Below are 57,671 nucleotides of genomic sequence, written 5' to 3' on the forward strand. Positions count from 1 at the left end.
TCCTTGGGTGACCAATAATGGGCAAGCCAAGTTGTGAATGTAGGTTTTAGGCGAACGTTCGGCCAAGAAATCTTGTTCGGTCACTGGATCGCCAACTTGGGTTGCCATGTACTTTTTCCAAGTTTCAGGCACTCGCGCCGAGAAGGTGTGCAAATCGTAGGGGCCAAACATATCGATGCCTGCTCGCCAAAGCTCAGGGTGACGGCCAAGCAAGGTCAAGGTCATAAAACCACCATATGAACGCCCCATCACCCCAGTACGTTTGATATCAATCAGTGGGTCATTGACTAAAACCTTGGTCATGGCATGCACATGATCAAGCCGATCTTGGCCGCCCCAATCGTGAGTAACGTGGTTCATATACTTAAAGCCATAGCCACTACTGCCACGCACATTGGGCACAAACACCGCAAAGCCCTTCAGGGTCAAGAATTGAATCAAGGGCATCGAGAACCAGGCAAAATCGGGGCGTTCTTGGCCTTGTGGGCCGCCATGAATGTAATAAACCAATGGCCGTGGGCCTTCGTAACCCAAGGCTGGGGCTGGGCGGTACAGTCGCGCCGAAATGCGTAGGCCATCGTGCGAGTTGAACGAGGCATCTTCGCCAGCCGCCAAATGTTCAACTGGAATGCCCAAAACACGTTCGTTGGTATGCTGTTGCAGCTCTTGGTTGGGCTTAATCGTATAGATTTGGGTTGGCGCAATCGCAGTCGAGAACGAAAGCGCAAAGCTGTCACTCGCTTCATCATAATCAATTGACTCTAAAACACCATTGTCTAATGGTGCTTGGCCAACCAAAACCTTGGTAACCAACATCCGCTTGCCAACTAGATCAAGCTCAGCTTCATAGCACCAGGAACAGCCATCGATATTATAGCCAATCAAAAAGCGTTGTTCTGTCAGATGCAGCAAACGATCAAATTCGCCTTGACCGGTGTGTACCAAGCCTTCAATCGTCACAGCATCCAAGCTTTGCGAGCCATCAAGGCTCAACAAGGCTAAACTGTAGCAATCATCAAACAGGCTCGTGCTCACCAAGGCAACGTTATCATTGACCCATTCGCCAAAACCCATACCATTTGGCTCAATTGGCGTTGTACGTTGATCCATCGGCGTACCGAAAACCACCGAGCGCTCGGTGCTACCAAGCTGCTGACGATAAATCACGGCATCGCCAATCCCATAGGCATCGACGGTCAGAATTGTTTGTTGATCAGGGGCTGAGGTCGCATAAAATGGGCCATCTGGGCCTTGATATAATAATATGCTTGTGCCAGTCAGTACATTAATTTGATAGCAACTAAGTTCAGGGCGAAGGCGTGAAGCAACATTCAAATAGCCAATGCCCGTGTTTGGATCAAGTTTCGAGAGATTGGTTTGCATTCCAACAAATTGTTCGCCAAAAATTGGCTCAGGGAAACCACCAGTTAATGGGATGCGCAACGGCTGGTAGTTTTCATCGCCATCTTTATCAATCATCACCACAATTTGATTGTATTCGGCCAATACTACAAACGATTTTCCACCCATATGGTGCGGCGTTTGCAAGGCAATATCAGGCGGTAACAACGGCTCAGGCACGCTGCCAGTGAGCAGCATGCGATACAAACTCAGGCGGCCATTTAAATCGCTAATAAAATAGAGATAATCGCCAGAGCGTTGCGGAACAACAAATTGACGAGCGGCAAGCAAGGCTTCGATGCGTGGCATTCTTCCAACTCCTTGTTAACAGCAATTTCGTACTATTGTAGAGCGAATCGCGACGATCAAGCTTCATTCAAAAGGTGTAGCCACAAGGTGTAGTTGGCTGTGGTAGACTGACAAGTAGGCCTTGAGGGATTGTGTCATGCTCCAACTCATCCAAACCAAATTAGTTGTGCCACCACCACGTGAACGGGTTGTTAAACGTTCGCGCCTCTATCAGCGGCTTGATGCTGGACGCAACCAACGCCTAACCTTGATCAGTGCTCCCGCTGGTTTTGGTAAAACTACCTTAGTGAGCGCTTGGTTGCACACCACCAAACAGCAACATTGTGTTTGGCTGACCCTCAATAGCCATGATAACGATCCATTACGCTTTGCTCAATATCTGCAACAAGGCTTTCAGGCCCAACTGCCGCAATTCAATTGGCAATGGCTGGAGCTACTCGGCCATCAAGTATTAATCAATGTGGTCACCACCCTGATCAACCAACTTCACGAACAAGCTGAGCAGTGGGTATTGGTACTCGATGATTATCAGATGATCGATCATCCGGTGATTCATGAAGCGCTCACCATGTTGATTGAGCATTGTCCGCCGCAATTGCATATGGTGTTGACGTGTCGCCAACAACCAGCCTTACCATTGGCTCGCTGGCGAGCACGCAATTGGCTAAACACAATTGGCGTAGCCGATTTGCGCTTCACCGATTATGAGGGCGGTGAGTTTCTGCGCGATGTTATGCACGTTCGGCTAAATCAGCAAATTGAGAGCCAAGTGCTGCATCAAAGCGCTGGTTGGATTGCTGGCCTGCAACTGGCCGCCTTAGCCTTATCCGAAGCGCCTAGTCCTGAGCACGGTTTACGAGCGCTCAATTCGGGCCAAGCCAGCGATATTAGTGTTTATTTGCTCGAAGAAGTTTTTCAGCAACAACCAACATCAATTCAACAAGCGCTGTTGGCTTTGGCTCCACTCGATCGCTTTAATCGCTCATTGGCCGATTTTATGCATCTGCAACGGGAACTTGGCTCAAGCCAACTTGATCAGATTATCGAACGCCAGCTGTTTATCGGGGCACTTGATCAAGAGTGGTGGCAATTACACCCACTGTTTCGCGATTTTTTGTTGCAACACGCCAATTTGGTTGATCCCGAGCTTCGCAATCGGGTTTTGGCACTCGCCGCCGAATGGTGCCGCGACCAACATTATATTCACGATGCAATGCACTATGCCTTGCAAGCCCAAGCGCATCAGTTAGCGGCAGCAATTCTTACGCCGTGGGTCGGTCAATTTGTGCGCGAAGCGGCCTTTTATACCTTGCGACCATGGCTCGATCAATTGCCGATTCATGTAATTTGGAACGAACCACGCTTGTGCATTGCCCAAATGTGGATTTTGATTACCTTGCGCAATGGTGAGGGCATTCAAGGCTATCTCGAACGGATCAGCCAGTTGGTTGGCAGCAACGAACCAAATCCTTTGGCTGCCGAGGCCTTGGCGTTGGGCGCATTGGCCGCAACCATGACCTCAAAGCTTGAGCAAGCAGCGTTGTGGGGCGAACAAGCCAAACGCCTGAATACCAGCAACGACCCGACAATTCAAGGTGTGATGACTTTTTGTTTAGCAGTAGTAGCTCATTTTCAAGGCGATGCGCAACAGGCTGAAATGTTCTATCAACAAACTGAAACGCTCGGTCAAACGATCAATAGTCGCTTTTTATCCACAGTTGGCGCGGTCAATCGCGCTGGTTTATTGCACGATATCGGCCAATTTAGCCGTGCCGAACAAATTTGCTTGAGCTTAATCGAACAAGCGCAAGCCTTGCCAGCGCCGCGCCCATTTATGGCTGGCATGTATTGGATGTTAGCGCGAATTTATCATCAGCGCCATCAATTGCCCGAAGCTTTGGTGGCGGTCGAGCAAAGCCTCAACAACAGCAAAATCATGGATAATCGTCAAATGTGGTGTGTGGCTCAAGCTCAACGGGTGGCAATTTTGCAATCGCAGAACGATTATCCCCAGGCGCTGCACTGCTTACTCCAGCTTGAGGAGTATGCGATTGGCCATGATAATGCCAAAATTCGCCTAATTATTCAACAAACCCGCTGTTTGCTGGCGATTGAGCAGCACGATTTAGCCCAAGCAACCCAATGGCTGGCATTGATCAACACCGACCCTGAGGATTTAAATAACCCGATTAATCAATGGTTGGGTGGTTTGCTGGCCTTGCGTCAAGCTGCGCTGGATCAAGCAGCCAGCTTATTAAATCAAGCCTTAACCACCGCTGAACGGATTAATTTCGTACCGCTCTTAGTCAGCATCTATGCCACCTTGGCCATGGTTTTAGCTCGCCAAGGACAACTGCCCAAGGCGCTTGAGCAACTCCAACATGCCTTGACGATTGCCGAGCCAGAGTTAATTATCCAACCGTTGCTCGATCTACAGGCTGGGCTGATTCCATTATTGCAACAATTGCCAAGTAGCCCGTTAGTTTTGCGCTTGCTGCACCACAATCGACTGGAAACACTTGATCTGGCGATAACGCCGCGTGAACATGAGATTTTGCGCTACTTGGCGGCTGGCTTAGGCAATCGCGCGATCGCCGAAGCTTTGGTGATTGCCGAAAGCACGCTCAAACGCCATATTAGCAATTTATATCTCAAGCTTGATGTACACAACCGCACTGCCGCAATTGTTAAAGCCCGTGAACAAGGCTTAATCGATTAATTTTTTGGAGAGTTTCCCGCGCCTGCTAGGCTTTAGGGGATTTTCAAGGGTGACGTTCCCTCACCCCAACCCCTCGCCCACTGTGGCGGGCGAGGGGCTTTTGGGTTGATGGTTACCCCTCGCTCACTTGGCGGGAGCGGGGCTAGGGGGTGAGGGCATTTTTAGAGGGCGGTTTGGTTTTCGCGCACGGTGGCCAATTTGCCAAGGTGGCATGCTTCGCTCAAGCTCACCAAATAGGGTAAATCTTCGCCATATTCGATCACGCTAATCGAGGCATTGGTAATCCACAAGCGATTGATCCGATCCATATTGATGCCAAGTGCATCGGCAACCAAGATTTTTACAACTACATCATGCGTTGAAAAAATCACGGTTTCGTTGGGTCGTTCGCTCAAAACTCGTTCTTTAAAGTCGATAACGCGCTTGAGGATGTTGGAGAAACTTTCGCCGTTGGGCATTTGCGAACGAGTTGGAAAATATTGCCATTCGCGTAATTCTGCGCCATATTGGGCCTTAACATCGTTGCTATACAACCCTTGCCAATCGCCATGATGAATTTCAAGCAAGGCTGGTTCATCGATAAATGGTACTTCGGGGTGGAATTCGGCAATTGCGCGAGCGGTGTTGTTGGCTCGTTGCAAGGGGCTAGCGTAAATCACATCAAGCTTTTCGCGCTTGAGGCGTTGGGCTAAGGCTTGGGCTTGTTGTTGGCCGAGTTCGCTCAAGGGCGCATCTTCTTGGCCTTGATAGCGACCGATTTTATTCCACTCACTCTCACCGTGACGCACCAAAATTAACCGCATAAAGCCTCCAAATGTAAGGATGAAGGATGAGGGTTGAAGGATGAACGGTCCTCACCTAGGCGATTCAGCATTCAACGAAATCCTTCATGGTTGCAAGGTTGTGCGTCGTTGCAGTGGGTGAGCAGCATTGCTCTACGGCGTTGTATCATACCAGATCTTGCGAAGTTGGTGGCTAGTTCTTTGAAGCCTGATATGTTCTTAACCAAAATATTACAATTATGTTATAGTACGATAAATAAGCCCCCGTAGCATCAACCCAGCCCATTTTTTTGTGGTTACACTCGTCAATAACCCGACAGATTCTCTTGCATCGTGGTCTAGCTTGCTAGGAGATTTAAACCATGGCTCAATCGAAGCTTGGCGCTTTTCGGCTACGTGCTGCTAAATTAGCGGCCTTATTTCTCGTCGTTTCATTGATGATTAGTGCGTGTGGCTCAGCCGCCAGCGAAAGCACCACCGCGCCAACCGCTGGCTCAGGTGGCACATCATCAACTATGGATGCTTTGATTGCTGCCGCCAAGGCTGAAGGCGAATTAACCGTGATCGCCTTGCCCCACAATTGGCTCAACTACGGCGAAATGATCGAAAACTTCTCGAAAAAATATGGTATCAAAATCAACGAACTGAATCCCGATGCTGGTTCGGGCGATGAAATCGAAGCGATCAAGGCCAATAAAGATAACAAAGGCCCCCAAGCTCCCGACGTGATCGACGTTGGTTTTGCTTTTGGCCCATCCGCCAAGCAGGAAAATCTCTTGCAGCCCTACAAAGTTTCAACTTGGGATACGATTCCTAACGAGTTGAAAGATCCCGAAGGCTATTGGTTTGGCGATTATTACGGCGTGTTGGCTTTTGCCGTCAACAAAGATGTCGTCAAAAATGTGCCCCAAGATTGGGCTGACCTCTTGAAGCCCGAATATAAAGGCCAAGTCGCCTTGGCAGGTGATCCACGGGTCTCGAATTTGGCGATTCAGTCAGTCTACGCCGCAGCCCTCGCTAATGGCGGTAGTTTGGATAATGTCCAGCCTGGCTTAGATTTCTTTAGCAAATTGAACCAAGCTGGTAACTTTGTACCAGTTATTGCCAAACAAGGCACCTTGGCCCAGGGCGAAACCCCAATTATGATCACTTGGGATTATTTGGCACTTAGTGCTCGCGATGAGTTGGGCGGCAACCCCGAAATTGAAGTAGTTGTGCCAAAATCTGGCGTGCTTGGTGGCGTGTATGTTCAAGCGATCAGCGCTTATGCTCCACATCCAAATGCTGCTAAATTGTGGATGGAATACCTCTACTCCGACGAAGGCCAATTGACTTGGCTCAAAGGCGGCGGCCACCCAGTGCGCTACAACGATTTGGTTGCGCGTAATGTGATTCCAGCTGAAATTGCTGAAAAATTGCCACCAGCCGAGCTCTACGCCAACGCCGTATTCCCAACCTTGGCTCAGCTTGAAGCCGCCAAGAAAGTTATCGTTGATGGTTGGGATGCCACGGTCAACGTCGATGTCAAGGAATAATTAAGGAAGGATCGCCGCTCTGTGGCAGAACAAGCTTCAGAACGTGGTCGGGGTGCGCAATGGCAGCACCTCGACCTTCGTCGCATTAATTGGAGTTGGCTGGGCACAGTGCCATTTTTCCTCTTTGCTTGTGCCTTTTTGGTGCTTCCGTCGGCCTCGCTAGTGATCGGCAGTTTTCAAGATAACGAGGGTAACTTTACCCTGCAAAATATCGCCGATCTTGGTCAGCCAAGCATTGTCAATGCCTATGTGCTCAGCGTGCAGGTGAGCGGGGTTACGGCCTTGCTTGGCACGTTGGTTGGCGGTTTGTTGGCCTGGGCCATGGTGCTGGGGCGTTTGCCGCGCTTTGTGCGAGCTTTTTTGATTCCCTTCTCTGGCGTGGCCTCGAACTTTGCTGGTGTACCCTTGGCCTTTGCCTTTATTGCAACCTTGGGACGGGTTGGCTTTGTCACGGTTTTGCTCAAAGATTTGGGCTTTAATTTATATGACAAGGGCTTTAATCTCTACAGCTTTTGGGGTTTGAGCGCGACCTATCTGTATTTTCAAATTCCCTTGGTGGTGTTGATTTTAACTCCAGCTTTTGAGGCACTTCGTCCGCAATGGCGCGAGGCAGCTGAAAGTTTAGGCGCTTCGGGCGGCTACTACTGGCGCAGCATTGCCTTGCCAATTCTAACTCCGGCCCTGTTGAGCACCGTTGTACTGCTCTTTGGCAATGCCTTTGGAGCCTATGCCACGGCTTATGCTTTAACGGGCGGCTCGTTGAATATTGTGCCGATTATGATTGGGGCGCAAATTCAGGGTGATATTTTACATAATCCCAATTTGGGCTATGCCTTGGCATTTGGCATGATGGTGATTATGACCTTGGTTTTGGTGCTTTATAGCTGGCTTCAGCGCCGATCGGCACGGTGGTTGCAATGAAAAAACGTTCTTCATTGGTTGCGTGGCTATTTATTATCCTTGGTACAAGCTATTTCTTGTTGCCGCTGATTGCTACGTTTCTGTTTTCGCTGCGAGCCAAAAAAGATAGCTTGGGCTTTACCGCCTATCAACGGGTTTTTGCTGATAGTAGTTTTTACGAAACCTTCCTGTTTTCAGCGTTAATGGCCTTGTTGACGATTATCGCTAGCTTGCTTTTGCTGGTTCCCACGGTGTACTGGGCTTATTTGCGGCATCCGCGTTTGCACCGCCTAATCGAGTTGGTCTCGCTAATGCCATTTGTGATTCCGCCAATTGTGCTGGTGTTTGGTTTGATCAAATCGTATAGCCGCCCACCAGTGATTTTGGTGCAAAGTCGCGGCTTGCTGATCGCAGGTTATATGGTGCTCACGCTGCCGTATATGTACCGAGCGATTGATGCTGGCCTGCGGGCGACCAACGTCAAAACCCTGACCGAAGCTGCTCAAAGCCTTGGGGCTGGCTGGCCGCGAATTATTTGGCAAGTGATTGTGCCGAATGTACGGGGAGCCTTGGTTAATGGCGCATTTTTGACCTTTGCCACAGTGCTGGGCGAATTGACCTTAGCTCAATATTTAGCTTGGCCCGCCTTCGGCCCATACCTCGCCCGCATCAGTCAAAACAAAGCCTACGAACCAGCAGCGCTTACAATCATTAGTTTTGCCCTAACGTGGGTGATTTTTGGGATTGTGCTGTTGGTCAATAGCAAAGATCAACAACAAACCCAATTTGGTGGAACACACTAAGGAACTGCCATGGCTTTTATCGAATTACACAATTTAACCAAGCAATTTGGCCCAACAACGGTGGTTTCGCCGCTCAATCTGTCGGTCGAGCGCGGTGAATTTTTGTCGGTGCTCGGCCCCAGCGGCTGCGGCAAAACCACTACCCTGCGCATGATTGCAGGCTTCGAGGCTCCCAGCGGTGGCTCAATCAAAATCGACGGTAACGATATGACCCAAACACCGCCCAGCAAACGCAAGATTGGGATTGTCTTTCAATCGTATGCGCTGTTTCCGAATATGAGCGTTGCTCAAAATATCGGCTATGGCTTGCGGATCGCCAAACTCAGCAAACAGGCAATCGAGCAACGTGTCAACGAAATGCTTGATATTATTCATATGCAAGAATTTGCCAATCGCTATCCACATCAGCTTTCTGGCGGCCAGCAACAGCGGGTTGCCCTGGCCCGCGCCTTGGCAATTCGCCCCCAAGTGCTGCTGCTCGATGAGCCACTTTCAGCACTCGATGCCAAGATTCGGGTTTCGTTGCGTCAAGATATTCGGGCAATTCAGCGCGAATTAGGCATTACGGCGATTTACGTTACCCACGATCAAGAAGAGGCGCTTTCGCTTTCGGATCGGGTGCTGATTATGCAAAAGGGCGAAGTTGAGCAACTTGGCACGCCCGCCGAAATTTACAACAATCCCAAAACCAGCTTTGTGGCTCATTTTGTCGGCACACTTAACACCCTAGAAGCCTCGCTACACGACCCCAAAGAGGGCATTTTGCATTTTGGCAAGCAACAATTTAGCGTCAGCGATAGCTTTGATCCATCGCTACAAGGCAGCACAGTGCGGGTTGCGCTGCGACCTGAACGCTTGAGCCTTGACGGTGTTGCGGCCCAAAATCAACTGCATGGCGTGGTCAAAGAGCAAATGCTGTTGGGGCCGATTGTGCGTTTTCACGTTGAAATCGAGCAACAACTGCTATTTGTCGATGTCTTCAACGATACCCACGTCAGCAACTTGCCCAATCGTGGCGAGGCGGTGGTGGTTAATTTTGCGCCCCACGATTGTTTGGTACTTCAAAGCTAAAACTTCAAACGGCCCATTGGGGCCGCTTGAAGGAGAGAAGAGTGTGTGTGAGGAGGAAGGATTTGTTTCGAGTATCGCAAGTATAGCTTACGATCAACCTAACAAACAATCCACCTCATACTCCTATCCTCAATTAACCACATGGCCTATTGCTGCTAATGCCAATTCCCACCTCTACTCCTCAAAATTCGACTGCACGAATAAATAGATAGCTACCGTTACTGCTTAAATTGGCCTAAACAGGAAAAATTAACCGCAATCGGATCAATTAAATAGGGTAATTAGCATAGATCGAACAGATATTCGTTTATGCAGCGCACATATATGCGTAACCCATCAGCTAAAGTAAGCCATCGTTAGAGTTCTACAAGGAGGTTGTATGAGTGATCCCCCAGTCATACGGGCATTGAAGAGTATGACAAACTCGGTCAAGGCTTGGGATGCTACGCCACTGCATTCGATCTTCGATCAAATTAGCCCCCCAAACGAGCCGAACGCCCAAACTTCAACGCCCTACTTTCTGCAAGCGCAACGTTTTAGCCTAACCGAATCTGCGCTATTTCCAATCGCCGAACGTCCGCCAGTTTCAGCCGATTTACAAACTCAATTCAATCGTGCAATTGAGCAATGTAACGCCGAGCCAAGCATTCATTTGGCGCAGATGCTCAGTTTGTTTCACGATTATGCTTGGGCCGTCAGCTACCAGCCAACTGCTGGCGAGGTAGCCGATTCGGTCGTGTCGCTCTACGATTATGCTCGCACCAAAGCCGCATTAGCCGCCGCTGGCGAGCAAGCCATGTTAGTTGGTGGCGATCTTTCAGGTGTGCAGGATTTTATCTACACCATCGCGGCCAATCGCGCCGCCAAAAGTCTGCGCGGCCGCTCATTCTACTTGCAAATGCTGACCGATGCTTTGGCTGGTTGGGTGTTGCAGCAAGCAGGCATGCCTAGCACCAATTTACTCTACAGCGGCGGTGGGCGTTTTTATGTGATTGTGCCAGCCGCTTGTTACGAGCAATTGGCTCAGTGGCGACGCGAGCTTGGTCAATTTTTGCTGAATGTCCACGATGGCGAGTTGTATATCGCCTTGGGCGGCGCAACCATCGCCGATGCTGAGCACAATTTTGAGGCTTTGTTTCGCGCCGTCAACGATCAAGTGACCGCTGATAAACGCCGTCGTTTTGCAACCCTCGATCAGCGAGAACTGCAAACCAAATTGTTCACACCACGCGGCCATCGCGGCAACGAGGATGATCGTTGTGAGACCTGTGGCTATATGGGGCCGAGCAGCCAATTTATGCCTGATGACGATGAGGGCAAAATCTGTCGGCTCTGTGAAAGCACGATTAAGCTGGGATTCAGCCTGCACGATGCCCAATTTCTCTGCATCCGCCAGCCACAGCCCAATCTCGCTGCTGTCAAAGACCGCGCAAATGCAAAGGATATTTTGGCGGGCTTGGGTTTGCAGGCAGAAATTTGTTTCGATCAGCAGGAATTGCTCAAATATCTCAATCGCAATCCTGAGCAATCAATCCATGTGCAGATTATTCGGCCCTTTGCAGACGATCTAGCCATGCTGACCCAGCTCCGCGCCGATTATCGCCAGCATGTCTTTAGTATGCGCCCAATCGTCAATGTGACACCCAAGGCTGCCAAGGGCGAGGTCAAATCGTTTGATCAGCTAGCCAAAGCTAGTCGTGGCATCAAGCGCTTTGGGGTGCTACGGATGGATGTTGATGATCTTGGTGATATTTTTGGCTATAGCCTTGCCAAAGCTTCGTTGGCCCGTATTTCTAGCCTGAGCGCGGCCTTCTCACGCTTTTTCGAGGGCTGGGTTGGCGAAATTTGTCGCGACCAGAACATTGCCACCTCAATCTATCAGACGGATCAAGCGAGCAATCAAGCAACCAGCCATGAACAAATTTACAGCGTCTATTCGGGCGGCGACGATTTGTTTTTGGTTGGTAGTTGGGATGTGCTGGCCCATGTCGCCAATCGGATTCAGCACGATCTGCAACGCTACACTGGCTATAACCGATTAATCCATGTTTCGGCGGGATTGAGCCTGCACACCGAGAAATTCCCCTTATATCAAGCGGCCAAACTAGCCCATCATGCGCTTGATCGAGCCAAAGATGCTGCGCCACGCCAAGCAATTCGCAAAAATGCGCTGGATTTTCTTGATCAAACAATTGCTTGGGAAGCCTACCCCGCCTTACTCAACTGGCATCAACGTTTGTGGCAACTCTATCAAGGCGAGCATGGCATGGTGCGTTCGCTGTTGCAAGTGCTAATGGAGTTATATAGCCAATATTACGAGCATAGCCAGCAACGCCAAAAATCGGGCAAAGGCCACACCGCCTATGGCCCATGGATTTGGCGCGGCAAATATCAACTAGCGCGAATTCGCCAACGCCACCACACCAATCAAGCACTACAAACCCTACTCGATGATATCGACGAGCTGTTATTTACTGGCTTCGATGAGCCGCATCGGATCAGTTTGCGCACAATCGAGCAGCTTGGTTTAGCCGCTCGTTGGACTCAATTATTAATTCGTGAGCAAGGAGATTAATCATGCCTGAGATTACCGAACAAGAACGTGAAGCAATTATTGCTGGCGATGATGTTGAACTGTTAGTCAAAGCTGCCGAAAAAATCGGGTCACGCCTGGCCTACGCTCGCTTAACCACCAGCCAAATTCGTGGCATTTTCGGCACCGTGCGCCGGATCGAGATGGATTGGGTGATGCCAAGTTTGCAGCAGCAACGGGCCGAAGCAGTCCGCCGTGCCCAACGCGAATTTGCTTTGCTGCAACCACGCTTGGCCTATCAAGCCAAACGTGAGCGTGGCGGTGCGGTTCAAGCGCTCAGCGATGAATTAACGCCAGCGATTAAGTTGGTTATGGGGGCAAAAAATACCAATCCTGATACTTTTTATCAGCGCTTCCGCAACTTTGTCGATTTCTTTGAAGCAATTCTGGCCTATCATCGATCATTTGGCGGTCAATAATTTTAAGCCTAAAACCTAATTTATAGCAAATAAGGAAGAAAAATCATGTCAGATCAAACACCTAAAATCAAAATTGTTGGCCGGATTTTCGTCAATTTTGAAATTCATGCCTTAACTGGCTTACATATCGGCGGCGCAGCTGGTACGTTGGCAATTGGCAACGTCGATAATCCAGTCATTCGTAATCCCTTTAACAGCGAACCCTACGTTCCAGGCTCATCGTTGCGCGGCAAAATGCGCTCACAATTAGAAAAACTATATGGCTTGGCCCAAAATACTTCGATTGGCCGCGATGTTTCAATTCATTCAGCCAAAACCCAAGCCGAATATGATAATAGCCCAGTGCTACATATTTTTGGTATTCCCGCTAGTGATTTTCTGACCGAGCCAACCCGCTTGATCGTGCGTGATGCTGCACTAAGCGAACAAACCCGCACAGCCTTCCGCGATGCCCGTACCGACTTGCCCTACACCGAAGTTAAATGGGAAGCTGCGATCGATCGCGTCACCTCAGCCGCCACGCCGCGCCAACAAGAACGGGTTCCGGCTGGGGCAATTTTCGACGGCGCATTGACCTTCACGCTCTACAACGATCAAGATACCAAACTCTTCAATACCGTCATTCGTGGGCTTGAGTTGGTCGAAGAAGATTATTTGGGCGGCCAAGGTGCGCGTGGTAGCGGCCAAGTTGCCTTCAAAAATATTGTGATTAGCTTTCAGCACCACGAAAAGTCGGTGCTCGAAAAGCACAAAGTTGCTTCGTTAGTCGAATTGCGAGCTTTGTGGTCAGCTCAGGGCTACGCCGCCAAATAAAGGAGCAACGCATGGAATTTAATCTGATTCGTCTCAAGCCACAGGGGGCATTCCACTTTGGCAGGCACGGCATCGAGATGGAAGCAGTCAGCGAAACCTGCCCATCCGATACGCTCTACGCCGCCCTATTTTGGCAGGCATTGCAACAAGGCCAGCGCTGGGCCAGCGAGCCGAGCAATCCGCCATTTACAATTTCGTCGTGTTTTCCGTATGTTGATGGAATTCAACTCTTGCCTGTGCCAATGCTGCCACCCTTGCCCAGCGATAAGCAAAACCCTGGCGAGCGCAAGCAATTCAAAAAAGTGCGCTTTATCTCCAGCGAGATTTTTATTAATCTGCTGGCCGGAACCCACTCGCTGCGCGATTATTTTCAGCCAGCCAATGGCGTTGCCTTGCAAAATGGCAGTGTCTTGGTCAGCCAAGCCGAATTTAGCGCCAAGCAGCGTGATGCCAACAAAGCGCTGTGGAAAATCGAGTCGATTCCGCATGTGGCAGTTGATCGTTGGAGCAATGCTTCGGCCTATTACGAAACTGGTCAAGTGCGCTTTGCCGAGGGCTGTGGCTTAGCAATCTTGGCACTTGGCGATATGCAACAACTCATGCAACTCTTGGTACAGGTTGGCATCGATGGCTTAGGTGGGCGACGCAGCAAAGGGGTTGGGCAATTTGTACCAATCTTGCAAACCGAAACCCTCGATTTACCAGCCGCTACCACCGATTCGGTGATTGTGCTTTCGCGCTATTTGCCCAGCACTGCCGAGCTTGCGGCGGGGGTGCTCGATCTGCCAGCAGCCTATAGTTTAGAGGATGTGACTGGTTGGATGTATTCGCCCGCTGCCAAAGCCCAACGCCGCAAAGCAATTTGGATGATCGGGGTTGGTTCGCGCTTGAATCGAGCAGGCTTGGCCCATTCGATCGTTGGCTCAAGCGTCGATGTGGCTCCAACCTACGACAACCCCAGCGCTGGCGTGAATCACCGAGTTTGGCGGCATGGGCTAGCGCTTACGGTCGGTTGTAGCGTAGGAGATTCGCAATGACCAACTATGGATTAACGATTGAAACGCTCTCGCCAGTGCATATCGGTGCTGGTGGGCCAGATTTGCGCCGCAACATCGATTTCGCGATCTTCAACAATATTCTCTATCTACTCAACGTTGATGCGGTGCTTGAACAGATTTTGCCCGAAAATCCCAACGACCGTTTATATCAGCAAATTTTGAATACGCCCGATTTAGGCAGTTTTTTAACGGCTGATTTGCTGAGCAAGCATCCAGAGCTGTATTACTACAAACTTGAGGGCGTTTCCAAACTCGACACCATGCGGCCCGTGATCAAACATTGGACGCATGCGCCCTACATTCCTGGCAGCAGCCTCAAAGGTGCTTTGCGCAGCGCATGGGTACGCCAACACTATCAGCAGCGCAACCTTACTTTGGATATACAGCAATTAAGCGACAAAAAAGAACGCGCCTTTCAGACTCAAGAAGCACGCTTGCTTAGCCCCAAAGCATCACGTCCAAGCCAAGCTCCCAATTACGACCTGTTTCGGGCAATTCAGCTCAGCGATAGTCAGTCCGCGCCTGATGATGCGCTTCGGCTTTACAACGCTGTGGTTTTTCCAGCGGCCAATCAAGGTATTCCACTTGATTTGGAGGCGATTAAGCCGCGTGTAGCCCTGCAAGCTCGAATCAAATTCGATGATTACATCTTGGAGAAGCAGGCTCGGCAATTTGGGGTGCACGAGCAAGGATTTAGTGTTGAGTCATTAAAACAGGCTTGGCGCGAACAAGGCTTAGTGCGGATTCAGCAGGAATTAACCTTCTGGACTGGCCGCCGCGAAGGTGAACATCTCCAGCAATTCTTTAGCAATCTCGCCCAACAGGCCAATGCTGCTCCCGACAACTGCTTCTACATCGACATTGGCTGGGGCACTGGTTGGAAGAGCAAAACCCTTGGCGATATCATCAAAACGCCGCAACTTGTCCAGTTGATGCGCCGCTATCGGCTGAGTCGCAAGGAGTATCGTGAAGGCGATCGTTTTCCGAAAACCCGCCGCGCCGCTCGCGATACCAAAGGTGCATTACGCGTCCCATTTGGCTGGGTAAAGGTAATTATGCAGCCCTAAAATTTTGAATCACTGAATAGTTAAGAATTAATTTATTCTCTTGTATTTATATCAACCACATCAAGTTAAGATAATCTGAATACCTGATGTGGTTGATATGAAGAAAGGTTTTATAATGAGTGACTTTTTAGACTATGTTTCATTAATAAAGCGACTAGAGATAATTAAGAATAATTTAAGAATAATTAAAATACAAGAATCAAATTATGGAATCGGTGTTCCATTGCATATGGAAAACGAAATCAGAATCTTGTTAAATAAATTGAAGGTAATAAAAGATGAAATTCTATACATTGAAAATAATGTAATGGATATTATAAATAAATATATAAATGATATGGTTGAGCAAAGATCGAATTATAGATATATTTTTAATTCAAATGGTAGAGAAATGGAGATGGATTTACTGTTCCTAGAGATTATTAGAAATAAAAATGATTTTATATATATAAATAATGATGGATTTGATATGTATTTTGATGATTTATTGAATTATATATCGAATACAATAATACATATAAAAATGTTACCTGTATATATAAATTTCTCAAATAAAAGAATTAAAGATATAAATAAATTTATAAAAGAAAATGTTCATAATCTACTAGGAATAAAAAGGAAAGATGTATTTTATATACTAAAAAGAAGTTGTGATGGTTATGATATTGATTTTATACCAAAAGTTTATTTTATTTTTTGTAATATTGATGAGATACAAAAAATAAAAAAAGATGATTCTATAAATAAGATTAAAAAGCTTTTAAGTATTTTATATAGACCATGTATTTTTATATATAAAGATAAGATTGAATATAAATCAATATTTAGATTTAAGAAAATTTATAATATTGCAAATGTTATCGACGAGTTTATTGAAAGAGAGGAAAGTATTATTATTGAGCAGGATGATAATTTCTAATATGTAAGGAGTTTAATATGCAACGAATTGCTTTTTGTAATGTTGGCAATAGCGATGTCGCCGTCCAAGGGGCGATTATTCGGCCATCGCGGCCTGCTGGCGAACAACATTGGCAGACCTATAACGAACATCAATTTAGTGCGCCAATTATCGATGCCTTTGCTCGTTATTTTCAGCATCGTCAGCTGATCATTGATCGATTAATCTTGTTTGATACTGATCAAGCTGATACCTCTGCCGGTAACGTGAAAGATCGCTTTGGTGTTAGTTTGCGCGATAAAGACACGCTTTGGTTTGGCATGATTTTAGAGCGCTATATTCAAGACCATTGGAGCCATGTGATACGCATGGTCGAACGCCGCACAATTTATAATACTAATCCAAGTTTGTATGATGATGCGATGCATGCCTTTGGCCAGCAATTAGCCAATATCAAGCATCAGCCTGAAACTGAGTATTATGTTTTAGCAGCTGGCGGAACCCAAGCTTTTAATAATGCACTCCAATTCAAGGCGATTGCGCGCTTTCGTGAAGCATGCTTTGTGCTCTATAAATCTGAGCATGATCAATGGCCCTATTCGCTTAATATTCGCAAACAATTGCTCCATTCGTTCAATATTTCAACTGCAATTCAATTAATTCAGCAACATAACTTTCTTGGGGCAATTACTTTGCTCGAAGGCTCAGTTGAGCCAGGTATTATCGAATTGCTGCGCTATGCTAAATATCGCGAGGATTTCGATTTTGATTCGGCGCAACAGGTTTTAGCTCAAATTCAATTTGATGTTGATGGCTCATTGCGCGATCTGGTGCGTTCCATTCAACAAAATGCATATCAAATCAATCAAGCCGATGTGCAATTTCTCTTGGTTGAGCTTTACTACAATGCCCAAATTGCCTATACCAACGGACGGTATGCCGATTTTTTGGGGCGCATCTTTCGCTTCCAAGAAACTGTCTTGCGTTATTTGGTTGAAACAACCTTCAATATTTCGACTGATTATAGTAAAGCGCACAAAGCCGAAAATATGGTCAAATTCAATCAGTTGTTGACCGATGATCCGGTACTCCACGAGTATCTTGAGAATGAGCAATTTGCAGGCAATAAACTTGATTACCAACAGTTTTCAGTCCCAGTTTTGATCGCCATGCTCAATTTTGCTAGTGAAAAAGCTGGGCAACGCTACCTCAACAAACAACAAGCAGGCCTGAGCATCGGTATCCTCAAAAATCTCTATAAAATTAACAACCTAACGCAAATGCGCAATCAAAGTATCATTGCCCATGGCTTTGAGGGTGTATCTCAGGCCATGATTATTAAAGGATTAAAAATCAATCAAGATCAAAACCCTTTAGATATATTACGCGATATTTTAGCTAAAATGCAGATCAATCTGCCCGAATCGCCGTTTCAGCAGATTCAAACAACGTTAACTCAAAAATTGTATAGCTTGATTTAGGAGCATCATAATGACCAGATTATTGATTTGTAATATTGGCAATCGTGATATTTTATTGCCAATGGAATTACTGCCAGCCGAATTACACAAAGCCAGTCATCGCGATAAAATTAATTATATTCGTACCAATAAAACTAACATTGGTTCTAGCCTTCAAATTACAATGATCAAGAAAGTTATTGATCATCTTGAGGCTGATTCGATAGATTGGATTCTTTTATTTGGAACTCAACAAGCTAACCCAAACTATCAGCCAACCGATACCTTTGAAGCCGCCGAACTTATGCGTGAATTGTTGATCGAACGCTGGAATTTTCGGCCTGAACGGGTTTTGGTGCATGCTGTGCCAGTTAATCCAACTCGCCAAAACGAGCTTATTCGCTTTTATGAAGCCCAATTAACCCAGTATGATACCCAAATTCAGCCAAGCCAAGTTTTTTTGGAGGTCACTGGCGGCACACCAGCTATGTCGAATGCGCTGCAACTCGCTGGCACTGAAATGTTTCAGGCCCGTGCGATTGCCTTGTATGTTACGCCTGATAGCATGCTGCCAGAACGCTTATCGATTGGGCGACGGATTCTGGGCGGCCCTTTGCGTAAGCTGATTCAGGCCAATCTGGCCACGTTTCAATATCATGCAGCGCTGGAGAGTTGGCATTTGTATCGGCCTTATTTTACCGATTTGCAGAGCGAAAGTAGTGCCAAAATAATTGAGGGGATGTTGGCGCATGCGGCTGCCCGGGTCAATCTCGATGTGCCCCGGGCAATTTTGGCAATTCGCGATTTGGTTGGTTTGGCCGATGGGTTGTATGATGTGATGATTCACGAATTGTACAATGCGCTGACCCCGCTATCGCATGAAAATGCCTTGGCCGAGGTTTTAGCGCTAGCCGAAATTCGCTTGCAAAGCAATAATTATGCCGATTTTCTGACCCAGTTGGTGCGTTATGTCGAAAATAGTTTACGCTTGGTTTGCCTAAACTTGAATGTGCCATTTATTAATTGGCAGGGCAAAGCAGACCCGCATGGAGCCAAGGTTGATGCTGGCTGGCTGCGTCAACAGCGTATCGAGAAAATTAATGTAGGTCAGTCAGGCTTGCAACGCTTGCTAAGTATGTATGCACCAAATGATTCGCAAGTTCAATTAGTGTTGAAATTTGCTAAGGCTTGTCAGCCATTAATTGAATTGCGCAATGAAGTTACTCATAGTTTGGGTGGCGTTTCGCAAACCCAAATTGAGCAAGCATTTGGCGATTCAGCGAGTGGAATATTGAGCTACATTCAACATAATTATCAACAATTAACCCAACGATCGCTCAACCACAACCCATATCACGCGATTAACCAATGGATTAATCAATTATTGCAATAATAGTTAGGATGAGGGATTTTCAGATGCCAATGGCGTTAATGCTCCAAATTCGACCGCTTAGCAATGCAACGGTTCAGCCCAGTTTGGCTCGGGCAGCGCATGCAGCAATCCTGAATCTGATTCGTGAGGCTAATCCTGATTTAGCCCAACAGGTACACGATGAAGTTGGTGCGAAGCCGCTGACTGTTTCGAATGTGCTGGGCATGCATGCACAAGGCAACCAAGCTACGGTGCAAACCAGTGAAGATTATGGCTTGCGCGTAAGCTTGTTGACCCCAGCTTTAGAGCAGATCGCTCAAGCTTGGCAAGCGGAGCAAATGGAAGCACTAAATCTTGATGGCAGCTCATGGCGAGTTGAGGCTATTTTGCGTCAAGAGCACGAGCACCCTTGGGTTGGGCAGCGCAGTTATAGTGAATTGCTAGCCCCCAGCATGGCCCAAGATTCGATTGCCCATCGCTGGACATTCCAATTTCACTCGCCAGTGACCTTTCGTCAACGTGGCTTAAATCAGCCGATGCCAACCCCCGATTTGGTGTTTGGCAGTTTGCTGGATAAATGGAATGCGGTTGCGCCGCTAACCTTCCCCGACGAAGTGAAGCGCTTTGCCAGCGAATGCATGGCGACCAGCTATTTTGAATTACGCTCACAGCGCGAGCCAACCAAAAACCAAGCCATCCAAATTGGCGCGGTTGGTCATTGCACCTATACCGCAACCTCGCGCGATCGCTATTGGTGTTCATGTATTGATACCTTGGCACGGTTTGCTTTTTGGAGCGGAGTTGGAGCAGGAACGACGCGCGGTTTAGGCCGCGTCCGCTTAGTTGAACGCTAAGGAGTGGGAATTATGGCAACGCTTTATGTTCTCGAACAAGGTGCAGAAATTCGCTGTGACGGTGAACGGCTAGCAATTTGGCAAACTGATCAAGAGCTGGGCAATGTGCCAATGGCCAAACTTGAAGATATTGTGGTGATGGGCAATATTGGGTTTAGCACGCCTGCAATCAAACGTCTGTTGGATCAACAGATTGAAGTAACATTTTTGACGATTCACGGGCGCTACCATGGGCGGTTGATTGGTGAAGTGACCGCCCATGTGGCCTTGCGCCGCAACCAATATCGCCGAGCAGATGATGAGGCTTGGGCTTTGGCGATGGCTCAGGCCTGTGTTAGCGGCAAATTACGCAATTGCCGTGCCGTATTGCAACGCTTCGCCCGCAACCGCCAACAGGTCGAAAAAGAGGTTTTAGAATCGATTGAAGCCTTGGAGCATTTTATTGATCGGGTTGATCGCACCACCAAAATCAGCTCATTAGTTGGGGTTGAAGGCAGCGGCTCGGCAGCCTATTTTGGTGGTTTACGCAGCCTGTTTGATAGCGAATGGATGTTCAATAATCGGAATCGCCGCCCACCAACCGACCCAGTTAATGTATTATTATCGTTGGGCTATACCCTTTTGGTGCATAAAACCCTTGGCGCAGTTCAGGCGGTAGGGTTCGATCCTTATCAAGGATTTTTACATCAACTAGATTACAATCGACCATCGTTAGTGCTTGATTTGATCGAAGAATTTCGGCCAATTTTGGTCGATGCCTTAGTGATTCGCTGTTGTAATGATGGCAGGCTGACGGCCAATGATTTCAGCGCGAGCGACGACCCCAAGCACCCAATTTTACTCAGCAATGATGGCAAAAAACGCTTTGTAGCAGCCTTTGAAGAACGCATGCGCACTGAAGTAACCCATCCCGATGGCGCAGACGGACGGCCTGGCAAAGTCAGTTATTGGCGTTGTATTGAGCTTCAGGCACGCTTATTGGCTCGCGCAATCCAGACTGGCACGGGCTATCAAGCCTGGACAACTCGTTAGGAGCGAGTATGCTGTACTTGATCTCCTACGATATTGCAGTTGATAAGCGGCGCACCAAAATTGCCAAAATTCTTGAAGGCTTTGGCCAACGAGTGCAATATAGCGTCTTTGAATGCGACTTGACCGCCAAGCAATACACCAAATTGCGCGGCAAATTGCATAAAGTGCTACGGCCAGAAGATGGCGATAATCTGCGGACATATCGGATTTGCGCTGCCTGTGCCCCAAATACCGAAATTGTGGGTAATGGGCCAGCGCTCGAAACCAGCGTTACGATTTACATTTTTTAAATTAAGGCTTTGCAATGAGCTAAATCGATGGTTATCCACAATTTAACTTTGTCAACATGCCGCGCGATCCCGTTCTGAAGGGCAGAAAGCGACTTATCCACATGGAAATCTGCTTAAAAAGCGGGGGAAAACTGCCCCAAAAAATCGGACCGCGCAAACCGCTCGTTTTAGCGCCTTGCAAAGCCATGAAAAGTAGGGTATATTCAAATAACCAAAATCCTCGGAAGGGGATTAAAACATAGAACACTATTTCGCACGGCTCATAAGTTCAGGTCGGATTCAAATAACCAAAATCCTCGGAAGGGGATTAAAACTGTTGGGCTAATTGAAGGGGCAGGCCAGGCGCACTGGATTCAAATAACCAAAATCCTCGGAAGGGGATTAAAACTTAGGTTAACCTTCTTTGGTTGACCTTTTTTGATGCATTCAAATAACCAAAATCCTCGGAAGGGGATTAAAACATATTCCTAACAGCTACCTATCCGATCTTAGCTATAACGATTCAAATAACCAAAATCCTCGGAAGGGGATTAAAACCAATTGACTTTACTTCGCCAGTCAGCCCAGCCTTCTGTATTCAAATAACCAAAATCCTCGGAAGGGGATTAAAACTTTCGTTGACAATTGCAGCTAAGTTAGCAGCTTGCAAAATTCAAATAACCAAAATCCTCGGAAGGGGATTAAAACCTTATGTAAGCTGTCTAAACATATGGCTAGATAGTTAGATTCAAATAACCAAAATCCTCGGAAGGGGATTAAAACCCGTAGACCTCGCTGTCTTCTATTTTTGATTTCATCTTCATTCAAATAACCAAAATCCTCGGAAGGGGATTAAAACATAAGAGCATCTAAGGCTATATCCTGCGCTAGTAATACATTCAAATAACCAAAATCCTCGGAAGGGGATTAAAACTAAGAGGTATTGAATACCGCCTACTAACTCAAGCTGTTCCATTCAAATAACCAAAATCCTCGGAAGGGGATTAAAACAAACTCAACTGCTGGGCTTGAATGATGGCCGCTGCATCCGATTCAAATAACCAAAATCCTCGGAAGGGGATTAAAACTCATTAAGAACATTACCAATATCACCACAAATGATATTCAAATAACCAAAATCCTCGGAAGGGGATTAAAACCCTTAGCTACCTCTACAAGATCATAAATCGTTTGTAAATTCAAATAACCAAAATCCTCGGAAGGGGATTAAAACAGCATTAGCCCGCTGCTGCTCTACCCGCTCGATCTCATCATTCAAATAACCAAAATCCTCGGAAGGGGATTAAAACGGACGGCGATTATGGATGCAAACATCCGCAGCGCCCCTAGATTCAAATAACCAAAATCCTCGGAAGGGGATTAAAACTTGCTACTAGTTGCAAGCTAGCAGTATACTCTAAATCTACATTCAAATAACCAAAATCCTCGGAAGGGGATTAAAACTCTAGGGGTAGGGGATAAGGCTAACTACTTAGCTGTAGATATTCAAATAACCAAAATCCTCGGAAGGGGATTAAAACATCGTCATGGCGAGCAAGTAAGTGTTCAAGGATACATTCAAATAACCAAAATCCTCGGAAGGGGATTAAAACTCAGTTGACTAGGCTAGTTAGTTGCCTATCGCAAGGGATTCAAATAACCAAAATCCTCGGAAGGGGATTAAAACCGAATACGTTTATCGCGGCAACGCCCGGTATCTGGTATTCAAATAACCAAAATCCTCGGAAGGGGATTAAAACTCTTAACTTGGCGCAACTTTTGATCTTGCGTTTCGTCAATTCAAATAACCAAAATCCTCGGAAGGGGATTAAAACCTTTTTTCAGTATAGCAGAACCGAGTTTGCGATTTTTGAATTCAAATAACCAAAATCCTCGGAAGGGGATTAAAACGCAAACCGTGCTTGCTTGAGTAGTGAATCAATCACAGAATTCAAATAACCAAAATCCTCGGAAGGGGATTAAAACGAATTGTTGGCCGACTTCACCAACCCAGGTGATCTAATTCATTCAAATAACCAAAATCCTCGGAAGGGGATTAAAACGGCCATCGAAAGCGCAACAGCGGCATCGATCTTTTTACATTCAAATAACCAAAATCCTCGGAAGGGGATTAAAACCGCCCAACGCGATGCTGAGCACGAATTAGCCCAACTCATTCAAATAACCAAAATCCTCGGAAGGGGATTAAAACCACCCAACCCGATGGCGGGGTTGGGGCTACTGTTGGATTCAAATAACCAAAATCCTCGGAAGGGGATTAAAACCCGTGTTGAGGTTTCGATAGCTTCCAAGGCGCGTATCTTATTCAAATAACCAAAATCCTCGGAAGGGGATTAAAACAATATACATTAGCACGACACCGATGGCGCTGATGAAGCCATTCAAATAACCAAAATCCTCGGAAGGGGATTAAAACGTGCCAATATCCCCATTCAGGACGTTCTCAGTCAAATCAAATTCAAATAACCAAAATCCTCGGAAGGGGATTAAAACAAACCCTATACCGCTACTACTACCCAAAATTTGCCGTTTTATTCAAATAACCAAAATCCTCGGAAGGGGATTAAAACTTGGTGGCGGTAGTACCAAAGCTCACGGTACCAGCGATTATTCAAATAACCAAAATCCTCGGAAGGGGATTAAAACTATTTGACTGCTAACACGTGTGCTAGCCGATAGATAATATTCAAATAACCAAAATCCTCGGAAGGGGATTAAAACGAATTGGTATAGGCGATTGTGCCTAAGAAATTTTGATATTCAAATAACCAAAATCCTCGGAAGGGGATTAAAACTACAACCCGAGGGCCAGCAACGTGGCGTATTCCAGCTATTCAAATAACCAAAATCCTCGGAAGGGGATTAAAACGTATCCACGCCCTTCTACCTGCATACCGTCAAAAAATTCAAATAACCAAAATCCTCGGAAGGGGATTAAAACTTATTTATATCAAGTGATAATAGCTTGGATGAGGCTATACATTCAAATAACCAAAATCCTCGGAAGGGGATTAAAACGCAAAATCGCGGTAAACAATACGTTTATAATAAAGTTACATTCAAATAACCAAAATCCTCGGAAGGGGATTAAAACGTGAAATACTAGAGGAAGTATTAGATAAAAATATATCTATTCAAATAACCAAAATCCTCGGAAGGGGATTAAAACACTTAGAGTAACTTCCGGTTTAACAATTTCTGAGTTAATTCAAATAACCAAAATCCTCGGAAGGGGATTAAAACTTTTTCCGACAGGACATGGGCAATGCCCAACGCCAGCACATTCAAATAACCAAAATCCTCGGAAGGGGATTAAAACGCGACCACGCCCGACTGTTGACGGTTATTCTTGTTCTTTTTGATTCAAATAACCAAAATCCTCGGAAGGGGATTAAAACGGTTAGGCTAGGTACTAGACTAATCTTAGATTCAAAAAATTCAAATAACCAAAATCCTCGGAAGGGGATTAAAACTCCTACCTGACAGCTAAGATCGTAAGTATCGATTACATTCAAATAACCAAAATCCTCGGAAGGGGATTAAAACGAATCAGCCTAGGCCAATTACTAGCGGGCTATAGGTACATTCAAATAACCAAAATCCTCGGAAGGGGATTAAAACCTAATAAGCGCTTGCACTTGAGGCGCGTAGAACGCGCTGGATTCAAATAACCAAAATCCTCGGAAGGGGATTAAAACGCAATAACGCGCACGACGTTACGCGCTTTGTACATTCAAATAACCAAAATCCTCGGAAGGGGATTAAAACTCAATCCACCATGATGGGGTGACAACCAGTGTTTGCACAGGATTCAAATAACCAAAATCCTCGGAAGGGGATTAAAACTCAATGCCCCGAATCGGCTTCGGGATGACGGGTCATAAAAAATTCAAATAACCAAAATCCTCGGAAGGGGATTAAAACATCATCTTTTTGGGCGATCTTGCTACCCTTGCCTAGCATTCAAATAACCAAAATCCTCGGAAGGGGATTAAAACGCTTTAATTTCGGCAACCGTGATTTTGGCTTCTTGGTAATTCAAATAACCAAAATCCTCGGAAGGGGATTAAAACCCCAAAGTGATAGCGCCTACCAATACCGTCATTTTTATTCAAATAACCAAAATCCTCGGAAGGGGATTAAAACTGAATGAAGTTAGCGGCTGCTTGGCTTGTGATAATGGATTCAAATAACCAAAATCCTCGGAAGGGGATTAAAACATCGAGAGGTTTTATACGTTCGAACGCTTGTAGGTGATGATTCAAATAACCAAAATCCTCGGAAGGGGATTAAAACCTTCGTTTCAGCATCTAGTACCACAACCTCGCGTGGTTCCATTCAAATAACCAAAATCCTCGGAAGGGGATTAAAACAATTGTTCAGTAGCTTGCATAGTGTCCCCCAAAATTTCAATTCAAATAACCAAAATCCTCGGAAGGGGATTAAAACTCAGGGTTGGGCTGGCTCTGTTGAAGCGTCTGTACCATTGGACATTCAAATAACCAAAATCCTCGGAAGGGGATTAAAACAATTTATGGACAAGGCCATTGGTGAGCGCACTTCCTGATTCAAATAACCAAAATCCTCGGAAGGGGATTAAAACTCACGTTGCGCAGGTCATTGACCACGCGGCGATTTGCAAATTCAAATAACCAAAATCCTCGGAAGGGGATTAAAACGCCTTAGGCCTTGTCTTAGCCCTCATCATCGCCAGCTAATTCAAATAACCAAAATCCTCGGAAGGGGATTAAAACATCTCCGCGTTGCCACGGGCGATGATTGAAACGCCGATATATTCAAATAACCAAAATCCTCGGAAGGGGATTAAAACGATGATGGGCAAGCAATTCTCCGCAGTATGCTTGGCCATTCAAATAACCAAAATCCTCGGAAGGGGATTAAAACAAACCATGCCTATCGTGTTTGTTGGTAACTTTGACAAAATTCAAATAACCAAAATCCTCGGAAGGGGATTAAAACCGACAATTTCACCCCAATAGGTCTCTTTGATTTGGCTAAATTCAAATAACCAAAATCCTCGGAAGGGGATTAAAACGGCTCGCTGGGGTTGGCCGTGAAGTTGCCAATCATGCTATTCAAATAACCAAAATCCTCGGAAGGGGATTAAAACTAACCATAAAATATTTTTCTTCATACGAGTGCTACAAAAAAATTCAAATAACCAAAATCCTCGGAAGGGGATTAAAACGTAGCCCGAGCTGCCCCACCCTGGGGCAATGATTTTGATTCAAATAACCAAAATCCTCGGAAGGGGATTAAAACGTGAAACACACTGCCCACGTCTACGCCCATGGTGACGTGGATTCAAATAACCAAAATCCTCGGAAGGGGATTAAAACGCTCAGTCACGTAATCGGCAAGTTCGAGCGGATACTATTCAAATAACCAAAATCCTCGGAAGGGGATTAAAACCCTTCATGAAGCGGGGTTTTGCTCTGCCACCGTCGAGAGAATTCAAATAACCAAAATCCTCGGAAGGGGATTAAAACGGCCTGCGAATGGCGTGGGCCGCTTCGCCTGTTTAGGATTCAAATAACCAAAATCCTCGGAAGGGGATTAAAACCTACGATCATGGCCGTAATCTTGGGGAGCGCTATCATATATTCAAATAACCAAAATCCTCGGAAGGGGATTAAAACATCTTCCAATCGGCGTGATATTTGGCCGCCGCTTGTTCATTCAAATAACCAAAATCCTCGGAAGGGGATTAAAACATTATAGGCGACCCGAACTTTTTTGATGCCTTGGTATGATTGCATTCAAATAACCAAAATCCTCGGAAGGGGATTAAAACTGACATAGACTGAGCCAAGCGGCCAGCTATTCGCCCCAATTCAAATAACCAAAATCCTCGGAAGGGGATTAAAACCAACGCATGGCGCAAACCTATCTTGGCGAGTATTCCCAAAAATTCAAATAACCAAAATCCTCGGAAGGGGATTAAAACTTTGCCCAGTTGCACGGCTTCACGTCGCTTGGGTTGGTGAAATTCAAATAACCAAAATCCTCGGAAGGGGATTAAAACATATCAGGATTCTGCGCTACTGCTGCGCCACTGTCCCATTCAAATAACCAAAATCCTCGGAAGGGGATTAAAACGCCAGTTGAGGCGGGCAGAATACGAGCGCCACACCGTCATTCAAATAACCAAAATCCTCGGAAGGGGATTAAAACAATAAAGGTTGCTTGTGTGCGAAGGGGCAGATAGTGATTTATTCAAATAACCAAAATCCTCGGAAGGGGATTAAAACTAAATGCCTCAAGAATAAATGAAAACGTAATCATCTCTTTATTCAAATAACCAAAATCCTCGGAAGGGGATTAAAACCCTAACGTGCGCACTAGCGCATCAACGCCAACAATGATATTCAAATAACCAAAATCCTCGGAAGGGGATTAAAACATATCGGCTTTAGTGTGGGTAGCTACAGGAGCTACAAGATTCAAATAACCAAAATCCTCGGAAGGGGATTAAAACAATCGCAAGATATTCTTCGCGGAGCGGCGCGGACATATTCAAATAACCAAAATCCTCGGAAGGGGATTAAAACATAGGATAAGCTACTTGGTTACGCTCATAAAAATCTTATTCAAATAACCAAAATCCTCGGAAGGGGATTAAAACCAACTGAGACCCCTAGATCTCGTATCCGCTGAATAGCCATTCAAATAACCAAAATCCTCGGAAGGGGATTAAAACGAATTAGGTACTATAGAATAGGATGACAAAGGTACTATTGTATTCAAATAACCAAAATCCTCGGAAGGGGATTAAAACCTAATCCAAGGAGAATGCCAGGGATTTGCGGAATAATCCATTCAAATAACCAAAATCCTCGGAAGGGGATTAAAACGATCTTATCGTTCGCAACGTCAAGGCAACACAAGCCAATTCAAATAACCAAAATCCTCGGAAGGGGATTAAAACAGATGTCGTTCGAAAGTTGCTCAACGCGGTCAAGATTCATTCAAATAACCAAAATCCTCGGAAGGGGATTAAAACGCTTCCCGTAACTCGGCCTCGCGACGGTCGTGATAATTCAAATAACCAAAATCCTCGGAAGGGGATTAAAACATTGTACCCGACGAGTGGGTAGCAGAACGGTATCTTGAATTCAAATAACCAAAATCCTCGGAAGGGGATTAAAACATTGCAACGTTTCTTACGTCGCACCAAAGACGGCTTATTCAAATAACCAAAATCCTCGGAAGGGGATTAAAACATTTGATATAGCCAAAGTGGCATAAATCTGGGCTTTCTTGATTCAAATAACCAAAATCCTCGGAAGGGGATTAAAACGAAATGTCCACGACCTTCTTGGTCGACCCATTCATACACATTCAAATAACCAAAATCCTCGGAAGGGGATTAAAACTTATTAGCAAAGGATGAAGTATGATACATCCAAAATATATATTCAAATAACCAAAATCCTCGGAAGGGGATTAAAACAGATCAAGCGCACACCCTCCCTCTCTTGCTGAATTATAGATTCAAATAACCAAAATCCTCGGAAGGGGATTAAAACGCCTCGGCTATCAGAATGGCGAACACGATAGTTGGACGCATTCAAATAACCAAAATCCTCGGAAGGGGATTAAAACCTCGCCTTGGTCAAAGCGGCGCATCAACTCCAGCGCTTGTATTCAAATAACCAAAATCCTCGGAAGGGGATTAAAACATATTTTTGGTATCGCTGTACTTATAGTCACCGATAGCATTCAAATAACCAAAATCCTCGGAAGGGGATTAAAACCCCACTGCACAGAGCATTTCATGAACGATAAACTGTAAATATTCAAATAACCAAAATCCTCGGAAGGGGATTAAAACATCACACCCCGTTTGCCACGATCCACCGCAGATCGATTCAAATAACCAAAATCCTCGGAAGGGGATTAAAACATTTCGAGTGACATTATAGGTCGTACCAGATACTAAATTCAAATAACCAAAATCCTCGGAAGGGGATTAAAACCTATACAAACAAGCTAGCAAATTTTACTGAAATACCATTCAAATAACCAAAATCCTCGGAAGGGGATTAAAACATCAATAGCCTGTTGCTCTTCGAGCGTTGCCGCATTACATTCAAATAACCAAAATCCTCGGAAGGGGATTAAAACCAAGAACCCAAGGGCCACCTGAATACCCTTATGGTTCTTGGATTCAAATAACCAAAATCCTCGGAAGGGGATTAAAACCAACACCCGCCCCGCCTGCTTCGCAAAAGCCAAAGGCATTCAAATAACCAAAATCCTCGGAAGGGGATTAAAACCCAACACGTTTGCCGCAATTGACGGCTATCGGTTAGCATTCAAATAACCAAAATCCTCGGAAGGGGATTAAAACGTATTGGCCATGCCCTGAATGGTCGGGGCATGGCTTCTGGATTCAAATAACCAAAATCCTCGGAAGGGGATTAAAACGTAGATCCCCTTTACAGCGCTCCGCAAATTGTCGTCTTTATTCAAATAACCAAAATCCTCGGAAGGGGATTAAAACCATTAATGAGTTCGCGCCAATGACGGTCGAGCAGCAGAATGTATTCAAATAACCAAAATCCTCGGAAGGGGATTAAAACCGAGCTGCTCTCTTTTTCAGTCGTGAGATACGCATTCATTCAAATAACCAAAATCCTCGGAAGGGGATTAAAACAGTTGAAGTCGGGCATCTCGCTGGTCAAGTCTTCTGGGTCATTCAAATAACCAAAATCCTCGGAAGGGGATTAAAACGGACTGATATGTGGTCAGTAAGCGGCGGTAGTGTATTCAAATAACCAAAATCCTCGGAAGGGGATTAAAACCTTTCATAGGATTTTGACCCTTCTGCTGGCATCAGCCATTCAAATAACCAAAATCCTCGGAAGGGGATTAAAACTAACCCGTAAAATCCACACAATGCGTAGAACACTGCATTCAAATAACCAAAATCCTCGGAAGGGGATTAAAACTTGAACGATGTCATTTATATCGTGGCAACCATTACCTTATTCGATTCAAATAACCAAAATCCTCGGAAGGGGATTAAAACGCTGCCAGTAACCGTGCCAAGTTCAACCGACTTTTTGTATTCAAATAACCAAAATCCTCGGAAGGGGATTAAAACGGCCAGATCTCATAGGGAGCGTGCTCGTTGTAGTCTTTATTCAAATAACCAAAATCCTCGGAAGGGGATTAAAACCTGCGTCACTGGTTGTCACAGCCGCTAGGCGTTCAACGCTGCGCTCAGGAATATCATTCAAATAACCAAAATCCTCGGAAGGGGATTAAAACCGATTAAAAAGCACAACAAAGCGTTCACTCATTAGATTCAAATAACCAAAATCCTCGGAAGGGGATTAAAACAAATACGGCGGGGCTATTTGGGCCTACGGTTTCAATCTATTCAAATAACCAAAATCCTCGGAAGGGGATTAAAACCACATCAGCCGCAACCCGTGCGGAGACCTCTTGGTTATTCAAATAACCAAAATCCTCGGAAGGGGATTAAAACCTTGCTTTGCGCGGGATCACGCAATACCCGAAAGAATTCAAATAACCAAAATCCTCGGAAGGGGATTAAAACCAGCTTTGGTAGGCTTGGCTCCGTCGAGCACGGATTGTATTCAAATAACCAAAATCCTCGGAAGGGGATTAAAACAATTTCACGAGTGAGCGCCTCTTGCTCACTTTCTTGAGTCATTCAAATAACCAAAATCCTCGGAAGGGGATTAAAACCTGATAGTATGATGCGCTTGTGCCATGGCGACCCCGATGCATTCAAATAACCAAAATCCTCGGAAGGGGATTAAAACATTTTTGCCTTCGACGGTGACTTGGATATTCATGCTTTATTCAAATAACCAAAATCCTCGGAAGGGGATTAAAACTGCAACTTGCGTAGGATACATCAAGTATCCGCGTCCTTCATTCAAATAACCAAAATCCTCGGAAGGGGATTAAAACCGATGCGCTCAGCTGAAGGGCTGATGCAGAACTACATCAATTCAAATAACCAAAATCCTCGGAAGGGGATTAAAACTTTGAAGACCTTGGCGAGATTTACTATTGGGAACACGAAAATTCAAATAACCAAAATCCTCGGAAGGGGATTAAAACAGACTCGCACGGTAGCTTTTTTGACCTTGAGTTTCACGATTCAAATAACCAAAATCCTCGGAAGGGGATTAAAACCCGATACTTTCTGAATCGTCCGAGCGACGGCACGACCTGCATTCAAATAACCAAAATCCTCGGAAGGGGATTAAAACGCAGAGCGGGTTGATTCACTTTTGAGCAAGTCACTTTGCATTCAAATAACCAAAATCCTCGGAAGGGGATTAAAACTCTTCTTCCCACCAGCTGTCTTCAGAGTGTTCAATTGAAGATTCAAATAACCAAAATCCTCGGAAGGGGATTAAAACCCAGTTAGGCCTGACCCAAGACCAAGCCAAAGATTTGAATTCAAATAACCAAAATCCTCGGAAGGGGATTAAAACTGCATCGCCCTAACTCCTAACAAATGTTTCCTGTTGATGATTCAAATAACCAAAATCCTCGGAAGGGGATTAAAACCGCTTCAAGCGCATAGCCGAAGCGCACGCCTGTAGCTTTATTCAAATAACCAAAATCCTCGGAAGGGGATTAAAACGGCGACGGCGCGGGGCCAGAAGTATTCACGGCTATCGCTATTCAAATAACCAAAATCCTCGGAAGGGGATTAAAACACCATTTCTTCCATGACTTGGGCTGCTGGTGAATCTTCTATTCAAATAACCAAAATCCTCGGAAGGGGATTAAAACAGAATACTGTGCCCTCGCCCGTAATGACTTGCATGCATTCAAATAACCAAAATCCTCGGAAGGGGATTAAAACGAATATACAGCGCCTATCACCACGATGGGCGCTGCTGTTGATTCAAATAACCAAAATCCTCGGAAGGGGATTAAAACCGCCAAACAAGCCCAGCTGAGCACGACATGGTATTTGAATTCAAATAACCAAAATCCTCGGAAGGGGATTAAAACGTTGGCGAAACCACCAGCGTGTTAGCTGGTAGTAATAAAATTCAAATAACCAAAATCCTCGGAAGGGGATTAAAACTTAGGTTATCGGCAGCTACGCCTAGCGTTCGTTGCAACTTAATTCAAATAACCAAAATCCTCGGAAGGGGATTAAAACAACGTAAATCAGTAGAACCAATCTGGAGAGCCTGACCATTCAAATAACCAAAATCCTCGGAAGGGGATTAAAACAAGTATACAGGAGTGTACCATGAACAAACTGTACTATATGCATTCAAATAACCAAAATCCTCGGAAGGGGATTAAAACAGTCTCTTCGCGGAGTGCACGACTGAAATCGTTGTATTCAAATAACCAAAATCCTCGGAAGGGGATTAAAACGCGGAAGTTCAAAATTACCGCGATCAAAGGCGTGCTTGGATTCAAATAACCAAAATCCTCGGAAGGGGATTAAAACCAACAAACGGTCACGCTCACGCCATGACCATGGGACATCCATTCAAATAACCAAAATCCTCGGAAGGGGATTAAAACGGTCATCCAAACCCTGCGAGCGGCCTAATTCCTGCTCATTCAAATAACCAAAATCCTCGGAAGGGGATTAAAACTCCCTGACCGCAGCAGGCTGTCTAGCAACCATCAGCGATTCAAATAACCAAAATCCTCGGAAGGGGATTAAAACTTTTCAATGCGTGCTGAGGATGATGGCACGCTTGAAGAGCGTATTCAAATAACCAAAATCCTCGGAAGGGGATTAAAACACTCAAGGCCAATAGCTTTTGCCAAGGCTTCATAGATTCAAATAACCAAAATCCTCGGAAGGGGATTAAAACTAATCACCCAAATGGATGTGTTGATCAGCCGAGCGACATTCAAATAACCAAAATCCTCGGAAGGGGATTAAAACAAATGCTGCTTATTATAAACATGGTCGAAAAATATCAATTCAAATAACCAAAATCCTCGGAAGGGGATTAAAACGGTACATATCGCGAATCGCATCAACGACGGTTTGCGCGATTCAAATAACCAAAATCCTCGGAAGGGGATTAAAACGCCTGCGGGGGAATCTTTGCGGACTTAGTATTCTTTTCGATTCAAATAACCAAAATCCTCGGAAGGGGATTAAAACCTTCACTTCCACAAAACGGGCATGGCTTGAGTTTCATACATTCAAATAACCAAAATCCTCGGAAGGGGATTAAAACCCAAGATACATGTGGGCCATGAACGTAAAGGCCCACGATTCAAATAACCAAAATCCTCGGAAGGGGATTAAAACAATTATTGGCGAATGTGAGCGCACGGTGTTTAGCCGCATGATTCAAATAACCAAAATCCTCGGAAGGGGATTAAAACTCCTCCATCACCATCTGCCGTTGGTCGTCGTTGAGATTCTATTCAAATAACCAAAATCCTCGGAAGGGGATTAAAACTCCATCGCATCTCCTTTATACTTGCCAGTGGTCTATCTATTCAAATAACCAAAATCCTCGGAAGGGGATTAAAACATTCTGCGCAACCCTGCCTATAAGGGGGTGGTCACTATCATTCAAATAACCAAAATCCTCGGAAGGGGATTAAAACTGAGAGGTCATCGTATTTGGCGGTATCAGCGAATTGCGATTGAATTCAAATAACCAAAATCCTCGGAAGGGGATTAAAACTTACGCTGAAGCCCCAGCGGTTGATTCCGACTTCTTCTATTCAAATAACCAAAATCCTCGGAAGGGGATTAAAACGCGGGAAGCCGACGTGGTGGTCGAAAAAGAAACGTGGAAATTCAAATAACCAAAATCCTCGGAAGGGGATTAAAACACACAGCAGCGCCAGAATCAGTTTGCACCGGAATGATTCAAATAACCAAAATCCTCGGAAGGGGATTAAAACTGAATTAGCCGAGTGGGATACAGCGGTCTTAGCTGATTTATTCAAATAACCAAAATCCTCGGAAGGGGATTAAAACACTATCCGTAACCTTCTCCTCATTGCTCCTTTGCTAATTATTCAAATAACCAAAATCCTCGGAAGGGGATTAAAACGCAAGTATTCGATCCATCTAGGCCGTCACTTCCTGAATATATTCAAATAACCAAAATCCTCGGAAGGGGATTAAAACGGATAATCCGTTTCTCTTCAAAAATATCATAGGGATTCAAATAACCAAAATCCTCGGAAGGGGATTAAAACTCAATGAGTGCCGTTGGCTCCATAGCAAAAAGATCCTAGTATTCAAATAACCAAAATCCTCGGAAGGGGATTAAAACTGTTTGTACTCCTATTTGCTAATTCAATGAACGTAGTATAATTCAAATAACCAAAATCCTCGGAAGGGGATTAAAACTTTCAACCTCACGATTGAACATGAGCGCCTTCATGATTCATTCAAATAACCAAAATCCTCGGAAGGGGATTAAAACTCGCCATGATGATCACGTGGTTAGGTTATGCAAGGTGTGATTCAAATAACCAAAATCCTCGGAAGGGGATTAAAACCGAGAGAACGGCAAAGAGGAAGGTCAATGCGGTCATGGGATTCAAATAACCAAAATCCTCGGAAGGGGATTAAAACACACACACAAAGCAATTGAAGCGATGGCGGTCGCCATTCAAATAACCAAAATCCTCGGAAGGGGATTAAAACATAGCCAACTTGCCCAGGGTAGGCGGTTGGGTAGTTGAAATTCAAATAACCAAAATCCTCGGAAGGGGATTAAAACTTTGGCTGACAAGAAATATATCAAACGAATCAAGGGTTGGTTTATTCAAATAACCAAAATCCTCGGAAGGGGATTAAAACCAACCAACGCTAACGGGCCAACGGTCGTCACGGTTGGATTCAAATAACCAAAATCCTCGGAAGGGGATTAAAACCGGCGTTTCCAGCACGTTGGCCCAGCGATGGCCGTGGGCGATTCAAATAACCAAAATCCTCGGAAGGGGATTAAAACGAATCAAGTCACCATCTACCCTCATGCGTGACTTCATTGGATTCAAATAACCAAAATCCTCGGAAGGGGATTAAAACTACCTATAACGATGTGTTGCGTGAATACCCCGCAAATTCAAATAACCAAAATCCTCGGAAGGGGATTAAAACGCCATGGTGCTCCGTCATCAGGACGAGCCGCCGATAAAATTCAAATAACCAAAATCCTCGGAAGGGGATTAAAACTCACGATAGCCTCAAATACATCATCATTACAATCATAGATTCAAATAACCAAAATCCTCGGAAGGGGATTAAAACCGAAGAACACGCCGTTCCTGAGCGTTGAGGCCAGATCGATTCAAATAACCAAAATCCTCGGAAGGGGATTAAAACGTAAGGTCAATTTGCCAATGCGAAGTGCATCTGAATTCAAATAACCAAAATCCTCGGAAGGGGATTAAAACAACAGCCAAGCGGCGCATCTTGCAGAGATTCAATTAACATTCAAATAACCAAAATCCTCGGAAGGGGATTAAAACTCATATTCATTAGCCCCGCTCCTTTCTGCGTTCATAGCGATTCAAATAACCAAAATCCTCGGAAGGGGATTAAAACAGCACCAGCTGGGGCGATTTGTGTGGGGGATTGGTCAATTCAAATAACCAAAATCCTCGGAAGGGGATTAAAACATCCCCTGAGGGCGGCTAATCGAAATAATCGCACTTTATTCAAATAACCAAAATCCTCGGAAGGGGATTAAAACAAATTCTGCAATCTTGGGATCAGCTTTTACTTTGACGATTCAAATAACCAAAATCCTCGGAAGGGGATTAAAACATTCGTTCATAACTGGACTCCTTCTAGCGCGAATACCAATTCAAATAACCAAAATCCTCGGAAGGGGATTAAAACGAACCCCTGTAAGCGGATTTGGAGACCGCTGTCTTGCCGATTCAAATAACCAAAATCCTCGGAAGGGGATTAAAACATTGATTGCAGCGGCGATCAGGCCTTTGGTCTTTTTGGTTCATTCAAATAACCAAAATCCTCGGAAGGGGATTAAAACGGTAGGCGTAGATGCTGGATTCGCGGCGCTTGAAAAAAATATTCAAATAACCAAAATCCTCGGAAGGGGATTAAAACTCATATGAACGCTGAACAAACTTCGCATCGGTTACAATTCAAATAACCAAAATCCTCGGAAGGGGATTAAAACTGTTCTTCCAGCGGTCGTGATTGATTCGCGTGGGTTCATTATTCAAATAACCAAAATCCTCGGAAGGGGATTAAAACCTGAAGGGCCACTGGGCAAAGTCGTTGGGTTCGTGACGAATATATTCAAATAACCAAAATCCTCGGAAGGGGATTAAAACATTGTCCACCGCCCAAGCCTCGCGGTCGCTCAACTCCATTCAAATAACCAAAATCCTCGGAAGGGGATTAAAACCGATTGGAACTGCTATTGCCCCAAGTGTCTCTTTGTGCATTCAAATAACCAAAATCCTCGGAAGGGGATTAAAACGGCTATGATGACCTGTAAAGCACCTGAAAACATCAAGGATTCAAATAACCAAAATCCTCGGAAGGGGATTAAAACACCAGACCGAGCACTGGGAATTGGATGAACATGTGTTTATTCAAATAACCAAAATCCTCGGAAGGGGATTAAAACGCCAGCTTAAAACCTGCTCAGCCTGTGACTCGTCCATCCATTCAAATAACCAAAATCCTCGGAAGGGGATTAAAACAGCAAAGGTATGCGCGTTGTCGAGACATTCTTGGTTAGATTCAAATAACCAAAATCCTCGGAAGGGGATTAAAACTCAATTTCTGCGCTTAAGTATACGCGATAGCTATTTTTATTCAAATAACCAAAATCCTCGGAAGGGGATTAAAACTCTGCGGTCAAAAGTGATTCCATAGCTGGCTCCTTTATAGATTCAAATAACCAAAATCCTCGGAAGGGGATTAAAACCGTTTGAGCGGTATCGCGAGTGTGTGGATACGGCTGCGATTCAAATAACCAAAATCCTCGGAAGGGGATTAAAACTCTCTTGAATGTGCGTTGCTCCTAGCCATTCGTCAATATTCAAATAACCAAAATCCTCGGAAGGGGATTAAAACCGTGCGAGATACGTCAACCAATGAAGCTGCCTATTTTGTGAAATTCAAATAACCAAAATCCTCGGAAGGGGATTAAAACGAACTAAGTATTCTCTATTGCTTGTCGTGTAAGCATATTCAAATAACCAAAATCCTCGGAAGGGGATTAAAACACATCAAGAGCCGATGGCATATCGTTATTGATTTGTAAACATTCAAATAACCAAAATCCTCGGAAGGGGATTAAAACTGAACAAAGTCGGCGACCGCGTTCGCCAAGATTTTGATTCAAATAACCAAAATCCTCGGAAGGGGATTAAAACAGAAGTCAATATTAATGGGGCTTGGCAGAGCTTGTAATTCAAATAACCAAAATCCTCGGAAGGGGATTAAAACCAACCTTCTTTGCAACTTGTGCTATTGAGAGCCATTCATTCAAATAACCAAAATCCTCGGAAGGGGATTAAAACGTTGGGCTTGCGAATGTACCAGTGCCTTGGTAAATACATTCAAATAACCAAAATCCTCGGAAGGGGATTAAAACTTGATTGCTATGCCATGTATTCTAGCAGAAAAAAAATAGCATTCAAATAACCAAAATCCTCGGAAGGGGATTAAAACGCCAACATCCACATTGACGGCGTTGCTGTTTGAATTCAAATAACCAAAATCCTCGGAAGGGGATTAAAACACTCGCGGCACGTTGGCGCTACCCGCTGCGAAGGGTAGATTCAAATAACCAAAATCCTCGGAAGGGGATTAAAACACAACGTTATAGGGCTATCCTGTAAAAGGTTTATTTGCATTCAAATAACCAAAATCCTCGGAAGGGGATTAAAACGCTTTGGCGGCGTTGCTACCCCGACGAGGGGCAGTCTTTATTCAAATAACCAAAATCCTCGGAAGGGGATTAAAACTACGAGGTTTAACCGTAAAACCCATAAGGGTTTGATTTATTCAAATAACCAAAATCCTCGGAAGGGGATTAAAACGTATACCCCAAGGATGTGCCGAGCATGCTTGCGGGTTAAATTCAAATAACCAAAATCCTCGGAAGGGGATTAAAACCAGTCAAAATCGATCAAGAATCCATCATATTCGACGTACATTCAAATAACCAAAATCCTCGGAAGGGGATTAAAACGATAACTCTACGCTAACCCCATCTCCATTTGTTTGGGATTCAAATAACCAAAATCCTCGGAAGGGGATTAAAACGAAACATTAGCAAGATTGCATCTTAATACAGATTATTCAATTCAAATAACCAAAATCCTCGGAAGGGGATTAAAACAGATCAACTGTACTATTATCACGGCGAATTAGACATTCAAATAACCAAAATCCTCGGAAGGGGATTAAAACCGTTACAAGCTTTGCTACACCGTTCCGACAATCCCACAATTCAAATAACCAAAATCCTCGGAAGGGGATTAAAACTAAACCGACCTGAGCGATCTTGATTTAATTCGCAGTATATTCAAATAACCAAAATCCTCGGAAGGGGATTAAAACAAACAAGGCCATGGCGATAAAGGCGTTTTGAAGTGGACAATTCAAATAACCAAAATCCTCGGAAGGGGATTAAAACGCACTGAATATTCCACCATCAACATTAACTCCAGAACAGATTCAAATAACCAAAATCCTCGGAAGGGGATTAAAACTCAGGTAGTAGCCAACGTTTCCCGCCAGCCCATTTTAGATTCAAATAACCAAAATCCTCGGAAGGGGATTAAAACTATTCCAACTAAGGTCAAGATATTTAACCTCAATCTTGTATTCAAATAACCAAAATCCTCGGAAGGGGATTAAAACCATCAAAAGATTTTCTGGTGTTCGCTCCATCATGGTTAGAATTCAAATAACCAAAATCCTCGGAAGGGGATTAAAACCGACCGTCTCTGCTTTATACTTCGATGCCCATTCGTTATATTCAAATAACCAAAATCCTCGGAAGGGGATTAAAACGCTACATTTAGGCTACTATTGGGATAATAAAAATCGATTCAAATAACCAAAATCCTCGGAAGGGGATTAAAACGAGAAAACCATTTCATGAAGTGTTAGCCCTAATTGCATTCAAATAACCAAAATCCTCGGAAGGGGATTAAAACCCTGATTCATTGATTGTTGTGGTAACAGCTTTGCCATTCAAATAACCAAAATCCTCGGAAGGGGATTAAAACGGCTTTGCCAGCTTCGCGTGCTGCCCGTAATTGCGAATAAATTCAAATAACCAAAATCCTCGGAAGGGGATTAAAACGAATAACGCAGTATCCACCATGCGGCCTAAGAAAACCATTCAAATAACCAAAATCCTCGGAAGGGGATTAAAACCGCTTAACTGTTGAGTGGAGCCAGAAATACGGATTGGATTCAAATAACCAAAATCCTCGGAAGGGGATTAAAACTATAATCCTGCGAAGTTTACCCGTGCATACCGCGAAAATTCAAATAACCAAAATCCTCGGAAGGGGATTAAAACCAAATAGCAAGCTTGCTGTTGATTGATCAAGTTGATTAAAATTCAAATAACCAAAATCCTCGGAAGGGGATTAAAACCTTAGAAATATTCAAGTTGGAAGTCCAATCAATCTAGATTCAAATAACCAAAATCCTCGGAAGGGGATTAAAACTTACAGCCCAACGCGACTAGCCGTATTCGCCTCTACCACATTCAAATAACCAAAATCCTCGGAAGGGGATTAAAACGTTCAAATGCGCGGTCGATAGCGCCGTGCTTGACGTGGCATTCAAATAACCAAAATCCTCGGAAGGGGATTAAAACTTAGACAAGCTTGATATGCCTTGTTATCGACTGACGATTCAAATAACCAAAATCCTCGGAAGGGGATTAAAACTGAATACCGCGAATCAGCCTGTGAAAATTACGCGCTGGATTCAAATAACCAAAATCCTCGGAAGGGGATTAAAACGTAATCGCGTGCCGCTTGCGTTTTGTACATTTGCATTCAAATAACCAAAATCCTCGGAAGGGGATTAAAACTTCATATCTTGAAAATATTCTGGAGAGTCCATTCGTAAATCATTCAAATAACCAAAATCCTCGGAAGGGGATTAAAACTTTTGGCATAATAAAAACCCCGTATACGATAGATTATATTCAAATAACCAAAATCCTCGGAAGGGGATTAAAACTCGAATCACTACCGCCGCCACCGCCGCCTTTCTTAGTTGGGTATTCAAATAACCAAAATCCTCGGAAGGGGATTAAAACATAATGAAATACATCATCATCCTTGCAGGTATTCATATTCAAATAACCAAAATCCTCGGAAGGGGATTAAAACCCATACGACCAGCCTCGGCGATGGCTGCATCAAGATCAATTCAAATAACCAAAATCCTCGGAAGGGGATTAAAACAGTATCTAATTCCAACTCTGACAAGCCGATCTCTTTAATTCAAATAACCAAAATCCTCGGAAGGGGATTAAAACGACATGTGGACGCGATCAACGTCCTCACCGCCCTCGTGGATTCAAATAACCAAAATCCTCGGAAGGGGATTAAAACACAAGGCGCTTCGCTCATGGCTGCTAATGCGGTTCATAAAGATTCAAATAACCAAAATCCTCGGAAGGGGATTAAAACGTCTATCAAGTTGTGGTAACGGAACCACGCGAGATTATTATTCAAATAACCAAAATCCTCGGAAGGGGATTAAAACGCCTTGACGCGATCTTTTAAGCTCACTTTCTTTTGTGATTCAAATAACCAAAATCCTCGGAAGGGGATTAAAACACGCCGTGCGTAACGCTTCAGCCGATACCGTTAATGACATTCAAATAACCAAAATCCTCGGAAGGGGATTAAAACACACCATTTCAAATTCGCCTAATTCTTCAATGGTAAAAATTCAAATAACCAAAATCCTCGGAAGGGGATTAAAACTTTGCACGATTTAATACTTGAGTAAGCCTAATTAGCTATTCAAATAACCAAAATCCTCGGAAGGGGATTAAAACTCAATTTGCGAATCCAACACGGACAATTGGTCTTTGGTTAATTCAAATAACCAAAATCCTCGGAAGGGGATTAAAACGCGTACCGCGTGGTTACGGATCACGTCAAAAGGCATGATTCAAATAACCAAAATCCTCGGAAGGGGATTAAAACCATTCCTGACCACAACCTCGATTGTCACCCCGCTCACATTCAAATAACCAAAATCCTCGGAAGGGGATTAAAACGCCAACCATTATCACCGTAGGTAAATTCCTTAACAGCAATTCAAATAACCAAAATCCTCGGAAGGGGATTAAAACGGGATAGGAGCGGTTCTCAACCGATTTATCCATAGATTCAAATAACCAAAATCCTCGGAAGGGGATTAAAACTCGCAGAGCACTTCAAAGCCTGCACCTAAAGGAGCACAATTCAAATAACCAAAATCCTCGGAAGGGGATTAAAACGATCTTAGGCTTGGCTCAGGCTTGCGTAGTGCATTCCATTCAAATAACCAAAATCCTCGGAAGGGGATTAAAACCCACATATACCCACACAAACCCACATGGGATTAGTCTAGCATTCAAATAACCAAAATCCTCGGAAGGGGATTAAAACTCGGTAATTGCCTCTTGGCGCTCGGTCTTATTCTCATCATTCAAATAACCAAAATCCTCGGAAGGGGATTAAAACTAATTTGCTGCTCGGCCAACATAGTGGCTTTTTGGCGATTCAAATAACCAAAATCCTCGGAAGGGGATTAAAACTCATGAGGGTTTGGAAGCGGCGAAGCAGCTTGCTTTTCAACATTCAAATAACCAAAATCCTCGGAAGGGGATTAAAACGTACAAAGCGTTGCCAGTCGGGGTATTGCCCGTCAATCAATTCAAATAACCAAAATCCTCGGAAGGGGATTAAAACAACCCATACGTAAAACTATCTTCATTATGGGTGTCGCAAAATTCAAATAACCAAAATCCTCGGAAGGGGATTAAAACCCATAGCGATTCTTGGCATTGGCGATCACGCTTTGGATTCAAATAACCAAAATCCTCGGAAGGGGATTAAAACGCAAAACCGCACAGATGGGTTTGATTCCCGTTTGGCTCATTCAAATAACCAAAATCCTCGGAAGGGGATTAAAACAGGTGATCTTGCGACCCCCTGTCGCCGCCCACATCAGTTTATTCAAATAACCAAAATCCTCGGAAGGGGATTAAAACCGGAGAAGGTAATTGTTAAATCTGAATCAAGTGAACTATTCAAATAACCAAAATCCTCGGAAGGGGATTAAAACGTGAGCATGTCTAATGCCCATACAGGCATCTCAGCAGCATTCAAATAACCAAAATCCTCGGAAGGGGATTAAAACAATCGGCTTTACGTTTACGGTTATACAGCGTTACATCAATTCAAATAACCAAAATCCTCGGAAGGGGATTAAAACTTCCGACTTGAATCTTTTCATACTTGCCAACATCCTGAAATTCAAATAACCAAAATCCTCGGAAGGGGATTAAAACATTTTCAATAACAATTAACTCGATAATCCCTTTACTTTATTCAAATAACCAAAATCCTCGGAAGGGGATTAAAACGCTGATAATGGAGCGAGGCCACCGCCTGACGTATTATCGTATTCAAATAACCAAAATCCTCGGAAGGGGATTAAAACCTAGCCACTTTCATACTCATCTGCGTTGGTAAAACAGGATTCAAATAACCAAAATCCTCGGAAGGGGATTAAAACTCTAATGTCAGCATTAATTAAGCAATGGGAAAGTGAAGAATTCAAATAACCAAAATCCTCGGAAGGGGATTAAAACGAATCCAAGCGGCTGAATTAGTCGTTAAGGTAAAAATTGATTCAAATAACCAAAATCCTCGGAAGGGGATTAAAACCGAGCGTTGAAGCGTCAAGCGCGTAGTTAACCTCTTGTGCGCGATGCCATTCAAATAACCAAAATCCTCGGAAGGGGATTAAAACTTTGCTCAATATTTTGAGCGCCAAAATCGGTATAACAAAATTCAAATAACCAAAATCCTCGGAAGGGGATTAAAACTCAAAGGCGGGTTTGAGATTATCGAAAAACACCTTGATACGATTCAAATAACCAAAATCCTCGGAAGGGGATTAAAACGGCCAAGGAACACCAGGCAATCATAGTGATGCTGAAATTGATTCAAATAACCAAAATCCTCGGAAGGGGATTAAAACTAAATAATTCGCTGTTGCATCAAAACGTAGAATATCGATTCAAATAACCAAAATCCTCGGAAGGGGATTAAAACCAACAGGCGGTGATAGCGGCGGAATGAGTGTCCATGAATTCAAATAACCAAAATCCTCGGAAGGGGATTAAAACAAATATGGCATCACGTTAAGCGCTGAAGAATTGGCATTCAAATAACCAAAATCCTCGGAAGGGGATTAAAACAATAAGGTATTAGAACCAAATGTAGTTGCAAAGATGGCTGAATTCAAATAACCAAAATCCTCGGAAGGGGATTAAAACTTATTGTAACTATTGCCAGTGCATTTACGATTAACGATATTCAAATAACCAAAATCCTCGGAAGGGGATTAAAACCTAATTCAGCGCTTGGATTACCACCAACATCACTATAGAATTCAAATAACCAAAATCCTCGGAAGGGGATTAAAACCCTCTCGACAGGCGCGACTTGCCACGGTTTAAGTTGGATTCAAATAACCAAAATCCTCGGAAGGGGATTAAAACTCAAAAAATTGTCGATAGCAGCCTGCGCTTCTTCAGCGATTCAAATAACCAAAATCCTCGGAAGGGGATTAAAACCGCTTGAATGTCAATGTCGCCACCGCCGCTGAATACAAATTCAAATAACCAAAATCCTCGGAAGGGGATTAAAACGGACTACTTCGACCAGCAGGCCGCTGTAGTCAAAATTTTGATTCAAATAACCAAAATCCTCGGAAGGGGATTAAAACTGATATTCACTGCTCCCGATGAAGCTATAGACATCGCACATTCAAATAACCAAAATCCTCGGAAGGGGATTAAAACAAATCCTGTCTCGATGAAATATCGAGGTATTTTCAACCTGCATTCAAATAACCAAAATCCTCGGAAGGGGATTAAAACTCTACTTTACGCACTCGAATCCGGTAGATCCTGCGACCCCACAATTCAAATAACCAAAATCCTCGGAAGGGGATTAAAACTGTCCAAAAATTACTTATATCATTAGTACCTGTTATAAATATTCAAATAACCAAAATCCTCGGAAGGGGATTAAAACGCAGAAGTATTGAAAAGCGAACCAGCGTCGTTTGCGGTTTTATTCAAATAACCAAAATCCTCGGAAGGGGATTAAAACGCAATCGACTGCCCACTCATTGCGTTGGATGAAGTGGGAATTCAAATAACCAAAATCCTCGGAAGGGGATTAAAACCTGGCTAATGTCGCGACCAACGGCGTGCAGACCAATGATATTCAAATAACCAAAATCCTCGGAAGGGGATTAAAACGGAAAATCGTTTTCCCATAAACCCTCCAGCCATCCAATCGAATTCAAATAACCAAAATCCTCGGAAGGGGATTAAAACCCAGCACCAATCTATTATGGAGCTTCGGCTAATGGGATTCAAATAACCAAAATCCTCGGAAGGGGATTAAAACCCACTGGCTTGCAGCGCGTTGCCGATCGCTTGGGCTAAGATTCAAATAACCAAAATCCTCGGAAGGGGATTAAAACAATAATGAGGGGCAAGTGCTGGTTGGTCTGTTTGGGAATTCAAATAACCAAAATCCTCGGAAGGGGATTAAAACCTAGCTCCTCTTGCGCCCACTTTGGCAGCCGTTGTTCATTCAAATAACCAAAATCCTCGGAAGGGGATTAAAACATAATGCACTAGCGATCATGCGCGGTCGTGGCGTGTTGATTCAAATAACCAAAATCCTCGGAAGGGGATTAAAACGTTGGCCCTTCAATTTGGAAATATAAATAGCCAATATCGATTCAAATAACCAAAATCCTCGGAAGGGGATTAAAACTAGCTTGACCTATTCGCTCGATTAGCACCACGCTTGAATTCAAATAACCAAAATCCTCGGAAGGGGATTAAAACGGTTGAGCCAGTGGCTAGGGTAGCTTGGATTACAATATTCAAATAACCAAAATCCTCGGAAGGGGATTAAAACGCCACAAGCAACCAAGGCCAGCGCACCGAGATAGTGCATGAATTCAAATAACCAAAATCCTCGGAAGGGGATTAAAACCCCCAGCGATTCGCAAACGCGATGATAGTATTCAACCCGTTGGGGATTCAAATAACCAAAATCCTCGGAAGGGGATTAAAACTATTCACATACTCAAGCGCTTGGGCCAAGTTCGTACATTCAAATAACCAAAATCCTCGGAAGGGGATTAAAACGAGAGAATGGGGCTGGTGTTGTCATAGGTTAGTTTCCTGCATTCAAATAACCAAAATCCTCGGAAGGGGATTAAAACAAGGTATACACCTCGGTGCTGTAGGCGGCTTGGTGTGGATTCAAATAACCAAAATCCTCGGAAGGGGATTAAAACCCACAAGACAAGGGATTGTGCGAATGTGTTATTTTTTATTCAAATAACCAAAATCCTCGGAAGGGGATTAAAACACACTGATGAAGACCCTACGGCTGTGTGGTATACCATCAATTCAAATAACCAAAATCCTCGGAAGGGGATTAAAACTACCATCGTGAAGATTTGAGTCATTCCTTGTTGTAATCCATTCAAATAACCAAAATCCTCGGAAGGGGATTAAAACTGTAATTCAAATGTAGGAAACAATCCTTCAGCTAATAAATTCAAATAACCAAAATCCTCGGAAGGGGATTAAAACTACTTCAACGTCCGACTCGTATCGACGCGAGAACGGGATTCAAATAACCAAAATCCTCGGAAGGGGATTAAAACATCCAATGGGCGGCATTTTCCCAACCAAAAACAACGATTCAAATAACCAAAATCCTCGGAAGGGGATTAAAACCCAAACGAATACCAATAGGCCGAAACACCGCTAAGTCGGATTCAAATAACCAAAATCCTCGGAAGGGGATTAAAACCTTCATCACTATCAAATGCGGCAGCAAACCAATTGCCATTCAAATAACCAAAATCCTCGGAAGGGGATTAAAACTTTACAAGAATGCATCGCCAAACAACAATGGGTTGATGTTATTCAAATAACCAAAATCCTCGGAAGGGGATTAAAACGTCAATTTGGGTTGCGGGTCTCTATCCGGCGCTATTCAATTCAAATAACCAAAATCCTCGGAAGGGGATTAAAACTGTTCTATACGGTCAAGAACTACCAGTACCAAAATGAATTCAAATAACCAAAATCCTCGGAAGGGGATTAAAACACATGGCTCACAGATATACATAGGCTGAATGATTGCCCCATTCAAATAACCAAAATCCTCGGAAGGGGATTAAAACCGAAGCACAGGCGGATTTATTGGGTCTGCGCGCTGCGAATTCAAATAACCAAAATCCTCGGAAGGGGATTAAAACGGAACCACTTCCCGGGAAGCCATGGCACTTGAAAATTGAATTCAAATAACCAAAATCCTCGGAAGGGGATTAAAACGATCCAAGTCGCTGGCTCTGTCTCAAACAACGGCTATTACATTCAAATAACCAAAATCCTCGGAAGGGGATTAAAACCGCATTGGGGTGGATTGTGCGCGCTGGGGTGATGATGCATTCAAATAACCAAAATCCTCGGAAGGGGATTAAAACCCCAGTAAGTTAAATAAGCCTTCATCATTGCAGCAACCATTCAAATAACCAAAATCCTCGGAAGGGGATTAAAACGGATGACCATGCCGATCCGCTGCTTGCTGCGGCTTCGGCTGCACCCATTCAAATAACCAAAATCCTCGGAAGGGGATTAAAACTCCCCAAATACGTTTACGATCTGCAATGAGAGGGATATAGATTCAAATAACCAAAATCCTCGGAAGGGGATTAAAACGGTGCAATTCCTACTGCGCGTGCCAAAGATGGTGATATATTCAAATAACCAAAATCCTCGGAAGGGGATTAAAACCCATACAGCCTGTAACAAGGCATCAGATTGGTTCTGCATGAATTCAAATAACCAAAATCCTCGGAAGGGGATTAAAACTTGTTGACTGGAATTTCCGATACTGCCCAAGTGTCATTAGATTCAAATAACCAAAATCCTCGGAAGGGGATTAAAACAATACCACATGTGTCTACTTCAATATGACGAATGTGGGCATTCAAATAACCAAAATCCTCGGAAGGGGATTAAAACCTCGATTTGTTTCCCGATATGGTCTATGACGCGAATGGATTCAAATAACCAAAATCCTCGGAAGGGGATTAAAACAGCATGAGCACGTTAGCTCGATGCGCGAACGAATGATCGATTCAAATAACCAAAATCCTCGGAAGGGGATTAAAACCGGCATACCGTCCCGCCCTTCCCGATTCCTGATCATTGGCATTCAAATAACCAAAATCCTCGGAAGGGGATTAAAACTAAGGACATACCGGCGCTGCTCTCTCTTGCTCAATCTGAATTCAAATAACCAAAATCCTCGGAAGGGGATTAAAACCGAGCATGACCGCCTTGACTGAGCTATAGCCGATATTCAATTCAAATAACCAAAATCCTCGGAAGGGGATTAAAACCCAAATGGCTTCATAGCGTGCGATAGCGCCTTTGCGGTAGATTCAAATAACCAAAATCCTCGGAAGGGGATTAAAACGCATTAAATGCAGCGATGTGCCGCCGAGCGGCTGGTACAAATTCAAATAACCAAAATCCTCGGAAGGGGATTAAAACTTAGTGCGCTTGGCGTTGAGCCAGTTTTGCACTGTTAACCAGATTCAAATAACCAAAATCCTCGGAAGGGGATTAAAACCGATACCATCAAGACAGCTTTTGCCAACCAATCAATATTCAAATAACCAAAATCCTCGGAAGGGGATTAAAACTGGCATTAGTTGGCTTCCTTTGCTAATTGCTCAACAAGATTCAAATAACCAAAATCCTCGGAAGGGGATTAAAACCAACCCTGAATGGCAAAGCCAAGAAGGGCCGTGTTATCAATTCAAATAACCAAAATCCTCGGAAGGGGATTAAAACGCACAAATGGCGACCTCATCTACCGTGTTGGTATCAATTCAAATAACCAAAATCCTCGGAAGGGGATTAAAACCCAATGCACGATTTTGCGCCGAACGTGCATTGGCCAGCTACATTCAAATAACCAAAATCCTCGGAAGGGGATTAAAACCTCGATATTATTGGCAAGCTAGAGTTGTTCGGCGGCTTTAATTCAAATAACCAAAATCCTCGGAAGGGGATTAAAACCGCTCCGCTCCATCGCAGCGTCAAGTATCCAATCAAGTGATTCAAATAACCAAAATCCTCGGAAGGGGATTAAAACTAACTAAACGCACATTTGCCATGAAAAGCTCCTTTTATTATTCAAATAACCAAAATCCTCGGAAGGGGATTAAAACGTTCACAAATTCGATGATCTCCAGCTTTTGCGAGTCGGGATTATTCAAATAACCAAAATCCTCGGAAGGGGATTAAAACTCAGCGCGTTCTACGCCAATGGCAAGGCCACCTATCGGCCATTCAAATAACCAAAATCCTCGGAAGGGGATTAAAACATTACAACTGTGGCTAGAGCGCCGTTTTGGGTTTGAAATTCAAATAACCAAAATCCTCGGAAGGGGATTAAAACCTGATTCTGGCAGGCTGTCAGCGCAAGCTTTGATTGATGCATTCAAATAACCAAAATCCTCGGAAGGGGATTAAAACGCCATAGTAGTTTTCCTTGTGTATATTTATTTATTTATGATTCAAATAACCAAAATCCTCGGAAGGGGATTAAAACATAGAGCACCGACTGATCGACCCAGCGCTCATGGGTATGGGATTCAAATAACCAAAATCCTCGGAAGGGGATTAAAACCTCAATAAACGCGAGGAGTTGTTTGTTTTTGAGTATGTATATTCAAATAACCAAAATCCTCGGAAGGGGATTAAAACTGTCCAGTGGCGTAGAGCGTAAAGGCCCGAGTCACAAATTCAAATAACCAAAATCCTCGGAAGGGGATTAAAACTTCATTCATACACGCCGCATAGTTCGATGCTTGGATGCGATAATTCAAATAACCAAAATCCTCGGAAGGGGATTAAAACGGATGAGGATGACGACGACGATTATGGTGGTAAACGCATTCAAATAACCAAAATCCTCGGAAGGGGATTAAAACCCAGCTTCATACGATGCTGTTGATACGCTGCCTTGATATATTCAAATAACCAAAATCCTCGGAAGGGGATTAAAACCGAGCTGCCAAGCAAGCGCTTAATCGTGCCAGGACGCGATTCAAATAACCAAAATCCTCGGAAGGGGATTAAAACACCTTTGACTCCGCAAGCCAATGCTCTTATCCAACTGAGCATTCAAATAACCAAAATCCTCGGAAGGGGATTAAAACCCGCAGGAACCGACGAAGGCCGGGCGAAGCTGCTCCAAATTCAAATAACCAAAATCCTCGGAAGGGGATTAAAACCGAATGGCACGTTCGTATTCCTGCCTGAAAACTCGTTTATTCAAATAACCAAAATCCTCGGAAGGGGATTAAAACGCAGTTGTATCGGATGTTCTTTGGCGTGGGCTATGAAAAATTCAAATAACCAAAATCCTCGGAAGGGGATTAAAACAGATCAAATTGACGCTGTTGACTCTGGCCATGAAGCAAATGCATTCAAATAACCAAAATCCTCGGAAGGGGATTAAAACGTACCGTCTGCCAGAGTTGAAGGACTTGGCTGGTTATATTCAAATAACCAAAATCCTCGGAAGGGGATTAAAACGTTTAAGCTCCGCCGACTCTGCAACGTTTGCAATCTCGTCATTCAAATAACCAAAATCCTCGGAAGGGGATTAAAACGTTGTGGACTCAACGCTGCAATAGCCCCAGCGACGAATTCAAATAACCAAAATCCTCGGAAGGGGATTAAAACGTGCTGATGCCAGCCGATACAAAGCCTTCAATCTATAAGATTCAAATAACCAAAATCCTCGGAAGGGGATTAAAACATAGTACGCCTAGTGCGTAGCGTAGGGACGCGAATACGGATTCAAATAACCAAAATCCTCGGAAGGGGATTAAAACCAAACAAAAGAACAAATAGTGCCATCAGACACCTCCAACATTCAAATAACCAAAATCCTCGGAAGGGGATTAAAACCAAAAGGTTCTATGAAGGAAGCCCAGACTGTTGGTCAAAATTCAAATAACCAAAATCCTCGGAAGGGGATTAAAACGTAAAACTCTGTGAAATCTTTATTACTCACTATCTACCCATTCAAATAACCAAAATCCTCGGAAGGGGATTAAAACGCGCTTACCTTCTTCTGCGTAGGTTTCGACAACAGCAAAGATTCAAATAACCAAAATCCTCGGAAGGGGATTAAAACGCATTTGGCACAGGTCGGATGGCCGTGTATACGTCAATTCAAATAACCAAAATCCTCGGAAGGGGATTAAAACTGAGTTAGTAGTGACCGCAACGGGACTTGTCCCGACCATTCAAATAACCAAAATCCTCGGAAGGGGATTAAAACAGAAGCCAACCGCATTTGATAGCGACGACGAGCATCAGGATTCAAATAACCAAAATCCTCGGAAGGGGATTAAAACTTATCATGAGCCAGACGGCCAAAGTGCTGAATATAAAATTCAAATAACCAAAATCCTCGGAAGGGGATTAAAACGTTTATTACTATCGAAGGGAATCAGCCCTTCACGAACATATTCAAATAACCAAAATCCTCGGAAGGGGATTAAAACAAGCTTGGCAGCACTCCCCAATAGAGCACGTCGTAACGTATTCAAATAACCAAAATCCTCGGAAGGGGATTAAAACCAATATATTGATGCGCCTTGATCCCCCAGCGTGGTGCATTCAAATAACCAAAATCCTCGGAAGGGGATTAAAACGGTCTTCCGTGAAGGAAAGGACGGCTACGAGGTTGGTACATTCAAATAACCAAAATCCTCGGAAGGGGATTAAAACTTTCAATTCGACGTTCATAGGGTTGACTCCTTACATATATTCAAATAACCAAAATCCTCGGAAGGGGATTAAAACTGGCATAACCCCCCTAGTATGTGCGGCCTGGATTTTATTCAAATAACCAAAATCCTCGGAAGGGGATTAAAACTACAAACTGTCGATAGAACTGGTTTTGAGGGATAACATTCAAATAACCAAAATCCTCGGAAGGGGATTAAAACCTATGGCGCTGCTGGCCACGTCCTCGACGTGGTTGACGATTCAAATAACCAAAATCCTCGGAAGGGGATTAAAACTCCCTATGAACGCTCAAGAACGTTTGGCCAATTTCCATTCAAATAACCAAAATCCTCGGAAGGGGATTAAAACAGAGTGTACCTGCCCACAGGAGGACTTCATCTATGAATTCAAATAACCAAAATCCTCGGAAGGGGATTAAAACCCGTTGAAGTGGTAGGTTACCACTAAGTTACCATTCAAATTCAAATAACCAAAATCCTCGGAAGGGGATTAAAACTCAAGCTGTGCGCCGTCAAGGTAAAACTGCTTGGTATGTATTCAAATAACCAAAATCCTCGGAAGGGGATTAAAACCCAAATACCCAAGACCTGCAACCGCCAAAGCTACCGATGAATTCAAATAACCAAAATCCTCGGAAGGGGATTAAAACAATGACTTCTTGGAACATGTGGCGAACATAGGTGTTAAATTCAAATAACCAAAATCCTCGGAAGGGGATTAAAACCTTTGATAAGGGCTTTTGAGAGACTTGTAGCAACGTTGCATTCAAATAACCAAAATCCTCGGAAGGGGATTAAAACTTATCGCCTATGCTCGTTACTTCTATAACCCTGATGATTCAAATAACCAAAATCCTCGGAAGGGGATTAAAACTTCTTCGGTTTTGCTGCCTGTTTGTTGCTTGGCAATATCGATTCAAATAACCAAAATCCTCGGAAGGGGATTAAAACAACAGCGGGCGACAATATATTCATCACCCTTCGAGACCTTCATTCAAATAACCAAAATCCTCGGAAGGGGATTAAAACCAATTCTTTCGCAACTTTTTCTAAGTCGGTCATCGCGATTCAAATAACCAAAATCCTCGGAAGGGGATTAAAACGCTTATGTACCTATTATCGCACGCGCTACCATCGCCGCCATTCAAATAACCAAAATCCTCGGAAGGGGATTAAAACGAAACGTTGACGTGCCATCGGCGTGCAATAGCTCAATCGATTCAAATAACCAAAATCCTCGGAAGGGGATTAAAACTGTGCGAATGTCGTCGAGCCATATTACTACTGCGCATGGATTCAAATAACCAAAATCCTCGGAAGGGGATTAAAACCCCGCTAGCCGAATGGCACTTGAGTTACAGTCAAGCTCATTCAAATAACCAAAATCCTCGGAAGGGGATTAAAACTCAACAGCACATTGGGCATAATACTTAATCGCATTCTCGCGATTCAAATAACCAAAATCCTCGGAAGGGGATTAAAACCGAAAACATAAAGGCCAGCACGCGAGGCCGCTGATAGATTCAAATAACCAAAATCCTCGGAAGGGGATTAAAACTGAAGATTACTGGGTTGATCAACGTGAGGCGACGGCCAGCATTCAAATAACCAAAATCCTCGGAAGGGGATTAAAACCAACAGTGCTAGAGCGATCATCACCCCATTTGCTGATATTCAAATAACCAAAATCCTCGGAAGGGGATTAAAACATTCTTGCGTAATTCTACATAATCTTCATATTCCACATTGGATTCAAATAACCAAAATCCTCGGAAGGGGATTAAAACTGAAGGCTACTTCAAACTCCCGTTCGTTGCTGAAAAATTCAATTCAAATAACCAAAATCCTCGGAAGGGGATTAAAACATATGGTTAATGGCATGACTGGTGAACCTGGGATTTTCAATATTCAAATAACCAAAATCCTCGGAAGGGGATTAAAACGAATCAAGTGCTTGCTGAAAGCCTACTCGCACTCCATGATTCAAATAACCAAAATCCTCGGAAGGGGATTAAAACAATAGGTATCAGCATGAACAATCGTGAGGCCACCACACCATTCAAATAACCAAAATCCTCGGAAGGGGATTAAAACTTTTTCATCAATGCGAATTAATTGCCCATTGCCTCGGATTCAAATAACCAAAATCCTCGGAAGGGGATTAAAACCACCTTGCGGATGGCGTTGACGAATGGGGTATCCATATCATTCAAATAACCAAAATCCTCGGAAGGGGATTAAAACGTTGAGCACACAATACAGTGTGCCCCATGGGCAATATCATTCAAATAACCAAAATCCTCGGAAGGGGATTAAAACTTTGAAAGCGTCAACTTCAACGCAAGTGTTGATTTTATTCAAATAACCAAAATCCTCGGAAGGGGATTAAAACGCTTTATATTCTTCGTTGGCATATCGCTCCATGGGTGAATTCAAATAACCAAAATCCTCGGAAGGGGATTAAAACTGTCCTAAGAATGATGATAGCCGATCCCATTTCATGAATTCAAATAACCAAAATCCTCGGAAGGGGATTAAAACGCACATCAAACCCTTGGGCCTCGTACTGGCTCAGCGATTCAAATAACCAAAATCCTCGGAAGGGGATTAAAACGGGCTTGACGGTTGCCGTTGTGATCACCCCCTTTTTATTCAAATAACCAAAATCCTCGGAAGGGGATTAAAACTTAGTATTCTTTTCGACAGGTAGCCGCTTGCGGGCATTAATTCAAATAACCAAAATCCTCGGAAGGGGATTAAAACCCAGCCCCACGACCTTGCGACCAATCCGCTGGAATCGATTCAAATAACCAAAATCCTCGGAAGGGGATTAAAACATACTGATTATGCCCGATTTCATCAGCGCTCAACGCTGATTCAAATAACCAAAATCCTCGGAAGGGGATTAAAACCCTATTTGAACCACCGTAGCGCCGCCTGATGTCCCCACATTCAAATAACCAAAATCCTCGGAAGGGGATTAAAACTGAATGACAGCGACCATGCTTGTAAAGCCAATAGAAGATATTCAAATAACCAAAATCCTCGGAAGGGGATTAAAACGAATCCATTCCCATTTTTCAGCCCGCCCGTGTTCCTGATTCAAATAACCAAAATCCTCGGAAGGGGATTAAAACTCTCTCAACCCCTTACAGTGGCAGCGATGATACCCAACGATTCAAATAACCAAAATCCTCGGAAGGGGATTAAAACCCATAAATAAGCTGAATCACAAATACGACATCAAGTAGATTCAAATAACCAAAATCCTCGGAAGGGGATTAAAACAATTCGTTCAATGCCTCAGCATCGCCTTGTACATCAATCTATTCAAATAACCAAAATCCTCGGAAGGGGATTAAAACCGCGACTCCCCGCGTACCCAACAGCGGAGTAGTGCGATGCAAGATTCAAATAACCAAAATCCTCGGAAGGGGATTAAAACTCTTGTTCTGCCAACTCAGATTCAATCCAATCTAAATTCAAATAACCAAAATCCTCGGAAGGGGATTAAAACCAGCTTGAGTAAAAATGAATGAATCATAGTGCATGTTCCATTCAAATAACCAAAATCCTCGGAAGGGGATTAAAACGTACCAAGCTTCAACATCAAAACGCACATTATGGATTCAAATAACCAAAATCCTCGGAAGGGGATTAAAACCGTCCTGAATGGATGCGGAAGAGAGAGCGCTGTTTATACATTCAAATAACCAAAATCCTCGGAAGGGGATTAAAACACTTATGTTGGCTCCCAAGGAAGTCGCTTAGGTGTGTTCATTCAAATAACCAAAATCCTCGGAAGGGGATTAAAACGCTGGTGACACAGCCTACAAGGGGCAACATAAGGTCAATTCAAATAACCAAAATCCTCGGAAGGGGATTAAAACGGATCATTCACGAAATCGGCCATGTTGTAGGTGACAATATTCAAATAACCAAAATCCTCGGAAGGGGATTAAAACGTTGCGTTGAGCCGTAGTTGTAAGGAGTCTCTACCGTGTATTCAAATAACCAAAATCCTCGGAAGGGGATTAAAACGTACAGCGTATTTGCGGCTCATGCCACATTCGCAAGTACATTCAAATAACCAAAATCCTCGGAAGGGGATTAAAACCATCTGATTCGTCACGCGGCAAACCATTCGCCACCATCCGCGATTCAAATAACCAAAATCCTCGGAAGGGGATTAAAACTGTTTGTATTCGGGCGACCCAAATGCTCTTGCGCGAAGATTCAAATAACCAAAATCCTCGGAAGGGGATTAAAACTCAGGATCACGCTCAGTAATAAGGTCATAAAGATTCGCCAATTCAAATAACCAAAATCCTCGGAAGGGGATTAAAACCAATAAATTCTGAATTCTTTTGTACTCCTCCACCAAAATTCAAATAACCAAAATCCTCGGAAGGGGATTAAAACTGGGCTATACCCTGTGTCCTGAATTACACGCACGTTCTATTCAAATAACCAAAATCCTCGGAAGGGGATTAAAACTCAAGCACTCAAGACAGCATCAATCAATCCTGATTGGATTCAAATAACCAAAATCCTCGGAAGGGGATTAAAACTTGCAACTAGGAGTTACGGACATGAGCGCATCACAATTATTCAAATAACCAAAATCCTCGGAAGGGGATTAAAACTGATTATCGAAGTACAGAACTCCGTCTTCGTCGCCGTTCATTCAAATAACCAAAATCCTCGGAAGGGGATTAAAACATTATATTGCGCCAAGGCTTCGCCACTTATTACTTTATTCAAATAACCAAAATCCTCGGAAGGGGATTAAAACCCACCTGTGCGGCACTACCACCGCACATACAGCCCGATTCAAATAACCAAAATCCTCGGAAGGGGATTAAAACATTAATGAGAATGAACCTGAAATGAAGAATACCCAAGCCATTCAAATAACCAAAATCCTCGGAAGGGGATTAAAACTTTCTTTTCAAGCCCATCTACTATCGATGAATAAATACATTCAAATAACCAAAATCCTCGGAAGGGGATTAAAACCTTTTGAGGGGAGCGTATTCGTACTCCCCATCCGTAACATTCAAATAACCAAAATCCTCGGAAGGGGATTAAAACATGATATTGTCTATGTTGGTACACGGCGTTTTGAGATTCAAATAACCAAAATCCTCGGAAGGGGATTAAAACGCATTAGAATAATCCTCGGTAGCTATCAAGTGTCATTTTATTCAAATAACCAAAATCCTCGGAAGGGGATTAAAACTTAATTTTAAATTTAATTAACATGACTATAGTTAATTAAATTCAAATAACCAAAATTCTCGGAAGGGGATTAAAACTGTAATGTAAGTTGAAAATATCCAACATGCGATAACGATTCAAATAACCAAAATCCTCGGAAGGGGATTAAAACCTAATAGTTGAACGTCCTCTGGTAATTCGATTATGTATTCAAATAACCAAAATCCTCGGAAGGGGATTAAAACTGTAGTTTACTTACCTCGTATTGCCGCGCTTCAAGCGCATTCAAATAACCAAAATCCTCGGAAGGGGATTAAAACTGATTGCCAAATCCAACAGCGTTCGAACGTTGATTCCATTCAAATAACCAAAATCCTCGGAAGGGGATTAAAACTATTTGCCTTCCATTGCGCATCAGCTTTCTCGCGCTCTATTCAAATAACCAAAATCCTCGGAAGGGGATTAAAACCGATCAATGCCTGGCGTTGGCCGTTGATCGTGTTGAATTCAAATAACCAAAATCCTCGGAAGGGGATTAAAACATTAGCCCAAACACGTAGAGCGCAACGCGATTCTAATGGATTCAAATAACCAAAATCCTCGGAAGGGGATTAAAACCTGCACAGGCCGATCAATTCATCAGCGCTACATTGTTCATTCAAATAACCAAAATCCTCGGAAGGGGATTAAAACCCTTAGCAACGAGGTTTTCAGCAATCAAATGGAGATCACATTCAAATAACCAAAATCCTCGGAAGGGGATTAAAACCGCAGCGGTCAAGGTGTGCCCTTCCGCGCCCACCATATATTCAAATAACCAAAATCCTCGGAAGGGGATTAAAACCGATCATTGCGGGCGGCTTGTTTACCACTCAAGTTTTTAAATTCAAATAACCAAAATCCTCGGAAGGGGAT

At 43.9% G+C, this 57,671-nt stretch carries 18 protein-coding genes and 1 CRISPR repeat array (2 of these 19 cut by a window edge); of the genes, 16 read left to right on the forward strand and 2 right to left on the reverse strand.

Features of this window, described 5'->3' with window-relative positions:
* Positions 1–1,710 carry the 5' portion of a S9 family peptidase gene (locus tag ABEB26_RS09020; RefSeq protein ID WP_345721641.1) on the reverse strand. 177 nt of this gene lie to the left of the window's left edge, so only the first 1,710 of its 1,887 coding nucleotides appear in the window; it begins with the start codon at positions 1,708–1,710; its stop codon lies off the left edge, out of view.
* Between the two features lie 136 nt (positions 1,711–1,846).
* Between ABEB26_RS09020 and ABEB26_RS09025 the strand changes: the two genes are divergently transcribed.
* Complete coding sequence (locus ABEB26_RS09025) at positions 1,847–4,429, forward strand: winged helix-turn-helix domain-containing protein (protein WP_345721642.1); 2,583 nt, start codon at positions 1,847–1,849, stop codon at positions 4,427–4,429.
* Positions 4,430–4,590: 161 nt separating this feature from the next.
* Here ABEB26_RS09025 and ABEB26_RS09030 read toward each other — a convergent pair whose 3' ends face one another.
* Positions 4,591–5,232 carry a histidine phosphatase family protein gene (locus ABEB26_RS09030; protein ID WP_012190010.1) on the reverse strand — a complete coding sequence of 214 codons (642 nt, stop codon included), beginning with the start codon at positions 5,230–5,232 and terminating at the stop codon, positions 4,591–4,593.
* A 416-nt stretch (positions 5,233–5,648) separates the two neighbouring features.
* Here ABEB26_RS09030 and ABEB26_RS09035 point away from each other — a divergent pair, with 416 nt between their 5' ends.
* The 15 genes from ABEB26_RS09035 (at position 5,649) to cas2 (ending at position 21,376) form a co-directional block, all read left to right on the forward strand.
* The gene (locus tag ABEB26_RS09035; protein WP_486348302.1) at positions 5,649–6,746 is read left to right on the forward strand and encodes an ABC transporter substrate-binding protein; all 1,098 of its coding nucleotides are present in this window, start codon (positions 5,649–5,651) and stop codon (positions 6,744–6,746) included.
* Between the two features lie 21 nt (positions 6,747–6,767).
* Positions 6,768–7,667: an ABC transporter permease gene (locus ABEB26_RS09040; RefSeq protein ID WP_486348300.1), complete on the forward strand. Its 900-nt coding sequence runs from the start codon at positions 6,768–6,770 to the stop codon at positions 7,665–7,667.
* Positions 7,664–8,449 carry an ABC transporter permease gene (locus ABEB26_RS09045; RefSeq protein ID WP_345721645.1) on the forward strand — a complete coding sequence of 262 codons (786 nt, stop codon included), beginning with the start codon at positions 7,664–7,666 and terminating at the stop codon, positions 8,447–8,449. Before ABEB26_RS09040 ends, ABEB26_RS09045 begins: the two co-directional genes overlap by 4 nt.
* Before the next feature lie 9 nt (positions 8,450–8,458).
* A complete protein-coding gene (locus ABEB26_RS09050) occupies positions 8,459–9,520 on the forward strand; it encodes an ABC transporter ATP-binding protein (protein WP_345721646.1) in 1,062 nt (353 codons plus the stop codon).
* A 379-nt stretch (positions 9,521–9,899) separates the two neighbouring features.
* Complete coding sequence (gene cas10, locus ABEB26_RS09055; protein ID WP_345721647.1) at positions 9,900–12,095, forward strand: type III-A CRISPR-associated protein Cas10/Csm1; 2,196 nt, start codon at positions 9,900–9,902, stop codon at positions 12,093–12,095.
* 2 nt (positions 12,096–12,097) lie between these two features.
* On the forward strand, positions 12,098–12,532 hold the full coding sequence (csm2, locus tag ABEB26_RS09060) for a type III-A CRISPR-associated protein Csm2 (RefSeq protein WP_345721648.1): 435 nt from the start codon (positions 12,098–12,100) through the stop codon (positions 12,530–12,532).
* A 45-nt stretch (positions 12,533–12,577) separates the two neighbouring features.
* Positions 12,578–13,345, forward strand: a complete 768-nt coding sequence (csm3, locus tag ABEB26_RS09065) for a type III-A CRISPR-associated RAMP protein Csm3 (RefSeq protein WP_345721649.1) — start codon at positions 12,578–12,580, stop codon at positions 13,343–13,345.
* Positions 13,346–13,356: 11 nt separating this feature from the next.
* Positions 13,357–14,382, forward strand: coding sequence for a type III-A CRISPR-associated RAMP protein Csm4 (gene csm4, locus ABEB26_RS09070; protein WP_345721650.1), 1,026 nt, complete (start codon positions 13,357–13,359; stop codon positions 14,380–14,382).
* The gene (gene csm5, locus ABEB26_RS09075; RefSeq protein ID WP_345721651.1) at positions 14,379–15,470 is read left to right on the forward strand and encodes a type III-A CRISPR-associated RAMP protein Csm5; all 1,092 of its coding nucleotides are present in this window, start codon (positions 14,379–14,381) and stop codon (positions 15,468–15,470) included. The genes csm4 and csm5 overlap by 4 nt, the downstream gene beginning before the upstream one ends.
* Before the next feature lie 115 nt (positions 15,471–15,585).
* The gene (locus ABEB26_RS09080) at positions 15,586–16,389 is read left to right on the forward strand and encodes a hypothetical protein (protein WP_345721652.1); all 804 of its coding nucleotides are present in this window, start codon (positions 15,586–15,588) and stop codon (positions 16,387–16,389) included.
* Between the two features lie 17 nt (positions 16,390–16,406).
* On the forward strand, positions 16,407–17,849 hold the full coding sequence (locus ABEB26_RS09085) for a hypothetical protein (RefSeq protein ID WP_345721653.1): 1,443 nt from the start codon (positions 16,407–16,409) through the stop codon (positions 17,847–17,849).
* Positions 17,850–17,859: 10 nt separating this feature from the next.
* Positions 17,860–19,221 (forward strand): hypothetical protein, encoded by a 1,362-nt coding sequence (locus tag ABEB26_RS09090; protein WP_345721654.1) that lies wholly within the window; start codon positions 17,860–17,862, stop codon positions 19,219–19,221.
* A 23-nt stretch (positions 19,222–19,244) separates the two neighbouring features.
* Positions 19,245–20,054, forward strand: a complete 810-nt coding sequence (cas6, locus tag ABEB26_RS09095; RefSeq protein WP_345721655.1) for a CRISPR-associated endoribonuclease Cas6 — start codon at positions 19,245–19,247, stop codon at positions 20,052–20,054.
* Between the two features lie 12 nt (positions 20,055–20,066).
* Positions 20,067–21,086 (forward strand): CRISPR-associated endonuclease Cas1, encoded by a 1,020-nt coding sequence (cas1, locus tag ABEB26_RS09100; RefSeq protein ID WP_345721656.1) that lies wholly within the window; start codon positions 20,067–20,069, stop codon positions 21,084–21,086.
* An 8-nt stretch (positions 21,087–21,094) separates the two neighbouring features.
* Entirely contained in the window at positions 21,095–21,376 is a 282-nt protein-coding gene (gene cas2 / locus ABEB26_RS09105; protein ID WP_012190024.1) for a CRISPR-associated endonuclease Cas2, read from the forward strand.
* A 201-nt stretch (positions 21,377–21,577) separates the two neighbouring features.
* Positions 21,578–57,671: a CRISPR direct-repeat array (repeat unit 37 nt; unit sequence ATTCAAATAACCAAAATCCTCGGAAGGGGATTAAAAC) (it continues 6,181 nt past the right edge of the window).

The sequence above is a fragment of the Herpetosiphon gulosus genome, from assembly GCF_039545135.1.
Lineage (GTDB): Bacteria > Chloroflexota > Chloroflexia > Chloroflexales > Herpetosiphonaceae > Herpetosiphon > Herpetosiphon gulosus.

Excerpts from the sequence above, each read along its gene's own strand:
- ABEB26_RS09025 (WP_345721642.1), top strand. The coding sequence starts at position 1,847 with ATGCTCCAACTCATCCAAACCAAATTAGTTGTGCCACCACCACGTGAA.
- ABEB26_RS09030 (WP_012190010.1), bottom strand. The coding sequence starts at position 5,232 with ATGCGGTTAATTTTGGTGCGTCACGGTGAGAGTGAGTGGAATAAAATC.
- ABEB26_RS09035 (WP_486348302.1), top strand. The coding sequence starts at position 5,649 with ATGATTAGTGCGTGTGGCTCAGCCGCCAGCGAAAGCACCACCGCGCCA.
- ABEB26_RS09045 (WP_345721645.1), top strand. The coding sequence starts at position 7,664 with ATGAAAAAACGTTCTTCATTGGTTGCGTGGCTATTTATTATCCTTGGT.
- ABEB26_RS09050 (WP_345721646.1), top strand. The coding sequence starts at position 8,459 with ATGGCTTTTATCGAATTACACAATTTAACCAAGCAATTTGGCCCAACA.
- cas10 (WP_345721647.1), top strand. The coding sequence starts at position 9,900 with ATGAGTGATCCCCCAGTCATACGGGCATTGAAGAGTATGACAAACTCG.
- csm2 (WP_345721648.1), top strand. The coding sequence starts at position 12,098 with ATGCCTGAGATTACCGAACAAGAACGTGAAGCAATTATTGCTGGCGAT.
- csm3 (WP_345721649.1), top strand. The coding sequence starts at position 12,578 with ATGTCAGATCAAACACCTAAAATCAAAATTGTTGGCCGGATTTTCGTC.
- csm4 (WP_345721650.1), top strand. The coding sequence starts at position 13,357 with ATGGAATTTAATCTGATTCGTCTCAAGCCACAGGGGGCATTCCACTTT.
- csm5 (WP_345721651.1), top strand. The coding sequence starts at position 14,379 with ATGACCAACTATGGATTAACGATTGAAACGCTCTCGCCAGTGCATATC.
- ABEB26_RS09080 (WP_345721652.1), top strand. The coding sequence starts at position 15,586 with ATGAGTGACTTTTTAGACTATGTTTCATTAATAAAGCGACTAGAGATA.
- ABEB26_RS09085 (WP_345721653.1), top strand. The coding sequence starts at position 16,407 with ATGCAACGAATTGCTTTTTGTAATGTTGGCAATAGCGATGTCGCCGTC.
- ABEB26_RS09090 (WP_345721654.1), top strand. The coding sequence starts at position 17,860 with ATGACCAGATTATTGATTTGTAATATTGGCAATCGTGATATTTTATTG.
- cas6 (WP_345721655.1), top strand. The coding sequence starts at position 19,245 with ATGCCAATGGCGTTAATGCTCCAAATTCGACCGCTTAGCAATGCAACG.
- cas1 (WP_345721656.1), top strand. The coding sequence starts at position 20,067 with ATGGCAACGCTTTATGTTCTCGAACAAGGTGCAGAAATTCGCTGTGAC.
- cas2 (WP_012190024.1), top strand. The coding sequence starts at position 21,095 with ATGCTGTACTTGATCTCCTACGATATTGCAGTTGATAAGCGGCGCACC.